Genomic DNA, 57,671 nt, shown 5'->3' on the forward strand with positions numbered 1-57,671 from the left:
CCGATCGCTACCGAGACCGAGGGCTGCGAGATGTTGAGCCGCCGCGCCGCGCCGCTGATCGATCCCTCGCGACTTACCGCCAGGAAGGTCCGCAGCAATCGTGGATCGATCATAGTCATGTCCTATAGATGCTTAGGTATCTATTATTTTACATGGTGGCGCCCGGCGCAATACAGTCTGCACGAAGACCGCGATGACGCGGCGTCGAGAGAGGAACCATGGCCCGTTTCCCGGTCACCGCCCTGCGCAGCGTCGATCTCGTCGTTCCCGACCTTGATGCGGCGATCGATTTCCATACGCGCATCTGGGGTCTGACGCTGGCCGAGCGCCGTGCCGGATCGGCATGGTTGCGCGGTACTGGCAGCGATGCGCAAATCCTGGCGCTGCATGCCGGCGATGCGGCGGCGATCCGGTCGATGACCTTGCGGCTCGACCCCATGACCGATCCCGACGCGTTGCTGGAACGCGCGACCGGCGGCGGTGCACGGCTGCTCCAGCCTTTCCAGCCCGCCGACGAACCGGGTGGCGGCGCGATCGCGATCATCGCCGATGGCTGCGAGCGGACCATCCGGCTGGTGCAGGACGACCGCCCGGTCGTTCCACTGGCCGCTGCGATCGACCGGCCCGAACGGCTGGCCCATGTCAACATCAACAGCGACGACGTGGCGCGCGACACCGCCTTCTTCGTCGATGCGCTGGGCTTTACGCTGACCGACCGGTCGAAGATGATGGCGTTCGTCCGCACCAATGCCGATCATCATTCGGTCGTGATCGCGGATGCGCCGGTCAACACGCTGAACCACGTCGCCTTCCAACTGCCGACCTGGGAAGGGGTGATGCGCGCCGCCGGGCGGATGGTCGATCATCGCTTCCCGATCGGTTGGGGACCAGGTCGCCATGGTCCCGGCGACAATGTCTTCACCTATTTCGTCGATCCGGCGGGCTTCGTGGTCGAATATACCGCCGAGGTGCTGCAGGTCGACGACGGATATCGGGTCGGCGCCCCCGAAGACTGGACCTGGCCGCCCGGCCGCACCGACCATTGGGGCATCGCCCCGCCCAAGACGACGGAATGCAAGGCGGCGCAGCTCGCCATTCCGTTCGTCCGTTGACCCGTCAGGAGAGAGATTGATGACCGACGCCCCCCATTTGCCCGGCAACACCTCCTATGTCCTGCGCGACGGCACCGGCCCGGCGCATCTGGTCGCCGGACAGGTCATCCGCACGCTGGCCGGCGTCGAGGAGACGGCCGGCGGCTTCGGTGCGGTGGTGTGCGACGCCCCGCTCGATCGGGGGCCGATCCCGATGCACTGGCATGAGCGCGAACACGACACCTGGTACTGCACGCGCGGCCGGTTACAGGTGTGGTGCGGCGATGAATCGCGGGTCCTGACGCCGGGCGATTTCGCCTATGTCCGCCCTGGCGACACCCACAGCTATCGCAGCGTCGCACCCCGCACCCGCTTCTTCGGCATCGTCGCCCCGGGCGGCTGGGAAGAATTCTTTGTCGATGCCGGCGAGGTGTGGGGCTTGACCGGTCTGCCCGAGGAAGGACGGCCCTTCGATTTTTCGCGAATGGGCCCGGCGCTGGGCAAGCACCGCATCATGCGCGTCGACGCACCGGTCTATACCGACGCCACGCCGCTGTCGGATGCCGATCGCCAGCTGCCGGACGCCCATGCCTCCTATTTCCTCGACGCGGGCTATGGTACGCGGCAGGCATGGCGTGGACATCTGTCGACGCAGTTGCTGGGCGCCGAACAAAGCAACGAGCTGCTGGATATGCGGGTGATAGAGGGTGGACGCGGCGCGACCCTGCCCGTCGTCCGGCACCGCGCGACGCATCTGTTCCTCTATTTGCTCGACGGATCGGTCGAGGTGACGATCGATGGCGAGCCGCACGTTGTCGTCGGTGGCGATGCGGTCAACATTCCTGCCGGCACCGCCTATGCAACGCGGATCGTCAGCGGCAGCGCGCGCTGGCTGGCTGCGACCAGCGGCGGCAACGGTGCTGCCCTGTGGGCGGCGGTTGGCGCGCGGACGCCGGGCTTCAACTTCCCCGTCATGGCGGAACCGGACGTCGTCGCGCCGGGCAGCCTCAACGGCATTGACGCGACGATCGGGTAACGACGGCAATGGCGACGCTGTCGATCGGCTGCACCTTTTCCGACCGGATCGAGGCCCTGCTCGACGGCAGGGTCGCGATCGCAGGACATGCGGCTGTCCTGCATATTGTCGAGGCGCAGCGGCTGTTCCGCGACGTCCTGCGCGACGCGGCATATGATGTCGCCGAATTGTCGATGGCGTCGCATATCGCGGCGGTCGGCGCAGGGCGGCGCGACTATGTCGGCGTACCCGTGTTCCTGTCGCGCAGCTTCCGCCATGCCAACCTGTATGTGCGCACCGATCGCGGCATCGTCGCCCCGAACGATCTGGCGGGACGAACGATCGGGCTGATCGATTATCAGCAGACCGCCGGCGTCTGGCTGCGCGGTCTGCTGGCCGACGACTATGGCGTATCCCGACAGTCCGTCCGCTGGGTCACCGCCGGCCTGCATGCGCCGGTGCTGGACGACCGCGTGTCGATGGCGCCCCTTGACGGCATCCGGATCGAACGGTCACCGGCGACGCTGGATCGCCTGCTGGCGGACGGGACGATCGATGCGGTTATCAGCCCCGGCGCGCCGCGTTGCTTTCTGAACGGAACCGCGCCCGTCGATCGGCTCTGGCGCGACCCCCGTCAGTCCGATCTGGCATGGTGGCGCCAGACGCGCATTTTCCCGATCATGCATTTGCTGGTCGTGCGCAGGACCCTCGTGGAAACCTGTCCCGATATCCTGCCGGCGCTGTACGGCGCCTTTGACGAAGCCCGGCGGTTGGCGGCGGCCGACCTCGTCTCGCGCGACTTCCCGAAGCTTGCCCTGCCGTGGCTGAACGATCACGCGATGGCGGCCCATCGCGCGTTGGGACAGGATCCATGGACCTACGGCCTCGACGACAATCGCCACGTCCTCGAAACGCTGCTGCGATATGCCGCGCTGGACGGGCTGTGTCCGTCCGACCTGACCGTGGACGATCTTTTCTCGTGAATATGCCTGGAACGGGGATCGGCAGGTTGCCCCTGCCGTCGGCCGGGCAAGGAGGCCCTCCTATGCGATGTCGTCGACGATTCTCGGCGAAGCATGCCATGACATTGTGGAGCGCGCTGTTGCTGGCGGGCTGTGCCGGCAGCGGTCCGCCTGTGTCGCACGTTACCACGCCGGGCATGCGGTACGTCGCGATAGGAAGCTCGTTCGCGGCCGGGCCGGGCGTCGCATCGTCCGCCGACACGCCAGCCAATCGCTGCGCCCGGTCGAACGACAACTACCCACATCTTCTTGCCCGCCGGCTTCGCCTGCAACTGACCGACGTCAGCTGCAGCGGGGCGACGACCGCCCATGTGGTCGGGCCATGGAACGAACTGCCGCCGCAGCTCGACGCGCTGACCAGCGACACCGGGCTCGTGACCATCACCATCGGCGGCAACGACGTGGGATATATCGGGACGCTTGGAGCGGCATCGTGCCGCAGCTTCGCTGTCCCGCCCCCCGGCGCACCGGGCGGCAAGTGTCCCGAGCCGCCGCGGGTAAGCGAGGCGGACTGGACCAAGCTCGACGGTTCGCTTCGGCAGATCATCGCCGAAGTCCGCAGACGCGCGCCAAAGGCACGCCTTGTCTTCGTTGACTATCTGTCGGTCCTGCCGGCAGTCGGAAGATGTGCTGCGACGCCGATGTCCGCCGAACAAGCCGGTGCCGGTCGCGCCATCGCGACAAGGCTGGCCGCGATCACTCGACGTGCAGCTGCAAAGGGCGGTGCCGAAGTCCTTCGCGCGTCCGACGTGTCGCAAAACCACGACGCCTGTAGCGCACAGCCATGGGTCAGCGGCTTTCCGCTGCCCGGGAGCGCCTTCTTCGTACCCTATCATCCGAATGCACAGGGAATGGCAGCGATTGCCGACCGCTTGACTGAGCGGATCGGTCGTAGGGGGTAGACGGCCGATCGGTTATCCCGATCGATCCGCAGATCCTCACTCCATGACCGCGTTGCAAGCAAATATTGGAAGATCACAATGGATGACCCGACCAACTTGCCGAACCGTCGAACCGCGCTGAAACGGGGGTTGGCGGTTGCCGCGACGATTGCGGCACCGCCCCTCGCCGCCGCGCCGCGACCCGGCCCGCAGCCGGGTCCCGAGGGGCAGCGCCGCGCCGATCTTGGCAACGGTTCCTACATCAACCCAGTACTGGCCGGCGATCGCGCCGATCCCAACGTCCTGAAGGACGGGGACGATTACTACGCGGCCTTTTCGAGCTTCGTCTATTATCCGGCAGTCTGCATCTGGCATTCGCGCGATCTGGTGAACTGGACTCCGGTCGGCCCGGTCGTAGAGAAGCCGATTGGTTCAGTCTTCGCGGTCGATCTGGCGCGGCACGACGGCCGCTATTTCGTGTACATTCCGGTCTTCGTCCCCCCCGCCGGTCCGCCAAAGGGTCCACCGTTCAAGATTTTCGTCTGCCATGCCGAGGCGATGACCGGACCATGGAGCGAACCCGTCGACATGGGCATCGACGGCTATATCGATCCGGGCCATGTCGTGGGCGAGGATGGCCGGCGCTACCTGTTCTTGAACGACGGCCACCGGGTCGCGATCAGTGCCGATGGTCTGCACCGCGACGGGCCGGTCGAGAAAGTCTATCAAGGCTGGCCGATCCCCGACAACTGGGTCATCGAGGGCTTTGCGCTTGAGGGGCCGAAGCTAATTCGGCGCGACGGATGGTTCTACATGTTTTCCGGTCAGGGCGGCACCGCTGGGCCGCCGACCAGTCATATGGTCGTGGTCGCCCGCGCGCGGTCCATCGATGGCCCTTGGGAAAATTGTCCGCACAACCCGATTGTACGTACTGCGACCCGGGACGAACCCTGGTGGTCCCGCGGCCATGCGACGCCCGTGGAAGGACCTGACGGTGGTTGGTGGCTGGCCTATCACGGCTATGAGAACAACCGCCGCACGCTTGGCCGTCAGATGCTGCTCGATCCGTTTGTCTGGGACCGGGCCGGTTGGCCAAGGGCGCTTGGCGGTGATCTCAGGCGTCCGTTGCCGAAACCCGGCAAATCCATTGACCGACCGAAGGGATTTTCGCTGTCCGACGACTTCGTCAAAGCGGCATTCGGAACCCGGCTTTCGTTCTACGATCCCAAACCGGGCTATCTTGATCGCGTTCGGCTAGCCAACAATGCCCTGCATCTAAAGGGGGCTGGGAACAGCATAGCAACCAGCAGTCCCTTGGCTATGATTTCCGGCGACCATCGCTATTCGGTCACCGTAGATATCGATTTGGCCACCGCCGACGAAGCCGGGCTTCTACTGTTCTACAACGATAAGCTGTTTTGCGGCGTGGGCATTTCCAACGGGCAACTTCATGCTTACAAGGTCGGAACGGAACAGATGTTTCCACCCGCCGGACCGGCAAATGGTAGCCGCATGTTTATGCGGGTCGAAAATGTAGACGATGTCGCAACCTTTCGTCGCAGCAGTGACGGGCATAAGTGGGAGACCGTCAGTTCGTTCGAGGTATCTGGCTATAACCATAACATCGGCGATGGCTTTTTAAGCCTACGCCCTGCAATTTTTGCGATAGGCGGCGAGGCAGTATTTCGTTCCCTACAGTATCGTGCCCTAGATTAGTGCCAGAATTCGGGTATCTCATTACTATCCATGGAGACTATGGCCTTCACGGTGATTTGCCGAACCGGCAACGGTGCGGAGCTGGTAATGACGTCTCAACGCAGTAATGGTAAGGCGCAGGCGGGACTTGCTTTTTGTTCTGATGCCACAAATAAAGTAGCTTATAATCTTCCACTGCCTTTGCATGGGTGGCAGTAGATCCGGTGCGTTCGATGCCGTGAAGGCTGCTGTGGGGATACGCGTTGTTTTTATTGATCCCCCATGCCTCAATGATCCGTTTCGACGTGTTGAGAGACGGGAACAGCGCTTCGTTGAGGCACACGTCACGCACGTGATCGTTGACCGACGGTAAACCGCCGTTCGACCAAGGCTTGCTTGGAGCCGTCGGCGATCTGACGAAACCGAGCGGAATTGCAAACGGGCCACGCCCCGGCTTGCGAGATCGGCGAAACTCACATCTTGCTGCCGTACGTTCGGTCCGAACGTTCGGTTCGGAAACCAGATCGTCGCAACCAACGCTACCGGTGTTAGGCTTTTTCGGTTACCAATGGGCCAAGCAGGGAAACTTTGATAGCAACGCCGCATGCCGCAGGTCATCATCGCCGATAATGTCAAATCCGCCGCAGCTATCCTGTTCGGCGATCGTTTAAAGCAAAGACGACGCGAACTTGGATTGACGCAGGGGCAGCTGGCTGAGCGAACAGGCAGCACCGCCGCCTATGTCTCACAGGTTGAACGGGGACAGGCCAATCCAACTCTCGACTTGCTGGCGAGATTTGCGGAGGTCGTAGGCCTCGAGGTCTGGGACATGCTTCGTCCGGCGACGAGCCGCGGTACAGAGAAACTCCAGATCGATCCCTAGATTCTACCAAATACACCGTTGTTACTGTGTTCCCGTCCACCTAGCATCTCAAGCCATGATAGCCATAAGCAGGCTGACGCAAGCTACTTGCCGTTGGTGGGAGTGATCGCGTGACCGACGGTCAAATGTTGCGAAGACGCTTCGGCCAAAACGTCGCGACGATAGCAGATCGATCAGGCATTTCGTTTGACGAGTTGGCCGATCGGGCAAATCTGTCGCCAGAACGACTGGAAGAAGTGCTACTCGGCGGGCCAGCGTGCGTCACGCTTAGCGAGATGAGCACGCTTGCAGAAATTCTTGCTATTCCACTCGCCGACCTTCTTGCTCCAAACGACGACCACGTTCGTGGCGTTCGAGGAAATTAAATAAGGTCGATCGCGAAACCCCAAGTGATTTAGCAACACTGGTCGCGGTCGCACCTGGCTGCGCTAACCTCGTCCTGATGGTTGCGAGTGCCTCTGGATCGAGCAGCGGCTTGCGTCCTCTTGCCACCGTCTCGGGGCGGGTTTTTAGCCCATGCAAATAGCGTTGATGGCTATCGAACGCGCGCACTAACGCGTGCAGCTTATCGTCTGCCGCCGGTCCAATCACGATGCCGGCTGTGACGATCTCGAAAGCCACTCCGTCGCGAAGCAGCCGGCCGATGATCCGCAGGAGCGTACCTGTGGAAATCATGATGCATGATAGGTCATATACCGAGACCCGATCCCCTGCCTCGAGCCTGAGACCACTTCGCGCGAGCAGGTCGCCGAGCTTGTTGAAGCTCTGCCTGCCAGCGACGATGATATGCGCATTGGAGCTCATTGCGGCCTGCTGCTCTTCGATTGTCGCCGAACCGCGGGTTTCCGCGAGAAACGCGATGGTCTTGCTCAACCCGTGCCCCTTCCTCGATCATTGGCGCGCTTGTGTCGCGCGACGTCGTCGTCCGGACGCCGGGTCTATTAAGTCAGCCGCCGAATCTGAGCAACATGAGCGGCGACCAAACGTCGCTGCCCTCGCCCGCTCATTCGCGATGGCCTTCGCCATCGCAGTTCCTCAAGCAGCGATGCAGCCAAAACAGTCAGTTGCGGATAGCGTCAATATAGTCTAGGAGTTTATTTGGACTATGGAGATCTAGCGGGCATCGTGCTTCCTACGGCTTTGACATCGAAAGCGATCCAGCTCTGCGCGGCGCTGCTCGGGGCCTCCGCATCGCCCGCAGCACCAACCTTTAGGGTCGTAGTGAACAGCGGTGCGCACCTCTCGAGTGAGCCCCGGAATGCGGCAGACGCCGAGGAGATTGTACGTGAGCTGCTCAGCCTCGGCGCGGACTTCGCCGCAGGACCTCTGGAGCTTAGTGGGCGCGACCTCACGACTTATGGCGTCGCCCCTCGCTTGGTGTTCGACCCTTGCGCGCTTGCAGGTGTCAACGCACCGACCGACCCACCTTATGGCATCGGTCCGGCGGCCCTGTCGGATGTTATGGCGCTACTCCGCCAATCCTTCGGAGCGCGCATCACCGACACCATCCGGCCAACGAACGCGACCTATGGCGCACAACGCAGTTGGCACAAGGTCGGCCAGGCGATCGACTTCGTTCCGGCAGGCGGCGTCGGCGCTGTCAGTCGCGCCGAGATACGCGCCTTACTGACAGCACACGGTGTTCAACTCATCGAATTGCTCGGGCCGGGCGACCGAGGACACGCGAACCATTGGCATATCGCCTTTGCGTTGCCCTGGCAGAACCTCGACCAAATGCAGACGGTCGAGAGCGGGGAAGATTGGATCGTCGGCGTCGGACTGAGGCGTCAGATAGCGGCAGCTGACCAACGCGGTGCCCGTCTGCCTGCCCATGGAACTGTTCAAGAAGCGCCTCCAGCCTGGGACGTTTTTGCGATGGCAGAATGGCGCGCTCTCCGAGGAGGTGGATGATGCTGTCACCGGTTATCGGACGGTTTTGCAGTCAGGCCATCAGCCTCGCACTTCCTGTCGCAGCCATTGTCGCGATCGCGACGCCGCAAACAGCGCGCGCTTCCGATTGGGGCTGCGAAGTCGTCCTCTGCCTGGCAACGCCGGGGTCCCCGACGACGTACGCTGCGTGCGTGCCACCGGTTACGCAGCTATGGCAGCATCTGGCGCTGGGCGGTGTGTTCCCGACCTGCATTGGGGTCGGCGTTCGAACCCGCCAGACGAAGCATGGCTACGCTCTCACCGTCACCCGGTCAGACGGCGCAACATCCCGCTATCAACTCGACACGCGCTACCAGACTGTGACGCCGCGGTGATCTACGACGTCCCGGCCATAATCGCCTTGGCAAGGACATGCGCGCCAGACATCGCGACGGAGGCGATCGTCCCGCTCGTCGTCACCGAGAGTGGCGGCGATGCACTGCGGATTAACATCAACAAGGGTCCACGCGTTCGCGTACGGTCGATTGCGGAAGGCGCTGCGGTCGTACGCCGCTACATCGCGTCCGGGTCCACGGTCGATGTCGGGCTGGCGCAGATCAATTCGATGAACTTCGCCCGCCTGGGTGTAACGATCGAGGAGGTGTTCGAGCCCTGCGCCAATCTCCGGCTCGCCTCTCTCATCCTGCAGCGCAGCTTTGCCGTCGCGAGCCGCTACTACGCCGGGATCGACGCGATCTCCGCAACCTATTCGCTCTATAACACCGGGAGGCTGACCCGCGGGTTTCGTAACGGTTACGTGGGCCGACTCTGGTCGTCGGCAAAGAGTCTCGGCACGATCGATAGGGCGCCAGTGCTGCCGGGCGGCGGGGCGGATGCGGCAGACGCCCCCTTCCCTGCGCCCGTCTCGCCGACGTCTCGAGCCAATGACTGGGTGGTCGGGCAACTCCGGCCGGGCACGGTCCAGGTGTTCAAGTGAGCATCGCGAACAGCATCGTGCAGGATGGCCGCGAGCCCGACGCTTCGAACGTACCGGTCGGGTTTGAACTGCCCCCATCGCTTGCCTCCCGATACGAAGTTCGGATCGTCGACGGTGCGGATGGAGAGCAACGGGTCGGCCTCTTCCGGCCTACCGACCGTGATGGTCCGTCGATCGAAATCACCGACGATCGCATCGTCGCTCGGAGCGAGGACGCCGAGACCGTCGCCGCGCTCGTCAAGATCGCCCAGCATAGTGGTTGGGAGCGGATCGCGGTCGACGGATCGCCTGTGTTTCGGAAGGCCATCTGGGAGGCCGCCACTCGCGAAGGACTGACAGTCCGCGGCTATGAACCGAGCTTTGGCGAGCAGGAGCGCGTCGAGCAGGCGCGGCGCCCGGCAACCGAACGCCAACAAGAGGCAGCAGATTTGGTACACGCTGAGCCTGCGCCAGGAATGGATGGCCCCGAGCTCCCTGCCAGTCCAGGCGCCATGGCTTCGTCCCAAAGAGATGAAGAAGTTCAGGCGCTCCGCGACGACGGTCGTGGCCTCTCGGATGGTGACAACCGACTGCTACTGCGGATCAGCGCGCTGTCGGACGACCGGTATCGCCTCGACGAAACGTCAGAGGCGAACATGCCGCCCATCGCTCGGGAGGTTCATGTCGAGCGTATCGAGGAGAACCAGAAGGCGCTAACCAGCACCCTCGATCAAGCCCTTGAAAGTCCAACCCTCGTGACGGCGTTCGAGCGCTCGGGCTATACGCCGGAGGCGCTGCGCACGCTCGGCGCAGGCGGCGCTTGGGACGGCGATGTCGCCGACGCAATCTACCTTGTGCGATCCGGGCTGCACCGCGACAGCCTTCGCGCGCAGGCAGACGATAAGGTGGCAATTGCGAGCGAGCCCGAAACCGACCGGGCGCAGCCGACATCAGCACATCAGATCGATGCCGCTCGCAGCAGGCCCGCCGAGCAGGAGCCGGTCCGACAAACCGCGGGCGACCAGGATCTCATGAAGCGGCGTCGCGAGAGCGAAGATCTGGCCGACGCCTTCCTGCGCGGCACCCGCGATCGCGTCGCTAGCGATCCGCGGCTGGCAGGCGCGCGGGAAGCTCAGGTGGCGATGGAGCTCCACATCGGAGAGGTTTTCGGGGGGGATGCGAACCGCATAGCGTCCGCGAACCTCGAAAGCCGCCAGATGATCTCGGACGTGCTGCGTCGCGGTCTCGATATCTCAGTCCGCGAGACCACCCCGGTTCGTCAAATCGAACCGGTCCAGCCCCGACCCGACCTAGAGAGGTAGTCAATTGATGGAGATCCGCATGAAATACGAGAAGCTGGGGCGGCTGATGCCCTATGCCCGAACACGGCAACTGGTCCGCATCGCTAGCGCGATGGCGATGATCGTCATCGCTCAGCCTGCGCTAGCGCAGTCGACATCAATAGAGAATGGCCTTGAGCAAATACCATCTTGGCTCATTGGCCTCACGACGGTCGTAGGTGCTATTGCGGTTATCGCCGTAGGCTACATGAAATTGACAGGACGCATGGACTGGAGCCGGGCCGTGTCAGTCCTCGTGGGTCTCGGAATTATCTTCTCTGCGGCGACGATCGTTGGCTGGTTTGCAAGCGCCAGTGGCTGACATCGAGCGCCCGGCCGAAGACAAGGTCTTCCTAGCGCTGACGCGTCCAGCAGTTTTCATGGGTCTGCCGCTTGAGGCCGTTATGCCAATCATGATGGTCAGCATGGTGGCTTGGGCCTTGCTGCATAATCCACTTTACCCTGCAGCAATCTTCGGCGCGCTATACTTTCCGGCCCGAATGATCGTTCATTACGACTACAATGCCTTCCGCCTTTGGGGCCTGTGGTTTCAGACGGTGTTTCTCTCGAAGAACCGAAAGTTTTGGGGTGGCGGGAGCTATTCTCCCGTTCGCCTAGGGAAGGCCGTCAAGCGCAAGCAGTTCGGCAATGACTGATACCAAGCTAAAGCACAAGCGCATCGCTGTCCGCGAGGCCGACGACATCAAGTTCATACCCTATACGCGACATGTCGATGATACGGTCGTGGCGCTCGAAGACGGCTCGCTCATGCGCATGTACCGCGTCGACGGGCGGCCGTTCGAAACCAGCGACGTTGCCGATCTCAATACGTGGCACAACAAACTCAACGTCACGTGGCGATCGATCGGCGACGATCGCGTTGCACTATGGACCCACCTTGTCCGGGCTGCGACCGATCCGGTGCTGAACGGCGAGTTTCATTCGGACTTCGCCCGGCAGCTGCAGGACCGCTATTCGAGATCGCTCAAGGAAAGGGTTCTCTACCACAACGAATTTTACGTGACCCTCGTCGTGCGGCCGTCCACCACGGCCGGCGACCAAGCCGCCCGGTTCTTCGGCCGCCGGAGAAGCCCGGTCGACGTCGATCGGCGTGCGCTGACGATCATGGCAGACAAGTGCCGCGACTTCGAAACCCTGCTCGCCGATGCCGCGCCGGAGCGGCTGTCGATGTACGAGCATGATGGTGTCCTGTTCTCCCGACCGATGGAGGTGCTTCACTTCGTCCTGACGGGCGATCGCATCCGCGTCCCGTTGCTCGATGGTCGGCTGGGACAGGCGCTCTACCAGTCGCGCGTGGTGTTCGGACGCGAGGCGGCAGAAATTCGACTGCCGCACAAATCGCACTATCTTGGAATGTTCGGCGTCCGCGAATATGTCGCCAGCACGCGAACCGGGCAGTTCAACAGCCTGCTCAAGCTCGATTTCCCCTTCGTGCTGACCCAAAGCTTCGCGCCGCTTGTCAAACAGGTCGCCAGCGAACGCTTCTCCAAAAAGTACAAGCAGATGACGTCCTCGGACGATGCCGGCGTGAGCCAGGCGCTGGAGCTGCTCGACGGCCAGGACGAATTGATGGCGAACCGGTTCGTCATGGGCGAGCATCACCTGTCCATCTCGGTCATCGACGACGATCCGCAGCGGCTGCTCGACCGGCTTTCGATCGCGCGCTCGGCCGCGGCGGATACGGGGATGGTGATGGCACGCGAGGATGTCGCGCTCGAGGCCGCGTTCTGGGCTCAGCTCCCCGGCAACTTCCGAATGCGGGCGCGGCCGGCCGTGATCAACAGCCGGAATTTCGCTGCGCTCAGCCCTTTCTACACATTCCCCGCGGGGCGGCGATCGGGCAATCACTGGGGCGACGCGGTGACGTTGCTCAAGACGCGCGCCGGCTCTTCCTTCTGGTTCAACTTTCATCGCGCCGACATCGGCCACACGCTTATCATCGGGCCGACCGGTGCCGGGAAGACCGTGCTCCAGAACTTTCTCCAGGCGCAGCTCGAGAAGACAGGTGCGCGTCAGATATTCTTCGACAAGGACCGTGGCGCAGAAATCTTCGTGCGCGCCTGTGGCGGCACCTATCTCACGCTGCGCAATGGCGAACCGACAGGCTTCGCGCCGCTAAAGGGGCTGACGCCGAGCGAGGACAGCATCGCCTTTCTGCGCCAGTTCGTTCGTGTGCTGGTTCGGCGCGAGGGTCGTCCCTTCACGGTCGCTGAGGAGCGATTGATCGACGAGGGTATCGGCGCCGTGATGCGCCTTCCCGCCCCGGCCCGCTCAATCGCAGCATTACGCGAGATGCTTGGCTATGCGGATGCGGAAGGGATCGGGGCGCGGCTCGAGCGATGGTGTTCCGGCGGTGCGCTCGGCTGGGCGTTCGATGGCCCGGTCGACGAGGTGTCGCTCTCGGCAAGGTTCGTCGGGTTCGACATGACCCAGTTCCTCGAGAACCCCGAGATCCGCACGCCGACGATGCTGTACCTGTTCCACCGTGTGAACGAGCTGCTGGATGGCCAGCGGGTCGTCGTCGACATCGACGAGTTCTGGAAAGCGCTGCAGGACGACGCCTTTCGGGCGTTCACGCAAGACGGGCTCAAGACCTTCCGTAAGCGCAATGCGTTCCTGGTCTTCGGCACCCAGTCACCGGCGGATGCCCTGCGCTCACCAATCGCCCATTCCATCATTGAGCAGACCGCAACGAAGATCCTTCTGCCCAACGCGGATGCAAAGCGTTCCGACTATTGCGATGGCCTGGGTTTGACCGACGCGGAATACCGGCTGATCCGCGAGGACCTGACGCCCGAGAGCCGATGCTTCCTCGTCAAGCAGGGGCATGCCTCCATCGTGGCCAGGCTGGACCTCGGGAACATGCCCGACGAGCTGAAGGTGCTGTCCGGGCGTACGGAGACGCTGATCGCGATGGACGAAGCCATCGCCCGCGCCGGTGCCAATCCGAACGACTGGCTGCCGCTATTCTACGCCAATGAGAGGAGAAGCTGAGATGAGGATGATGTGCACCTTGATCGCCTTTGCGACATCGACCGCGGTTGTCGCCTTCGCCGCGCCCGCGTCGGCGCAGGGCATTCCGGTGTTCGACACGACGACCTATCTCCAGGCCTTGCAGACGGCCCGCCAGACCCTGACGATTGTCGACCAGGGCCGGCAGCAGATCCAGACCGCTTCGAGCCAGCTCCAATCACTGCGGAAACTGACCGACACGAGCGAAATCGCGTCCGCGTTGAACCTGCCTCAGGTTCGCAACATCCTGCCAATCAGCAAGAGCGATCTGAGCGCTATCGCGAGCGGCGATATCGCCAAGCTCGGCACGATCGGCACGATCGCGTCGAATATCCAGTCCCGGTACGCCATGAGGCCGACCGGCTCCGACGCCGACACAGCATATGCGCAGGCGCTCAAGGATTCGACCGGATCCGCCGCGACGACCGCGGCCCTTGGTCAGAACACGCTTGCCGTTGCCCAAACCCGCACGGAGGGGCTGGACCTTCTGCGGCAGCGGCTGGCGCAAGCCAGAGACCCGAAGGACGTCATGGATCTCCAGGCGCGGATCGGGGTCGAGCAGGCGCAGCTGCAAAACGACATGCTGAAGATGCAGGCCATTCAGATGGCGCAGGCGGGTGAGGCCAATCTGGCCATCAGCGCCGCGCGGCTCTCGGCCTCCCGAAATGATGCTGCCTTCTTCCGCGCGAACTCCACGAGGAAATGATGATGCGTAACGTTCTCGGGCTGGCCACTCTCTCGCTTTTGTGTGGATGTCAGCAGCAAGTGACCGTTCCTACGGCACAACAGTTGGCCGATAATCCCAAACTGTTGGACGAGTGGCGCGCCAAGTGCGGCACCGGTGAATACAGTCATTTGGCCGCAACAGAAAAGGCGAACCTTTGCACGTCTACCGATCAAGCCGTCGCCACGGTCGCGCTGAGAAAGTCGTCGAATGCCGATGCGGACTTCTTCGATTCGATTTCTAAGCGAAAGTGAAGCGCCGCAAGAGAGTCTGGTAGGAAAATTCAGAAGATGGCCACACCGATCGATGTGATGTCGCTGTTCACCACGATGTACGGCTATGTCGAGTCCGCGATCGCAGGCGCAGTCGCTAGTTTCGGTTCGGGCCTGGTTGCCTTTGTCGCCGCTCCCCTCGCGCTGGCGGCCACCATCTACTTTCTGCTCTTGGGCTTCGCCGTGCTTCGCGGCGCAATCCAGGCCCCGCTTCGGGAACTGGTCTTCCAGGCTGCCAAGGTGGGGTTCGCGCTCGCGGCCGCCAGCACGGTCGGGTATACCGTGTTCGTCGTGAACATCGCGACCGAACTGCCGGGTGAAATCATTTCGGCTGGATCGGGTACAGCCGTCGCAAATCCGGGGACAACGTTCGACAATTATGTCGCCGACACCGGCAAGCTCGCGTCGCGTATGGCTGAGGCCAATGGACGTGTGCAATCCCAGACTCCTCGTGGTCTAACCGACTTTCAGACGCCGCTCATCCAGCTCGAATGCACGATCATCACCTATGGGTGCGTCATCATCCTATATGCCTTTGCCTATCTCTCGGCCGCGATCGGCTTTTGCATCGTCATCTTCGCGAAGCTGGCGGTGGCCATCTGCGTTGCGCTTGCACCGCTTGCGCTGGCGTGCCTCCTCTTCAACTCGTCTCGTTGGCTGTTCGATGGCTGGTTGAAACAGTCCGCTAATTACATTCTGCTTATGGTCGTCATGGCGATCATGACGAAGTTCATCACCGGTCTGCAGGAGGCAGCGATGAACAGCATCCTTGAAGCCATAGGCGATGGCTCGGCCTTCAATACGATGGAGAACACCTACATCACGTTGAGCATCGGTGTAATCGTAACCGCTACCCTTGCCTGTTGCGCCATTTACATCGTTGGGTCGATTTTCTTCTTCCAATCTCCCGCTATCGCCGCGGGCATCGCTGGTGGCGCCTCGTCGGGCGGCCACGGCTTCCTGATGACGGGCGCGAACATGATGGCAAACCGGTTGATGTTCCGGCGGGCCACCCAAGCCGCCGCTCCCGCCAGCCGCGCCGCGGGCGGCGGCTCGATCAACCGCGCCGGATGATCGCGTCGATGAGCCCCCCACCCAAGCCCGCTCGCAAATCGGACGTTATCGACATCGGAGGTTATATGAGAAGGTCAGCCCTGGTGGTGATCGGGATGTTCGCGCTGGCCGGGTGTGCCGGCACACCGGTCAGAAAGCTCGCCGTTTGCGACGGCAAGCACCGTCGACCGGCGAACGTCTATGGCACTGTGCTGCCGACGCTGCCGATCCCGGTGCCTGGATCCAAGGCAGGACCAATATCGATGGTCGCGCCGGGCCCTGCATCCAGGCCGCAGCCGCTACCACGATCGCCGGCGACCATGAAGCCGGCGCCCGACCCGGCCAGTCCTCAGCTTTCTCCGCGGAGCGGAGCAACGACACGCCGAGCGGCTGCGCCGCGTGTGCCCAAGCGCATCGCCGGCCCGTCCTACCGCTCATGCTGACCAAGGGAACGACCACATGCCGGCGGTGAAGGCCGAAAACAAAGATAGGTATTTCGAGGTCTCACGGACCTGGGAATATGATCGCTTCCGGGCGGCCGCAGGCCGCGAGAAGCTCGCTTGGGTGATCGCTGTGATTGCGGTCCTGCTGGCGATCGTTGCGGTGTTTGCTGTGGCGATGCTGGCACCGCTGAAAACGGTGCAGCCCTATGTCATTCGGGTGGATAGGTCGTCCGGCGAGACGCAGATCGTCACCGCGCTGAAGGGACCGCAGCCTCGCACCTATGAGGAGGCGGTGAACCGCTACTTCATCTCGCAATATGTGCGGCTGCGCGAGGGCTGGCTGAACGATGCCGCTCGCGAGAACGCCTATGCCGTCATGCTGATGAGCGATCAGGCGGAGGCGCAGCGCTATCTAAACAGCGTCCAGTCGAGCAACAGGAACGCGCCATCGAACATCTACGGTGACAGGGGCTTCGTTTCGATCTCGATCCGGTCGATCAGCTTCCTTAGCCAATCCGTGGCGCAGGTCCGTTATACCAAGATCATCACCTACGGGCAGAGCGCTCCTATCGCACAGAGCTGGAACGCCATTCTGACCTTCAGGTTCACGACGTCTCCAGAGCACGAGAAGGATCGGAACATCAATCCGCTTGGCTTTCAGGTCGTCAATTACCGTTCCGACCCGGAGGCGTGACAATGATCGGTCCATCAGATGAACACGAAGGCCGCGATCCTGTCGTCATCCCGCTTCTTCCGACAGTGCGCAGGAGGGTCGAACAGCGCCTGTCGCCGTCGTCGAGCAAGTTGACGGTGACACCGGCCGGCGCCGCGAGCCGGTTCTGGCGGGGGATCGGTGCGATTTGGCACCGCCTGGTCGCCTTGTCGGTCATCGGCATCGCCGCATCGGCGATGCTTCCTCGCCCTGTGTCAGCCTCCGAAACGCCGCGCCCGGGTGCAAAGGACACTCGCCTTCGCAACGTCAACTATGATCCCGACCAGGTCGTCACGATCGTCGGCAGCTTCCGCCACGCGATCGAGATCCAGTTCGGCCCCGGCGAGACGATCACACAGGCGGCGCTAGGCGACACCGTCTCCTGGCAGATCGCGCCAGTCGGGAACATCGTCTTCCTGAAGCCGCGAGAGCGCGCAGGGCCGACCAACCTGATCGTCGTCACGAATGCGGGCGGCACGGCGCGGACGTATCACTTCAATCTCTCACTCGGCGCCGTCGGCACCATGTACGGTGTCCGTTTTCGCTATCCGCGCGAGGAACGGGTGCTCGCGACGCTGCAGGCACAGCAGGCGCAGGCGCAAGCCGCCAGAGCGGTCGAAGCGACAATCACGACGACCGCGCTGGACCATGCGGTCGTCGAAGGCGTGCGCAACATCAACTATACGGTTCAGGGCGACGCGGCGCTCCAGCCGAGCGAAGTTTCCGACAACGGCGAGTTCACGGTGCTGCGCTACCCGGGCCATGCCGACATCCCCTCGATCTTCGCGATCGACGTGGACGGCACCGAGACCATCGTTCCGTACGACGTTCGTGAGGATTTCGTCGTGATACACGCAGTCTATTCTCAGCTAAGGCTTCGTCGGGGCACGTCAGTGCTCTGCATCTTCAACGAGGCCCCTCCCCGCAACGACCGCAGCGATCGCACCGGCACCGTCTCGAACGTCGTCGAGCGCAAGGTGAAGGACCAATAGCATGGCTGAGACGATTTTAGATCGCGGAGGGACGGTTGGTCCTGACCCCGTCGCTTCGCAGGATCCGGAGACCGCCGTGGCGCGCAGCGGAGGCTGGGGAAATATCGCGCTGATCGGTGCCGGGATCGGCCTCGTCGGCGCAATCAGCGGCATCGCCATAGGCTATGGCGCCTTCCACCGGCCGGCGAGTTCCTCCGCCGCGGCAGCGCCGGCCAAAGCCAGCGATCGCAGTGTTGACGAAGTGATGGGCAATCCGAACGCGCAACGCGCCGCGCTCGCCAACCAGCTCGGGCAGCCGGGCGCGCCTGCGACCGACATCTTTGGACGGCCAATCACGTCTGTCCCAGCAACGACAGAAGCGAACGGAACTGCCATGCCGTCGAGCGCTAGCGCGCCAAACGCCGCGACCGGCAACACCCAGGCGACACCCGCGCAGCGGCGTGCCGAACAGGCGCGTGTCATGGCGGACGCCGCGCGGCGATCGCCGATCATGGCTTTCGGCGCAACGGGATTGGGCTCGACAACGGCGGCACCCGATTACGCCGGGGGTGGGAGCGAGGGCGCTTCGCAAGGCCGCGACCCGCTCCCTGGCGGCAACGATCGGTCTGAAGGGCGGTCAGAGGTCGCAGGACGGAACCTCGGGGCGAGCGGGTTTGGAGACGATGGCGACGCTGCTGCGCCCAGAGCCAGCGGAACGACCGAATTCGGTGAACAGCTGACCCACTCCGCGATCCAGACCGTCAGGGCGACGATGGTAGCGGATCGCAGCCTTCTTTTGAGTGCGGGGACGGTCATACCCTGCACCCTTCAGACCGCCATCAACTCGACCCAGGCAGGCTTCGTGTCGTGCGTGATCAATCACGACGTCTTTTCGGAGAACGGGCGGATCGTGCTGCTCGACAAGGGTACGAAGGTGCTTGGCCAGTATTCGGGTGGCATCACGCAAGGGCAGGCCCGCCTTTTCGTCCTCTGGACCCGTGCATTGACCCCGCGCGGCGTTGCGATCGACCTCAGCTCGCCAGCCAGTGACAATCTCGGACGTTCGGGCCTTCCTGGCGGTGTCGACACGCAGTTCTGGTCCCGCTTCGGTCTCGGCTTGGTCATATCGGTACTGGAGGATGCATCCAACATCGCCAGCCGTGCGGTTCAGGGGGAGGGAACCTATTCGACGCAGGTGCCGGGTGACACGGCGAATACGGTTCTCCAGCAGACGATGCAGGTCAGGCCGATCCTGCAGAAGAATCAGGGGGACACGGCCGCCATCTTCGTCGCGAAGGATTTCGACTTTCGCTCGGTGTACGAAGTTCGTCTGAGACGCTGACATGGCGCCAGCTTCCACTTCGCTGCTTTACGCTCACAATGCCGAGCCGATCAGCCGACACCTCGCGCGGCCCGACGTTACCGAACTCGTCATCAACGAGCCGGGCATGATCGGGCTGGAAACCCGCGCTGGGTGGGAGTGGCACGAGGAGCCGGCGCTCGACGATGCCGCGCTCATGACCCTCGCACGACTGATTGCCGGCTGCACGAAGCAAGACGTCAGCGCAGAATATCCGGTCGTCTCTTCTGTGCTGCCGGGCGGCGAGCGGGCTCAGGTGGTCGTCCCACCGGCGGTCGAGCAGGGCTTCATCTCGATCACCGTCCGCAAGGCGTCGGGCGTAACCATGGACATCGACGATTTCGCGGCCGCCGGTCTCTTCAGCGAGGTGCGGGCCAAGGGGCTACATGAGGTGGTCGACGCCGAGCTGCTGACCCGGCGCGCCGTCGGCGACTGGAAGGGCTTCTTTCGCCTGGCAGTCGAGGCGAAGAAGAACATCCTCATCTCCGGGGCAACGGGCTCGGGTAAGACCAGCTTTTCGAAGGGCCTCATCAAGCTGATCCCGGAGCATGAGCGGATCCTCACGATCGAGGACACGCGAGAGCTCGTCGTGCCGCAGCGCAACCGCGTCCACATGATGTACGCGAAGGATGGCAAGGGCCTGCAAAAGACAAGTGCGAAAGAGCTCTTAGAATCTGCACTTCGGATGCGCCCCGACCGGATCCTTCTCCAGGAGCTGCGTGACGGGACCGCCTTTTTCTACCTGAGAAACGTCAATAGCGGGCATCCCGGCTCGATCACCACCGTTCATGCCAACACCGCCGAAGGCGCGCTCGAGCAGCTCACGCTCCTCGTGAAGGAGTCAGAGGGTGGCAACGATCTCGACCGTCACGACATCCGCGCATTGCTGCGCTCGCTGGTCGACATCGTGGTCCAGATGAATCGGTTGCCGCCCGAGGACGGCCAACCGGCGCGCTACCGCATGACCGAGGTCTGGTTTGATCCTGCGGGCAAGCCCCGCGACTGAGGAGGGGCGTGTGAGCGGCAGGTGGGTACGGAGCAGCGAAGGGGCCCAGCCTGGCGCCATCGTGTTTCTTCTGGCGATCGGTTTGGTGTTCAGTGCTGCGATCGGTGCTGTGGCGGTTCTTTGGAGCACCCATCTTCTGAGTGCCAGCACACCATGGCGTAAAGTGCCCGCGGCGCTGTGGGCCACGCGCGCCTATCCGATCGTCTACAAGCCGTTCGCCGTTGGCCTTGGGATCGGCCTGCTGATCACAGCGGCCATGATCGTCGCATCGCTCTTCCGGCGCCAGACGCTTCATGGCGAAGCGCGCTGGGCGCGGCCGGGCGAGGTTCGCAAGGGCAAGCTCCTCGGCAACGCTGGAATCGTTCTTGGCAAGTTCGGCGGCAAGGTGATGCGCTTCGACGGTTCCGAGCACGTGCTGCTTGAGGCGCCCACCCGCGCCGGCAAGGGCGTTGGCGTCATCATCCCTAATCTTCTCGACTGGCCGGATTCGCTTGTGGTGCTCGATATCAAGCAGGAAAATTGGGACAATACTGCGGGCTATCGCTTAAAAGAACTCGGACAGCGGGTCGTGCTGTTCAATCCGCTCGATGCCTCGGGACGAACCGCCCGCTACAACCCCCTCAGCTATATCGATCGGCGCGATCCGGTCGAAGTCATCAACGAGCTGCAGAAGATCGCGGTTATGCTATTCCCCGACCCACTGAGCGGAGATACGTTCTGGGCGGAAGGCGCGAGAACTGCGTTCCTTGGCGTCACCGCCTATATCGCGGCGACGGCCGACGATGGCGAAGACGCCCTCCCCTTCACCTTTGGCGAGGTCTATCGCCAGTTCGCGGTAGGCGACGCGCAGCGGCGCTTCCCCAAGATCATCGAGCAGCGCAAGGCGGCTGGCAAGCCGCTCTCGGTCGGCTGCGAGTCCGCGATCAGGGACTACACCTCCTCATCGGCCAACACCTTTACCGGGCTTCGACAGTCCGTGACCGCCAAGGTGAACGCCTGGCTCAATCCCTATGTCGATGCGGCGACATCAGAGAGTGACTTCGATCTTCGCGATTTTCGCGATCAGCGCATCTCCCTGTATCTCGGCGTCTCGCCCGACGACCTCGACCGCGCGGCACCGATCTACGGTCTGCTGTTCCAGCAGCTCGTCGACCTGAACGTCCGTTCGTTGCCAAAAGCGGACCGGCACCAGGTGAAGGTGCTCCTCGCACTGGACGAGTTTGCCAGCCTCGGAAAATGCTCGGTGCTGGCAAACGCCTTTAGCTATGTCGCCGGCTATGGTCTGCGGCTTCTGCCGGCTTTCCAATCGATCGAGCAGATCCAGGGCGTTTACGGCGACAGGGTGGCGGCCGACATCGAGCGCAATTGCGCGGTGAGGCTCGTGCTTCGCCCAGCGGGACTTTCGGACGCCAAGAAAATTTCGGAGCAGCTCGGCACCTACACCTTCAAGTCGCGGTCGCGCTCGATGGGCAGCTGGGGCGGCGGCGGTTCAACATCTTTGTCCGACCAACGGCGAGCGCTGATGCTCCCGCAGGAGGTGGAAATGTTGCCAGAGGACGACCTGATCGTTTTCCGGCGAGGTATGTACGCCGCCTACGGCAAGAAGATCCGCTACTACGCCGAAGAACGGCTTGTGGCGCGTACGCGCATCCCCCCGCCCGTGATGCCGACGATCAGGCCCGACCCAACTGTCGCACGCAACAGCCTTCGTATCATTCGGGCAAGTGAAGCAGATGCTCTCGCGACCCACCAACGGCTGCCATCTAGTTCAACGTCGTCAAATGCGCTTGCGCAAGGCGGCGTGGTGGTAAACCGATCAGCCGTAGAGTCGGCCCTTGCGGCACCGCCGAGCGCTCGCGTGCGGCGACTCTTCGACCATTTGGTGTGCGTTACGCCAACGGTAGCTTCGGGGATCAACGCCTCCTCATCCTCGGTCGTGTGATCGGCAAGCAGCAGCCAACCCAGCTCGGAGGATTATCACCGTAGCCCGCGCTTGCTCAGCCCGGTTTGCCTTATAGCGAAGCGGCCGATGTCAATCAGCCGACCCGTATCGCTCCAGCTGGTTTATGCATGGTCATGGTCATCCGCAGGATCGGAAGGTCCGCAGTAAAGCGGTTCCTGACGCACTCGCGCAGGCTGAACGCGCACGCTGTGGCGCTAGGCTTGTCGACGGAATCGACCTCACCGGTAAACGCAAACAGCAGCTAGAAGAGTGGGTTCGCAATGCCGGCGCAATTAATCTGGTGATCAGGGGATGCTCGCGGCGAAACAGGTTCGATTCCGCTGTCCTCATCGTTGATAAAGGCCGCTTGCTCGAGTGCTTTAGGTGGAATGCGTCCGTTATAGATGATTGATCGTCCTGCTGATGTGTTTCGCAAAAGGCACTCTTGATGATTGCGGCAACGTCCGGGCCTAACGGCCGAACGGGGCGCGGGTGTCGCGCCCCGCCGTTGGCCACATGTTTGCGGCAAAAGGGCGGACGACTACCTTGTCGATGTCGCTGCCCTCCGAGTGCTCCAGCACGTCCCGGATCGCGCGTGCGATCGCGTCCAGGAGCAGCGACATCTTCCGCCAGCCTTCTGCGCCGCGGCGACGTCCGCGGCAGTGGTCTCATGGCATAGTTCGGTAGCGACGCTTCCTGGGGAGATCGGCGGTGTCCGAATTCAGTCGTAATTCGGCCGCAGCCCCTCAGTGATCTCCCGCAGCGCGTACTCAACATCGTTCGAGTTAGGGCTGCATTATGCGCCCCAAAAGCTCCACGTTGGCCGCGATACCCAACGCGGTCGCACTAGATGCCGCCCTGACGTTATATTTCCCCTTCGCGACCACCCAGCGACGTCGGTCCGCGTCGAAGCGCGCGAGCAGCCTTGGATCGACCTTCATCTCCACGCGTCGACTTTCGCCCGGCGCCAGTTCCACTCGTTCGAATCCGGCCAGTCGCGGTGCAAAGCCAGATGGTCCCGGAAGGTCGACGTACAACTGCGGAACGTCCGCTCCGGCTCGCTCACCTATGTTGCGCACGGTCACCGAAGCAACGACATCGCCGTCTTGGACCTTAGTAACCAAGTCACTCAGCTCGAACGAGGTGTAGCTCAGTCCGTGTCCGAACGGGAACAACGGCGTCAGCTTCTGGCGCGAGAACCAGCGATAGCCAACGTCTGACCCCTCTACGTCATAGTTCACATGGAACACGCCACCCTTGATGGGCATGCCGGGGTTCGACGTAGTGGTTGCAGGATCGCGCTGCTCAGGGTGAGGTAATTGGTCTTCGCTAGCTGGAAACGTAACGGGCAGATGTCCCGACGGATTGACCCGTCCGAACAGGATGCCGGCGATAGCCTCGGCTCCTCCTGAACCGGGATAGAAGGCCGCCAATACTGCCGGCACCTTGTTCAGCCACGGCATCGCCACCGCCCCGCCGGATTCGATAATCACCACCGTCTTCGGATTGGCGGTTGCTACCGCGTCAATCAGACTGTCCTGATCGTCAGGCAGATTCAGGTGTTGCCGATCTTGGCCCTCTGTCCGCCACTCCTCGGCGAACACGAACACCAAATCTGCCCTGCGCGCCTTGGCCACCGCCTCGGCGCGGTCGATGCCATCGTCGAACAGGACTTCGGCCGCGTTACTCTCGGCCCTGATCGCGTTCAACGGCGAAGACGGGTGATAAACTTTGGCCATCGGCAGGCCCATCACTTCGGCTCCGTCGACAGACAGACTGCCGACCGGCGATACGCTGGACGATCCACCTCCAGACAGCACGCCGACATCCGCATGCCGGCCGATCACCAACAGCCGCTTAGCACCTTTCGCCGCCGGCAAAATCGGTCCCTCGTTCTTTAGAAGTACTATGCCTCGTTCGGCGGCGCGCTGCGCTAACAGTCTGTGAGCGCTATAGTCGATTGCGGCCCCCGGGGTCGCAGGATGATCGATTGCGCCCACTGCGAAGAGGCTGCGCAACTGACGCCGTACCATGTCGTCAATACGAGACTGTGGGACATGCCCTTGTTCCACTGCTTTGCGCAGCGGCATGCCGAAGAACGGTTCGGGATCGATATTGGCCCCGGACTGAACGTCGAGACCGGCAAGCGCAGCCTTTACGGTGGAATGGGTTGCACCCCAATCTGACATAACCCAACCGGGGTAGTTCCACTCGCCTTTGAGAACGGTATTGATGAGGTAGGCGTTCTCGGATGCCCAGTGCCCGTTGACCAGATTGTATCCGGGCATCACTGCTCCTGGTTTACCGATGTCAATCGCTATCCGAAAGGCGAGCAGGTCCGACTCATGAAGGGCGCCCGTCGCGATGTCCGAACTTACCAGCACACGCCCCGTCTCCTGCGGATTGACGGCAAAATGCTTTACCGTGGAAACGACACCCTGCGACTGAACGCCAGCGACCGATTGCCCTGCGATGACGCCGGTCAGCAACGGATCTTCCGAAATATATTCAAAATTGCGACCGCCGCGAGGTTCGCGTATAATATTGGCGCCGCCGGCAAGCTGGACGTTAAATCCCTTCGCACGTGCCTCGCGGCCCACCAACGCACCGGTTTCGCGCGCCATCTGCGGATCGAATGAAGCACCGAGTATAAGCGATGAGGGCAGCGCCGTGGCATTGTCCCCGGGACGAACGCCGCCGGCATTGCCGATGCCTAGGCTCGCATCCGATTGCTGCTGCGCCGGAATACCCAGTCGCGGAATGCCCGGGTAATAAGCCGCGGAGCCTAGCGCTCCATCCGGAAGCACCTGACCATCCTTTATTGGAATGGCCATGGGCCCGGAGAGCCAAGCGAACTTTTCGTCCTCCGTCATGGCGGCAACAACCAGCTTCGCACGCTCATCGGGCAACAGGTCACGGTTCTGCCATGGAGCGGCGGTGGGTGCGCGATGATCCTGCTTGGCTGGCGCGGCAAGCGCGATCGCTCCTCCAAGCAACAGGCCTGCCGTGACGCCGCAAAAGGCGTAGGAAACATGTCGGGGGTTCATAAGCCTCCTCAATCGTCGTATCAATGAAGCTCTGTTAAAGATACGCGGCGTATCTTTGTTCCAATGCCGAGAGGATGTTTCAGTCTTATGGCTTTCTTAGTGGAGAGGTGGCTTGGCCCCCGTGTCTGACGATATGCCTTCTCGCCGCTTGGGTCGTCCAAACGCCGCCGAAGTGGCGGTTATCGACCAGCAGATTCGCGACGCGGCCATGGCATCGTTCGTCAAAGTTGGTTTCGCAGCGGCTCAGATGGAAAGCATTGCGGCGGCAGCCGGGGTTTCCAAAGCGGCTCTATACCGCCGCTACCCTAATAAAAGAGCATTGCTCGTGGACATAATCGACATTGCCGCCCAAAGATCGTTCGTCAAACCGAGCACCGAGGTCAGCGGCGGAAATCCCTTAGCCCAGCTCAAGTCGATAATGCAGTTCTATCGGGAATCCCGACGCGACCAGCGGCAAGTTGAGATACTCCGCCTTTTGGCGTCATGCGGTGGAGATACCGAATTGTTTGGTGATATGCTGAACGCCAAGCGCGCCAGCTACGTCGAGCCAGTCGATAAACTCATAAAAGAAGCAATCAGCGCCGGGTATATTCGACCGTTCCCTATTGTTTTTCTCCGCGAGACGATGTTCGATCTACTAGTCAACGGCGTTACGTCCCAATTGCTTTTCGGAATCACGCCGGACGATGACACCAATTTTTTCGAGCTTCGATGGAAGCTAATGATAGGCATGATTGAGGTCGTAGATAGCCAATAGAGGACGGCGTATGTCATACAAAGCCACGATAAGGTTGAAATTTAGCTACTATACAAAATCCGGCGAAGTCAGATTATAGCCATTTCCGAACGCCTTTTCTCGGCACCGTCTGCAGCGATACCTACCATCATCCGGGTAAGGCTACTGATCCTGGCATAACGCTTCGAGCAACTAGGGAGCCTTACAACCGGCCTTAAGTATTCGAGCAATCCGCCAGCGCACCCTAGTCCAGCCGATAAACGTGACGCCTTATCAGCCCGGGCCAGGTATTCGCGCCTTGACGTAGATCCGCAGATAAAATGACCATTGCGCCCATCTGTCCTTATTTCGCTTAGTCGGTTGCCCGGTCAGTCTCCTTTCACGGGATCGCAAGCCTTAAAGGCGGCCGAACCTGATTGCGGTGTTGCTGCGCCGCCGGTAGCGGCGGCCGTCTTACCTGACTGAATCGTTACGAGGTGACCGGGCCGATTTGTAGAGCTAGACGCCCATCGCCTAGAGCGCGTTTCTGACTTAGCGCGCGTTACAATCACAATTTACCGCGACGTCCTCAATCTGCCCCCGGCAAGGCGTCTTGGCGAACGATACACATACCGCACGACGTCTTACTGTCTATAACCATCGCCCCGACGAACCTCGAGGTCTGAAGCCAGGCCCTCGAAATCCGCGGCTATCCCGCAACCTCTCTGCGGCGGTTCACCTTTCGGAACATTTAGCACTAGCGGAACAAAGATACGCGGCGTATCGTTATCGCATCGTAACCGGCAGGCTCATCGAGAAGGCATATGCACAGCTTCGTCAAATCCGCGGATGATATCGTCAGCGCGAGGGCCGCCGGAAGGCGCCAACTTACCCGCTGAAAAGACGAAATTGACCGATATTGTGATTGCAGACTTCGCATGCAGAAGTGTCAACGAGCTACCTATATGGCGCAAATCGGTACACCGACGGCGATCTTAGTAGGCGTGCAAGTTCCGCTCGAAACAGACACCGCTAGCGAGTTCTAGCAATGTTGTAAGAAACCCTTCGGGTTAGCATCGTACCGAAACTATCAAAAATGACGCCTTTAGGCGATCGCAACATCAGAAAGGGAAAACCGATGAAAGCAATCATTTCAATACTTGCTTTAACGCTGGTGGGCGGCTCGCTTTCGGGATGCTCCACTTTGCGGGGCGGGGCAATTGGCGCCGCGGGTGGTGCCGGCGTCGCGGCGGCCACCGGCGGTGACGTTAAGAAAGGCGCGGCGGTCGGCGGCGCGGGTGGTGCTGTCGCTGGAACTGTCATCGACTGACGGTGCATCACGGATCGATCCCTAGTGTAGACCAACGTTCGACAAGGGGAATTACATTATGAGGTCGATCGTCGCGGCGGCCATGGGCTTGTCGGTCTTCTTCGTCAGCTGCGCGACCAGCCAGGAAGAAGACCGCGAGCCCGACGTCGGACTCGCGTATCGTGATAAAATGCACCTGCGCGTCTGGATGACGCCCCGCAAGGCCGATCGGCGGAATGAAGCAAGGCAATGTCTCGGGAGGGCTAGGTGCCCATCGCGTTGTCGGGACGATGCCCGTTACGTTCCTTATTCGCTACGAAACACGTCAATCCAGCGCGCTGGCCGGCTCGCCCTTAAAAGGTGCGTTAAGCGCACGGCCAATTTAGGCGTGTGATCCACAAACAACCACGTCAATTTTATTCAAACTATCGCAGGGGGCTTGATATTATGATATCTTCTTTGCTGATTAGCGCGGCAGCGACCGCAGCCGTAGCCTCAAGCACGCCACCGCGATTACCTGACACCATTCTATACGGTGCCGCTTACTACGACGAATATACGCCCGTCGATCGCATAGCGGAAGACGCGCGGATGATGCGAATTGCAGGCATCACCGTGGTGCGAATCGCAGAGTCGACTTGGGGCACTCTAGAGCCCCGCCCCGGCGTTTTCGATTTCGGGCACGTCGATCGGATGTTGGCGGCGATGCATCGCGAAGGCATTAAGGTGATCGTCGGCACGCCGACGTACGCGGTGCCAACATGGCTAGCACGCGAACACCCCAACGTCCTGGTCGTCAAATCGGACGGCGTTCGTGCGCAATACGGACCCCGGCAAAATATGGACATTACCGATCCCGACTATCGCGCTGCCGCCGAGCGGGTGATCGTCGCGTTAGTCGATCACGTGAAAGATCACCCGGCCGTGATCGGCTACCAGCTCGACAATGAGACAAAAGCCTATGGCACAAGCGGTCCGAACGTCCAGGCCGCCTTCGTTGAGCGGATGAAGCGCAAATGGCCCAATCTCGATGCGCTAAACAGCGCCTGGGGGTTGGATTACTGGAGCAATAGGATCAACACTTGGAAGGATTTTCCTTCCACGAACGGGTCGATCAACGCCAGCATGTCCAATGCCTTTTCGGCTTTTCAACGAGAACTTGTCACCGAGTTCTTAGCTTGGCAGGCGCAAATAGTCCGTACGCATGCGCGTCCCGGGCAATTCGTAACACAGAATTTCGACTTCGCGTGGCGCGGCTACTCGTACGGCATCCAACCGGAAGTAGATCACTGGAAGGCGGCAAAGTCGCTCGATATCGCAAGCGTCGACATATATCATCCTACACAGGATAAACTGACCGGGGCCGAGATCGCCTTCGGTGGTGACGTAGCGCGATCCATGCGCAACGGTCAAAGCTACCTTGTCATGGAAACGCAAGCGCAAGGCTTTCCGCACTGGACGCCCTATCCCGGTCAGTTGCGGCTACAAGCGTTCAGTCACCTGGCTTCCGGCGCGCAGATGGTGATGTACTGGCATTGGGCCACGACGGCCAACGCGGCTGAGACATATTGGCGCGGTTTGCTGACGCAGGACTACAAGCCCAACCCGGTCTATCTGGAAGCGGCCACTGTTGGAAATGACTTGCGGCGGCTCGGTCGATTACTGGCGGGCATGACGAAACGCAATGAGGTCGCCATATATGTCAGCAACACGGCGCAGAGCGGCTTCGATTCTTTCAGCAACGTGTCGGGCGGCGATTACAATCAGGTACTGCGCCCGTTCTATGACGCTTTGTACCGGATGAACGTGGAGGTCGATATCGTCTCTCCGAACTCGACGGTTCCTCTCGACAACTACAAGCTTATCGTAGTGCCCGCACTTTACGCTGCGAGCGACGCAGAGATTGCGAAGCTCAACGATTACGCTCGACGCGGAGGGCATCTTCTCTACACGTTCAAGAGCGGCTTCTCAGACGAAAATACCAAAGTCCGGTACACAAGGCAGCCGGGGGCAATAGCTGAAGCGGCCGGCGTGTCCTATCAGCTCTTCGCAACGCCTGAAGGGGTCACGCTCGACGGTGATCCCTTTGGCGTCGGTGAAGAGAACAATCGCGTCCGCTGGTGGATGGAACGCCTCAGGCCGACAACGGCGGCAGTCGTCGCTCGCTACCAACACCCATCGTGGCCTGCCGACGCGGCCATGACGCGCAACGTCTGGGGTAAGGGAGAAGTAAGTTACCTCGGCTTCATGCCAAGCGACGTCTTGATCGAAAAGATCCTTGACGGCGCAGTGACACGGGCAGGCGTGACTAAACTACCAAATGGTGCACGCTTTCCGCTGATTGTACGCAGCGGCACACTGCGTAACGGCCATCGAGTACGCTACGTCATGAACTACTCAGCAAAGCCGCAACGTTTGACGCTCGAGAAATCTGGCGTTGATTTGCTAAAAGGCCGCGCAGTCGCTGGCGGGCAAAACGTAGATCTAGGCCCATGGGATGTCGCCATCATCGAGGAAGCGAATAACGGCTCCTCCGAAACCGGCGCTGCACACGATACCAGCGCAGAGGCAGGTAGTTAGACGTTCTATTGTCAAACTCCCTCTTTGCAAAGTCGGTATCGGCCCTGGCGCTCCTGCTCAAATAGTCGAGGAGCGTCAACAGTGGCGGCAGTCCCAAGCTTAAATCATTGCCCACTATAGTTCATATGTGCCGCGCCAAGATTAGGAATGCGTCCGTTGCATCTACTATATTGTCACTATTGCGCTTTCTTGGTGCCATTGCCTGCTGTAGTGGAATTTACCTGCTTTTTTCGGCCCCTTCACATAAAGGCTGGTCACAGCCTTATAGTAGGGCTTGCTATGCCATGCTAAGACGATCAGGCATTCCGAACCTTGAGGATTTGCGGGCGTTCCATGCGGTAGCCGAGTGTGGCAACTTTAGCGTTGCTGCAAGACGCCTTAACCTAGCGAAGTCGACGCTAAGCAAGCGGGTATCCGATCTTGAAGCGGTAATCGGCGAAGGCCTGTTGCGACGCTCTTCGCGCGAAATGTCCCTGACCGATCGTGGCGCCGCATTGTTCCCGCTCGCGGCCGCTGCGGCACGCCTTTACGGCGAAGTTGCGGACGCCGTCATTCGTCCAGAAGGGCAGCTGTCTGGACGCGTGAATGTTTCGTGCTCGATTATGATCACGCAACGGGCACTGGCGCCGGTACTTCGCGACTTTCTGCACGAAAACCCAAACGTGGAGGTGCGCGTTCATGCGAGCAATCGACAGGTTGATCTGTATGCCGAAGGGTTCGACATCGGACTGCGTGCCCACCGTCAAGCATTATCGCATCAGTCGCTGCTCAAGCGCACTATCGCGGAAATGCCATGGAATCTGGCTGCAGCCCCTTCTTACTTGGAAACGTTGCCGACCGTTCGCACACCCGAGGACCTCGAACGGCATATTATCGGCTTCTTCGGTATGCGCGACGACGACGCGACGTTAACCTTTCATGGCGAAGGCGGCGTGCGGTCACTGTGGCTATCACCCCGTGTGCGGCTAGACGATATGACGGGGCTCCTCGAAGCAGCGCTAACTGGTGTCGGCGTCGTTGCGCTGCCCCTGTACCTGATGGCCGGCCATATTGCGGCTGGGGACCTGCAGGTCGTCCTACCGCAGTGGCAGTTGCCCGTGAGCCAACTGAGCATCCTGACCGCACCTCGCGGGCAGGGTTCGCCTGCCGTAAGTCGCTTCGCCGACCACCTCGCCAAGACGATCCCTACAGTTTTACGAGCCTCATGTCACTTACGCCGCCCCCCGCTTTGAGCACGGGTGATATCAGCCCGCGTGAGTAAGCTTGCGCAAGCGATCGGCAGATTGACCGAGCCCCTTGCTCGCAGGTGCCGTCGGATCGACGTTCGACTATGTCGATGCACCGAACACCCAATCCATCCGATCTACCCTACGCGTAAGAGATTAACCTGACCCGTGGTCGAGCTGGCGCACATAGCCTACGCTCGAATACACTAGAAGTACTGGAAATCGTTTCCTTATTTTATAGCATGTCGCTCGCCGTATGAGATCGAGGATGACCGGCCCGAAGCATTTTCACGAACGAAGCGTTCGAAAAATCGAACCTAGTAGAGCGTGATGATCCCGCTACTAGTACAGAGTGCGCTGCTTAAATGAGTTGTTCCAAACAATTCATGGATGCGCAAAAGCTGTAACCATAGTCTCGAAAGCCTTTTCTGCAGTACATTGTTTCATACGAAACCGGTTCAAACGCGTTCGATCGTTTCGCTTCTCGCACGAGAAGCAGAGTGGGCCGGCGCGATAGCAACAATTAGCGCCACGTCGCCATCCCATGCGCACAACTTGCCGCGATCTTCTTGACGCGTCGTGACCACGGCATGTCGACGAAGCGGGGGGGCACAGTGATCTCCGGGTCGAGATGCGCGGCGTGAAGAGAGGCTCGCGGTAGCGAGTAGCACCGTCCTCTAAACGTGGCGGTCCTGCAGCAAGGCAACGCATACCAAAAGGGGGGTTCAGTAGTGCCGATTTATCGTTCCGTTCTTGGTACGGGTATCGTTCGAGCATCGGTCAGTGCGGTGGCGTTGACGGTCGCTTTTTGCTCTCCGTCACAGGCGCAGGTTCGGTCTACCTTCGACTTCGACGTCGCGTCCGCGCCGTTACCAGTCGTGCTCGCTCGCATCGCGGAGATCAGTGGCGTCAAAATTACCGTTGCGCCGGAAACCGCCCCTGCTCAGGGCCTTGCAATCCGCGGCCGGATGTCAACTCTGGATGCGGTTCGGCAGGCGCTGGCGGGAACGCGGTTATCAGCCACCTTGAATGCTGACGGCAGTTTGACGATCGCGCCGGCAGTTGCCGCTTCCGAGCCCGGCTATGACATCGCCGACATCGACGTAGCGGGCGGTGACGGCGGAAGCATTTATGGCTCGATTGCCTCATCGTCACAAAGTGCAGCGATCGGCGGCTCCGCCTATTCCGACCAGGGGTTCAAGGCAGAAAATTCTGGCATGACCACTCGGCTGCCTGAGACACCATTGAAGGAATTGCCGATTGCAGTCAGTGCAATCACGCACGACGTCATTACCTCCACCAACACAACCAGTGCGCTAGAATCTGCGACCTATGCGGCGGGCGTCGTGGTAACATCGACTAGCACCGGCCAACCCAGCTTCACGATCCGCGGCTTTCATTCGGATGGCGAAGGCATCACCGTCAACGGACAGCAAGGGCAACCTTATGGTGGCGTCCCGATCGACGCAGTTGACCGGGTCGAAGTCCTGAAGGGCCCCTCATCGATCTTGACAGGGGTGACGGCGTTTGGCGGTGGCCTCGTAAACCTGTCACTCAAGAGGCCAACCGCAGAGACAGTGCGCGATGTGACGCTGCGCTATGGCACCTACAATTACGCCACGATCGCTATCGATTTAGGTGGCAAGCTGAGCGCGAACGACGGCCTGACCTATCGCTTGGTCTCGTCCTACAACCGGGCCGACAAGTACCAACTTGGCTACCGTGATCCGCATGAATATCTCATCATGCCGGCAATCCAGTGGCAGAACGATCGCATTACGCTAGCCGCGACGGTTCGCTATTCTGAAGTGCGCTCGGTAAATCGCGCCATCTTCGGGTTTCGCCTCCCCGACAGCACAATCGAGAATCCACGCTTTCTGATCCTTCCCGGAAACGGGCCAGGCAATCCAGAGGCACATGTAGACACATCGAACCTGAACGTAAATCTAGAACAGACGTACAGGGCCGGACCGATCGGTGCGTTTGATGTCACCGTAAACAACGTGTTCCAATACGATTGGTCAAAATATGTCGGGACAACGCTGCCGATCTTCCCGACGGAGGGGGGCAATAGTGCCAGCACCCTGCCGACTTTCACGGAAGCACGCGGCAAAAACTACACGAACCGCTTCAGCGTAGCGTTCAAAGGCCTTGGCCATCACGATTTTATCACCGCCAAGCTTGGAATAGACTACCAACAAAACAATTCGCCCAATGTCACGATGTTGGATTTTAGAACATTTGTGATTACCGATACTAACAACCCGACTGTTCCACTCACCGGTTTTAGCAATAGCTTTGAGAACGAAACAAAATTTAATACTTATAGTATATATGGGTTGCTCAAGCTAGATCTGCTGAGTGATCGATTGCATGTGTTGGGGCAGACGCGATTCGATTGGTACAGCTACCGGAACATTTACCCGGACTTTATATCGTCCACATCTGATGAAGTTTTCTCCTACACGACCGGTGCGGTCTTTGATTTAACACGCCATCTCGGCGTTTATATCAATCGCTCCGATGGGCGTATTCCAAAGGCACCGATCTTGGGTAACGTCGTCCCACCGGAGGGCCGCACCCTGACCGAGGCAGGGTTACGGCAGTCGATGTTCGACGACCGTTTCAATATCACCATGTCAGCCTATGACCTGCGTGAAACTGATACGACAATTCCACTGTTCAATCAGCCCGGTTTTCCGAATGGGGTTCGCAACATCACCTTCGCCGGGCTACAGTCACGTGGTATAGAGATTGAGGCCCAAGGGGAGTTGCTGTCTGGCTGGAGCCTAACCGGCAATGTCACCCGACTGTGGACCAGATCACTCGACGACACCTATCCAGGTCTCGACCCTATAGCAGGACGCTCCGACTACCAGGGCGCGTTATGGACTACATACACTTTCGAGCGAGGATACCTCAAAGGTTTAATTCTTGGGGGCGGCGGCCGCGCCTTAACCAGCTTCCGGGTCAATCGTAGCGACGGCGTGTTCGGAACGTTCGAACTGCCGGGGTACGTCATCGTTGATGCCTCGATCGGCTACACTGGTAAGCGGCTTACGGCGAACCTGAAGATCAACAACATCTTCGACCGCACGACCTTCGCAACCTCGCGTTCCGACAGCTACCTGCCGTTGGAGCGGCAGCGCAACGTCATGCTCACCACCGGCTTCCGGTTTTGAGGGCGCATGAACGTCGCTACGGCATTTCAAGACTCAGCACCGGTCGGCCGTTCGAAGGTTAAGCGGCACGGCGGGCCGGCAATGTCGATCTTAGCTCTTCTCATGCTGGTCATGGCGGGTGTGTCCGAAGCTGTCGCGTTGCGCGGTAGCACGGGCAGCTTCCACGCGCTCGCTTTCTTCTTTGTCGCTGCAGCGCCTGTCGTAGCCGCGATGCGCCGGAGTTCGACCTACCTGCGCACGCATATTCTCCTATTTGGCAGTGAGGGGATCCTCGCGGCCGCGGGCTCGATTACCGTTGAAATGGGATGGTGGCCAACGTCGCTCGCGCCCTTTGCGATGTCCAATACAGTGGCTATGACACAGTGCCTGCTGGTTCTGCTGGCGGCGGCGTCGTGGCAGTCGCGCCATGTGCGGCGGGCGCTCCAGATCGGCGACCGCTATTTTGATGACCCTGCGCTGATCGCGGTTCGCATAGCCGGTCGGCGATTTGCAGTCCGCGAGGGAACATTTGGGCGGGGCCTTCTGTGCCTTACGATAATCGTTACCCAGATAGAAGTTGGGTTGGCGATCAAGCTTGTTCTTGTCGCAGGCTCGCTCAGCGACGCGCTGCAGGGCCGTGAGATGAGCGCGTTCTGGACGGCGTTGCTCATCCAAATGCCGCTTTGGGGCGGGGCGGCGGCCGCGTTTCGAATCCTGCATGACATCCTGCGGCAAACCTTCGCGCTGCGCTGGCGACGTAACTTGTCGGAATACTTCAGCCGGCGTTGGCTCGGCGTTGGAAACCATTATCGCATGGCATTGGCGGGCCTGCCTGTCGACAACCCTGATCAGCGCATTCATGAGGACATTCCCAATTTCATTGGTATTTCGGGGCATACCTGGGGCATTTACACCGTCTCGATCACCGTAACGTCCACGTTTACGCGCTTCATCCTCTACGCCGTCATCTTGTGGAATATATCGAGCGAGGTCGACCTGTTTGGCACCGGCCTGAGACTGCCCGGATCACTGCTCTGGATTTCTCTTGTCTGGGCAACATTCGCGACATGGATCATGATCAAGATCGGTCGACCGCTGATCCGACTGAGCTACGAGCAGCAGCATGTCGAAGCAGATTTCCGCTACAGCCTGGCACGCACCCGCGAGCATAACGAACAGATTGCACTGTCGCATGGGGGCCCGGCGGAAACCTCGATCGTGTCCGGGCGGATCGGGGCAGTGCTAGGCAACGGCTTCCGCTTGATCCGTCGCAACGCCGTCATCGCTAGCGCACAAACTGGGCTTAAGGCAGTCGAGAACAATCTTCACACGTTCTTCCTTGGGCCGCTCGTAATCCTAGGCCGACTGACTCTGGGTCAGATGGTGGTCGCCGGAACAGCGTTCGGGTGGATCAACAATACCTTTAACTTGGTCGTTGACAGCTTCCAGAACCTCGCCCAGCTGAAGGCGGTCGTCGACCGCCTGATCGGGTTCGATGAGGCGCTTATTCTTGCAATCCAAGCGCAACCGCCCGCCCCCCGCCTCGCAACAGGAGACGATATCCGCGCTCAGGATTTGTCCATATCGCTGCCGGACGGCCGCACCTTATGCCACGGGCTGTCCTTCGACTTGCGTGGGGGCGAGAATGTTCTGGTAACCGGACCCTCCGGGACGGGCAAGTCAACGTTGTTTCGTGTTCTGGCAGGTGTCTGGCCGTTGTGGGACGGCCGGATTGATTTGCCCGCCAAGCGCAGCATCATGGTCCTGCCGCAACGTGCCTATCTGCCCCCTGGTACTCTGATGTCGGCGATCTGTTATCCGCTTCCTTACGATCCCGCGCGAGAAGCAGAGATGCGCGACTGCCTTGAAGACGTCGGGCTCGGCAGGTTGGTCGGCCTGATGCATCAAGAAGACAACTGGGCGGCGATACTCTCCGGTGGCGAACAGCAGCGCGCGGCGATCGTGCGGGCTGTGCTCGCCCGGCCAGACTGGCTCCTGCTTGACGAGGCCACAGCAGCGCTCGATTCCGAGTCTGAGCGGATCACCTACGAGGTGCTGCGTTGCCGGCTGCCCGAAACGACGCTGGTGTCGATCGCCCATCGCGAATGCCTGCGCCGCTATCACGACCGGGTCGTGGCTTTGGTCCCGACCGGGAACGGAATTGAACTCAAGGATGCTGCCGATGAAGCATGATTGCCTTTGGTCTGGGCCGCCGAGCGTAGCCGAAGCTACACTCGACAACGGTCTGCGCATCGTGGCGATCCCGCGTTCGCGGGGACGCGCGGTGACGCACATGATCTGGTATGGCGTGGGAGCGATGGACGATCCGGTCGACAAGTCGGGTTTGTCGCACTTCCTCGAACATCTGATGTTCAAGGGTACGGAGCGCTTCCCAGAAGACTCGTTTTCGAACTTCATACACGAGGTCGGGGGGCGCGAGAACGCGATGACCCACCGTTTGTGGACCAACTACTATCAGGTCGTGCCGAGCGAGCATTTGCGCGCGTGCATGGAATATGAGGCGGACCGCATGGCCGGACCGTTGCTACATGAACCGGTGGTCGCCGCCGAACGCGACGTTGTACTCGCTGAACGCGGACAGACGAGCGACAACAATCCCACAGAACTGCTGATCGAGGCGATGCAGACCGCAATGTTTCCGGCCCATCAGTGTGGCCGTCCGATTATTGGCTGGCGTCACGAGATCGAGGGGCTGTCAGGAGTAGATGCGCTCCGCCATGCCGCTCGCTTCTATCGACCAGATAACGCAATTGTCGTCGTCGCCGGCGCGGTAGAGGCCGAAACGGTATTCGGCCTGGCCCGCGAGGTCTATAGTACGTTGCCGCGTGGTGTCGGACCGGTGGAACGCATCCGGCTGGTCACCCCGCCCCGGCGGGTCCACCATCGCCTGACCCTTCCCTCCGCGCAGGTCCGCCAGCCAATGTTGCGTCGGATCTATGCGGGTTTCCCTCCCGGTTTCCCCGATTTGGAGTCGGCTGCCGCGGCACTGACGGTCGCAGCGGATATGCTGGGACGCGGACAGTTGGGGCTGCTCCACGGCCGGCTCGTGGACGACGACGGATGTGCGCAGTCGGTAAACCTGACCTATCTTCGTGATACCTTTCCTGAGCGCAGCGTCAGCATTCTGACTGCCGTTCCCTCGATTGAGACCTCGCTCGATGTTTTAGACGCTGCTTTGGACACAGCACTGGTTGAAATCAGGAAAAACGGCATCCCTGCAGAGACGCTTGCCAGCAGCAAGCATCAAATCGTGGCAGAAATGACCTATGAGGAAGACAGTGCAATGACGCTGGCCCAGCGCTTCGGAGAGGCCCTGATCAACGGGCGGTCGCTGGCGGATGTCGCCGCTTGGGGCGGCCGAATCTTTGCAGTTACTGCCGACGACGTGGTGCGCGCCTTAACGCACTTTGAACCCGGCGCTGCCGTAACCGGCTTCCTCGTCGGGAAAGAGGCATGATGCGGGACGATCTGCCGCAGGGGTTTAGCTTGGCGGAACAGGTGCGCATGATCCGCTCTCCCGGGGGTGTAGAGGCGTGGCTATTCGAGGATCATGCCATCCCTGTCGTCTCGCTCGCATTCGCGTTTGTCGGTGGCGCCGGGCTTGATCCTGTTGGCAAGGCGGGCACGGCGCGCTTGTTGGGTGGGTTGCTGACGCAAGGCGCTGGCGACCTGTCGGGAAAGGCGTTTCGAGCGCGCATGGCGGATCATGCGATACGCCTTGGTTTCGGCATCGTCCGTGACCGGTTGGTCGGCCAGATGTTTACGCTGGCGAAACACCGCGACGAGGCGTTCAAGCTGCTCGCCGCGGCGTTGCAGGCCCCGTTGTTTGAACCGTCAGAGCTCGAACAGCGGCGCGCGTTGTTCCGTGGTCAGTTGCGGGCAGCACAGGGGTCGCCAGACACCCTCGCCGGTGATGTTTTTTGGGCTACGGCCTACCGCGACCATCCCTATGGCCGATCTACAGCTGGCACGCTGGACGATGTAGAGGCGATTGCCCGTGAGGACCTCATCGCCCTGCAACGGGTGCTCGTCACACGTTGCAGGGCGCGGATCGTTGTGGTCGGCGCGATCAGTGAGGCGGATGCCGCCGCAGCCATCGACGCGATCTTCGCACCGTTGCCCAACGGGGGTGCGCAACCGATCGCACAGCCCGACTTTGACGGCGTGGGCAGGACAGTGATGGCTCACCTGGACACGCCGCATGCCAGCATTGTTTTCGGTCGTCCCGCTCTCTCCAAAGACGATCCGGATTATCCTGCGGCTGCAATTGTCAATCATTGCCTTGGTGGGGGTACGACCTCGAGGCTATATCGCGAACTCAGGCATATGCGTGGGCTTTGCTATTCCGTTCAAACCTGGACGGAGCATCTTCGCGATGCCCATCTGCTGGTCGGCATGACCTCAACTGCAAACGCCCATGTTGAGGAACTCATGGGCATCATCCAAGGCGAGATGCAGCGGATGGCAGCGTCAGGCCCGGGCGAAGATGAGACACGCCGCGCTGCTCGCTACCTGATCGGTGCTGATGCGCTGGGTATGGAGACGCTGTCGGCGATCGGTCAGTTCCTACTATCGTTGCGGGTGGAAGGGCAACCGATCCAATCGGCCGACCGGTATCGCGAACGCCTTGCCGCCGTGACGACCGCTGACACGCGCCGTGCAGCCGGGCGGCTACTGGATGACGGTGGTCTACTGTTCTCAGTCGTGAACGGGACCACCGCCGAGCATCCATCCGCCATTTCCTGACCACCCAGCGACGAAAGATATTTCATGTCATCCGTCTTCACCCTACCGCCGCGTACAGAACTCATGGTCGGGGACCGCGCGCCAATGCTCGCCGGGATCGATTACGTGAAGGGCGCTCCGGTCGACCAATTCGAACCTGGTCGATGCTACCTGATAGAATTATGGGCGTCTTGGTGCGGTCCCTGCCGCGCGACGATCCCACACCTGACGGCGCTTCAGGCAAAACACTCCGAACTCACCATCGTTGGAGTTGCGATCTGGGAACGCGATCCTGCCTTTGCTCGCGCGTTGATCGAGGAGATGGGCGACGCCATAGGTTACACGGTCGCCGTCGAGAAGGCCGACTTGGGCGGTGGCTACCCAATACGCGTGGATTGGGCAGACGCGAGCTACACTGATGCGGTTCCTACCGCCTTCCTAATCGACGGCGAAGGGCGGATTGCCTGGCTCGGGAATCCGAACGACGTCGGCTTTGTCCTGATGTCGGTGCTCGATGGAAGTCACGACCGAACTGCTGCTGCGGAGACATACCGGGGGTGGCTGGAAGAGAATTTGATCCGCGAAGAGCGTGCACTGATCGATGCGGCACGGTCGGCGATAGATGCTGGCGATCCGGGCGCTGCGATCGCGGTATATGGCCAGTACCTAGCCGCTTTCCCCGGACTGGAACATGAGTTCGGCATGCGTCGGCTGGGATTGATGTTGACCCATCGCCATCCCGAGGGCCTAGCGTATGCCGCGCATCTCGCGGCGATCACCGATCGTGATCCCAAAAGACCTCGCGAGGTACTGCGGGAGATCACGGACCTGCTAATGGACCGGGACGACCTGTACGACGTGCACGGCTTGGCTGGCTTCTGCCTGGATACTTCCGCACTTCTGCCGCGGCCGAGTGCGGAAGACAGTTTTTATCTTAGTTGGTACGAGGCCATCGCCCTGTTTCGTCTAGGCCGTGCTGCAGAGGCCGTCGAAGTGGCGCGAACGGCATTGGCGGCCGGAACTGCACAAAACGCACCTGACGACGACTGGCCCATGGCTAATTTGCGCGAGTTGATTGCACGTATCGACGGGACGACTCTATCGGCGGCTGAGCCGGCAGGACCCGAAGTCGTGTGCGAGGGGGACGTGTGCCGGATCGTATCGTGATGGCGCGCGCCTTGAGCCAATCGGCGGCGGCAGGCGAACCGCGATGATTTCGGGGCGGCAAGGACGCTGGAGGCCGCTTGAGGAACGCAAATGGGGCGCGCATCGGCGCGTTTGGCTGTTGGCGGGTGGTTGTGTTGCGGCAACTTATCTGGCCGCCGCAATCGTCCTTCTCAACGGCTCGCACGTCGCTCCGGCCCCTTTGCCGAACCAGGCAGATCTCGGAGCGGTGATGATAGACCTTTCGCCGATCGTTCAGAGATCCGCCTCGTCGAACCAAGCCGCCTTGAGCGAACCGAAGCAGCAGGCGCAAGCGGTCAGCCAACCAGCGGAGATGTCAGACAGCCCCGAGGTGGCTGAAGCACCGGTACCACCGATCGCAGCGCTGCCCCCGGTCGTGGACCGACTGAAAACTGCCCCAGCGGACGTCGCGTCCCAACCCGAAGATCGAAGTACTCCCCTGCAATCGCCGGCTGAGGAGAGCGCTGGGGCGCCACGATCGGACGATCGAGCGGCTGCAACGTCGGCTCCAAGCGCCGGTGTAGCGAACGAAGCTCATAGCGCGGACTGGCGGAGCCAATTCGCCGCAGCCCTCAACCGGGTCAAACGCTATCCCGCCGGTATCCGGAACGTCGGCCTGCCGGTGGTTCGAGTACGCATCGACGCTACCGGACGATTGATATCCGCAGAGATCGTCGGGTCCTCTGGATCGACGCCGCTGGACCAGGCAGCGCTCGATACCGTTCGCCGTGCCGCGCCATTCCCTGCTCCACCCGACGGCGACCAGACCCTTACCTTCCGAATGAACTTCCATCGTCCAAATGGTCGATGACACGTCGCAACCATCGATCGCAGCCGGGTCCGGCGGCCTGCAATTGCAATAAGGATGATATCGCATGACGTTCCGCCGTTTCCCGATCCGCCAACGATTTTCGCTCGGACTGCTACTTCCGCTATTCCTCTTGATGGCTGGCGGGAGTGTCGCCGCAGCTCAGGCAGCAACGCCTAACACACCGGGGGGGCCCGGGCTTCAAATTAACACGGATTTCTCGCTCAGCGGAATGTTCAGTGCAGCCGATGGCGTGGTGAAGGCAGTCATCTTAATCTTACTCTTCGCCTCGGCGCTTACCTGGGTAATTCTAATTGCCAAGGTACTGATCCTCATTGCCGCCAAGCGCCGGCTTGCCGCTGACGTGTTGTGCCTCAGGGCTGCAGACAGCTTGAAGGCGGCTTCAGGGGCACTTGCACCGGGATATGCAAAGCGCCTGGTCGCTGAGTCGGAGAATGAATGGGGAACATCACGCAACCTAGACGGCGACGGGATCAAGGAACGAACGCTGATGGCATTGCAACGCACCGAGATGGCGGATGCCATGACGATGGCAGCCGGAGTCAACGTACTGGCCACGATCGGGTCGATCTCCCCGTTCGTCGGACTATTCGGCACTGTCTGGGGAATCATGCGTAGCTTTATTGCAATTGCGGAGTCCCAGAACGCTAGCCTATCCACGGTCGCGCCAGGCATCGCGGAAGCTCTGCTGACCACAGGCATCGGCCTTCTCGTCGCGATACCAGCGGTCATCATCTACAATGGCATCAGCCGTGCCATAGGCGACTACCGCGCTATGAGCGGCGACGTGGTGTCGCTCGTCATGCGCCATCTGTCGCGCGATCTCGATCGACAGCGATGCAGCACGATCGCCCGCACCCCGGCACACGTTCACGACGTGAAGGAGTAACGATCATGGCGATCAATCTACAGACAAACGATGGGAACGATCTGCCCCTAGCAGCAGACATTAACGTCACGCCGTTCATTGACGTTATACTCGTGCTGCTGATCGTATTCATGGTTGCAGCTCCGCTTGCTACGGTCAGCGTTCCGATCGACCTGCCGACATCCAACGCGAGCAACCGCGATATGCCGGACAAGCCTGTCTTCGTCAGCGTAACATCGAAGCTCGCGGTTACGATCGCAGAAACACCAGTTTCGCTTGAGGCGCTGCCTGATGCGTTAGGTGCAGCCACCAATGGCGACAAGGCAACGCGAATCTTTATTCGCGCCGATACTGCAGTAGCTTACGGCCAGCTAATGGAGATCATGGATGTCATGCGTAAAGCGGGATATCTCAAGATTGGCCTTGTCGCCTTCCCTACAAGGGGCGGTTAACATTTGCAGCCTTACTCCAGCACTCCTCCTTGATGCTGCAAATAATATCCCAGGGTTACTTTTGTCTGCAAAGGTAGTTACGACCGGCGTGCATGTAATGGCTGTAACAGCGGTTATTGACTTGCGAGCGGGCCAATCTGACTCTAAGCAATCTGGTCGGTCGGCTTTGCTTAATTAATTTCATCCATCGGTGCGATGAAAGCCCTGATACCTTATATTCCGTTGTTTGCTTATCATACAGGACTTGTCATCTACGCATTTCTCGCTCGTATCGCAGCTGCCGCGTGATGCTGAGCCAATCTTCCAAATGGATCAAGAGGATCATGGCTCCGACACCAGCGGTCGATGATTTCATAGACGTCGTCGTCCGCCTCCCTCGTAAGGCGGTAGAGGACACGTTGTTGTCGGCGGCTTTGGCGTCGGGAACGCTAGCGGAGGAGAGGCTCGGGGAAGCGAAAGGCGTCCTTTCTGGACGTCGCCGGCGTGAGAGATGCTTCGATGGGGTCCGCTTCGCAGACCCTAGCTGGGATATGATCCTCGAACTGTACGTTGCGCACGTTGAAGGAAGAGCGCTCGCCGTCTCACAGTTATGCGCCCTCAGCGGAGGATCGATGACCACTGCGTTGCGTCACATTGAGGACTTGGAAGCGCTGGGCTATATCGTCCGCAATCCGGATCCTGTCGATCGACGCCGAGCGAATGTAGCGATGCTGCCACGTCTACATTCAGCCGTCGAGCAGTGGCTCGACTTGCAGATCACGGCCTATCGCCTTCAGATATCAAAGACGACACCAAACTGACGCGCCTTGCATAAAAACGCCGTCTATTTGGCGGAGTATCAATCTTCCCCTCTATAATCACATTCATCAAATTATATCACATTTCAAAACAATCTTGCAGTTAGCAACTATGCATATACAAGCACGGGACGTCGCACGCCGTTGAAGATCTAGGAATATTACCAATTCGCCTGCCATGGGCTCAAGCCGACCGACTCTGTGTCGATGCAGCATTCTCCCGAGAATAGTATTTGGAGTAAGCAACTAAAACCGATACTTTCGCGACAAAATTTGACGAATTACCAAATTTCCTAATCGCCGTTCTTATTAGGGAGTGAGAACGATGTAGTCATGCTGACGTAAGTTAATAGTTTCTTGTGGCGCGATCACCTTCCAACCTGATCGTCACTTCCTCATCCTGCGATGATCATGCAAGTAATCATCCATGCCGGGGTTTGTACCTTCAGCATCTCGCTTTCACTCACCGCCGGACGGCGAAACCAGCACAGACCCGGATCGGCCGCAAAACGATCTTCGTGAAACATCTGACGAATACCAGCTAAGGTACGACAACGACCCCACCACGCCGGGTCGCTACCCGCCTTTAGCGGTCGCCAAGCGTTTCCGCTCCGTCGTTATCGTCATCTCTGGCTATCGGAGGTGGGCCTTGACCCTCAAAAGCGCACGAAGGGCGACGCCGGTGAGGAGGGCAACCAGTGCAAAAATTAGCCACGGGACCATTGGAGTCGCCATTCGGCCGGCAGTATCAAACATCCAGCCGCCGAAGAGATTTCCGATACCGCCGCCGACTGCCAAGGCCAACGAGTTGAAGCCTAGAAACGTGCCCAACGCGTTCCTGTCAGCGAGGCCGGCGGTGATCGCCTGCTGCGTCGGGCGTGTGAGTAGGCTGCCGAGGGAGAATATACCCACCGAGGCGAGAAAGGTTGGAAAACTGTTGACGAATGCGAGCGCTGACATGCCGATCGCCATAAGGACCAAGCCAACAAACAGGATCTGTTCGGTTGCCAAGCGCCGTGCGAGCCAGCGCGTCGCCGGATATTGGAGCAGGATCGTCATTGCGGCGGATAGCGCGAACATCACGCCGATACCCTCTTCCGAGCCGGTCAGCCGAACGACTAGCAGCGGAAACGTGATGTTAATCTGGACCGAAACAAACCAGTAGCCCATCATGATCAACGTCAGCAGCACGAACGGGCGGTTGCGCAACACCAGTCGGAAGCCCTGAGCCAGACGTGGCGCCTCCGCTGGCACCGGCATGCGCGGGAGCAACAAGGCAACGACGGCGTTGAGGGCGAAACACGCTGCTGCCGCAAGGCATACGATCCGGAACTCGAACCGTAACAGCGCTACCCCCAGCAAGGGCCCGCCGGTCGTGGCAATCCCGCTGATCGTGTTGCTGAACGAGTAATAGCGTGCTCGGTTCGCGTCCGTGGTCAGGCTGGCGATGGCGGCCTGGTACGGTGCCTCGAACAAAGCGCCACCAAGCGCGGAGACGAGCATTGCAACGAATAATGTCGGCATATCTGTGGCGAAGCCGAGCGCCGCAAAGCCAAGGGCGCGCAGCAACACGCCCGCTACGATCATCGGGCGGTTGCCGATCCGGTCCGCCAGCGCGCCACCGAAGACGGCAAGCCCCTGCTGCGTGATCTGCCGAACCGCAAGGGCCGCACCAACCGCTGCCGCGGTCATGCCGATCCGATCGACAAAGTGAACCGCGACGAGCGGCATTACCATGGTGAACCCTGCCACCATGAAGAACGTGTAGACGAGCAAAGCATTGAGCGCTTGCCGCCTCGCCCGCTCGTCCAGCGACACAGCATCAGCCGCCATGATCGTGCCGGTAGAGGTAGATGGGCGTCGGATCACCACTGAACTGCGAGAAGGGGAACGGCTCGCTGGACAGGGCGGTCAGCCCATGACCCAGAAACCGTGGAAGGATCGCACTGCCCGTCTGGGCATAGGCGACCAAAGGAACGTCGCGCCGGCGTGCCGCCGCGATGATCCTGTCGAACGACCCGTTGCCCAGGGTCATGCCGGTTACGAGCAGCATATCCGCCTCTTCCAGCACCCCGATCATGTCGGCAACGACCGGCTGTCCGTCCTGCGTCCGCTCCATGTTGAAGTCGCACGGCATGCACACACCCCCTTGTGCCTTGATTGCTGCGACCAGCGGATTGACGACACCGATCAGCCCGACCTTCGTGCCGGGCGCAATCCGCAGAAGCTGTACGATCGCCTCGTCGCGGGCGACCGCACGCGTGGGTGGATCGCCGAAGGGCAACATGACACGTTGCGCACGTCCGTCGGCGTCGTGCGGCCGCTGACCGGCGAGATATGCATCCAACGCTGCGATACGAACCGGAAGGCGCGCATCGTGAAGCAGATCGGCGATCGTCGATCCCGCCAACTCGTCGGCGATGCTCGCGTCGAACTGGGTCCGCTCGACGCAACACGCTCCGAAATGGGCCCCGGCACGGAATAGCAGGTAATAGTTGCGGTAGGTCTGACTGGTGCCGGGAAAACGCGTGCTCTGCGCTACCCAGAAGACGCCGATGACCGGCACGGCAGCCGGATCGATGCCAAAAGCACCGCCGAGCACCGCCTGGATCAGCTCACCGACAGTCGCCGGCTCGAACGAGGCGGTCATGCGCCAACTCCCGGCTGCGATGCAGCCGCATCGGCGTACCGCAAGTCAAGGCGAGCAACCGCCGCCTCGGCCAGCCTGCGCGCATCGCCTCCGGCAGGATCGACCGCCACGACGTGACCTAGGTAGCAGCCGTTGTCGATCGCAGCCGGAACTTCGATCCCGGCGATCGGTGGCACCGCATGGCGCGCGATCGCGGGATCCGAGTCCAGCGTCTCGAGCCGATCGATTACCTCGATCGTACCCGCACGTGGCGGTACGAGGAATTTGATCGCGGCGCTCCCGACATCGTTACGCCGGTGGGTCAAGTCGGGCTGCCGACCGAGTGCGAGATCGATCTGTACCGCCATCAGATCGATGCCGGTAACCCGCTCGACAAGCTCGACGATATAATTGCCGCCGGGACGCGGATTGATTTCGACGATGCGCGGGCCGTCCGGCGTGAGCTTGACCTCGGTATGGCTGATTCCGTGATCATGCCCCACCGCCTTCAATACATCGCGGACCAGCATAGTGATCGCCGCGCTCGTCGCGTCGTCGAGGCCGGCAGGGAACATGTGTCCGTCCTCGATGAAGTGCGGAAAGCCCGTGATGCTCTTGTCGGTGATGCCGAGAATCGTCGTCTCGCCTGCGAACGTCACGGCCTCGACGCTGACTTCCTCGCCTTGCATGAACGCCTCGAGCAGCCACAACGGCTCGCGCGCCTGATCGCGGAAGTTGCGCGGAAAGGCGGCCAGCGCGTCGAACGCCGCGCGCAATTCGGCTTCGTCGCACACCAGCCGAACGAAGGCGCTGGATGCGAGGTCGGACGGCTTGAGGATGAGCGGATAGCCGATCCCCTCGGCGATCGAGACGGCTTCCTCCCACGAATGCACCGCGCCGAAGCGCGGATTGGGCAGTCCGGCGCGATCGATCGCGCCGCGCACCCAGTGCTTGCGCCGTTCGGCAGCCACGTTCGAGGAAAACCCCTGCGGTAGGCCAAGCGCCTGCGCGACCTGCGCGACCGTGTCGATGTAATAGTCGCAGATGGTGACGACGCCATTGAACCGCAGGATGGCGTGCTGCGCACGCAGGAAATCGATGAGCGCCGGCACGTCGTTCGTCTCGGTCGTCAGCACATGATCGGCATGATCGATGACCGGGTGGATTTCGCGCGTATGCGGGTCGCGGTAATGATGGCGGTTGCGGGTCACGAACGTGTAGCGATGCCCGCGCGCGGTGATGGCCGGCGGAAAGATCCGACCTGTTCCACCCACCCAGCTCTCCAGCATCAACAGATGCGCCATGGTTCCTGTCCTTCGTTCATGGGAATCTTGAAAGGAGCGCCCCGCACGTCGTCTAACTGCCGGCGGTTCCAGGCGAGCGCCGACCAGGGCAACGCCAGTTCGTCCAGCGTCTCGATCATGATGGGTGCCAGCGCGTCGGGCCGTGTCGCCTCCGCATGACGCGCGAATACGGCATCGATGTAGCGGTGGCCGGTATCGGGCGCGATCAGCAGGATGTCACGGTCGGGGTGCCGCCGCGCCTCTTCCAGCCCGACCAGATAGGTGCAACCGCTCGACAGTCCGGCGAAGATGCCATGGTCACGCAGCAGGGCCACGGCCCCAGCCATGCCGGCGTCGAACGATACCCAGTGGATCGCATCGTAAAGCTCGTGCCGTACGTTGCGAAACGGGATCGAACTGCCGATGCCGGCGATGATGATGCCGGGGTCAGCGACATGCTCGCTGCCGAAGGTGACGCTGCCGAACGGCTGGATGCCGATCATCGCGACCGCCGGGTCGTGGCACCGCAATGCTGTGATCAACCCGCCGGTAGAGCAGCCCGACCCGACCGACCCCACCAGCGTCAGCCGGCGTACGTCGAGCATGGCGGCGATATGCGCGGCCACCGGTTCGTAGCCGAGATAATGGATGTCGTCGTGATACTGCTGCATCCAGTGCGTGCCGGGATGCGCGGCCAGTAGTTCCGCGACCCGCTCGACCCGCCGGCTCTGGTCGAGCTTCAGCGTCGCCAGCGCCGGCACCTGCTCGACCGTCGCGCCGAGAATCTGAAGCTGGACGAGCAGGGTGCGATCGACGGTCTGCGACCCGACGATGTGACACTTCATGCCGAACTTGTGGCAGGCCAGCGCTAACGCATAGGCGTAGATGCCGCTGGAACTGTCGAGCAGCGTGTCGCCGGGGCGTACAAGACCGCGATCGAGCAGCGTCTTCACGGCGACCAGCGTCGAATATACCTTCATCGTCTCGAACCGGGCGAGGTACAGGTTCGGGGCAAGCCGGATGAGCGCGGGCGCCTTTATGGCGTCGGCGATATGGTCGAACATCATCGTCAGAATCCCGTCGTCACGCAGGAACATTGATGTCCGAGGCTGCGGTAGAAGGCCGCGAGTTCACCCAGCCGCCGGGGATCGGGGCGATCGGCGAAGAGATAGCCGATCAGACTGCCGGTATGGGCGACCACGATGCCGTCGGCCCCGATCCGCTCGCGCTCCGCCGCTAAAGCGCAAAATGCGCGCTTGGGCGTCACCTTCTGCGCCAACGCCGAGCTTTGCGTCGCGGCTGCGGCGATTGCAATCAGGTCACGCCGCCCGAACGCCTCCAGCATCGTATAGAGGATGCGCGCATAATCGCCGCGATGCGCTTCATAGTGACCGAGCAGCCGGTCGGTGACGGCTTCCGTGTCGATGGTACCCCCGTCGTCCAGATAGCAGACGTGGAAACCCGGATTGTCGGGCAGAGATCGCACCAGTCGCTGCGCGCCGCTGAGGTAAAGCGCATGCTCCGTCAGGAACACACTGTCGGATCGCTCGATCGCACGCAGGATGACGGGCACCAACTCGCGGCTGTCGGTGCCGTGCAGTGCATCTAGGCAACGGATCGTCGCGACGATATCGGCGGTCGAGCTGGCCATGCCCTTGCCGCGCGGCAGTTCGCTGGCGAAGCTCCAGCTGCCGGCGGGCATGACGCATCCGTGATGGGCCTGAAAAAGCTCGATTGCGCGCCGACAACGTGGACGGTCGGCGGTTTCCGCATCTAGGTCGCCGGGCGCCCCCACCTCAAAATGCGCCCAGCTATAACGGCGGATAGGCAGTGAGATAATCGCGATCTGCATTGCCCCGCCGTCATCGTACGGTCCCTGGAACAACTCGCCCAACGTGCCGTGGCACACGCCGCTATAGTGATTGCAGATGCGGCCAGGACGGCAGGCTTCGTGAAGAAGCGCCGCCAACATCTCAGAAATCCGCCAACAGGAAGATGCTGACCCGACGCTTGTCCATCAGGCCATAGCTGTTGCTGCCGACAACGTTCCAGGCGAACACGTCGCCGACATTCTGCATCTGCACGCGCAACGTCGCCGGTGCCTCGCCGATGCGGAACCGATAGCGGGCGCCGACGTCGACGAGCGTATAGGACGGCACACTGACCATATTGTCGCGTGAGGCATAGCGGCTGCCGATGTTGGCGACAGCGAGGTCGACCGAGAAGCCGGGTGCAAAGCTCGGGCGATATTCGGCATTGCCTCGCAGCGTGCGGGCAGGCTGATTGAGCGGACGTGCGCCTACCCGTCCGTCGTCGACAGCGGCACCGGTGACCCGCGGCTGCATCAGCACGGCACCCGCGACCAGCGACAGCCGGTCGGTCGGGTTGCCGGCCAGGCTGAACTCGGCACCACGGTGTCGCACGTCGCCAAGCACGGCGAAGACGTTGCGTTCGTCGGTGTTGAAATAGGGCTTCGCGACATCGAAAACCCCCGCCACCAGCTTCATGCCACCCGGCAACGCCCAGCGGATCCCGCCGTCCACCTGCCGCGTACGGATCGCGGGCAAGGCTTCGTTGCGGTTGGCGGCATTGACCGGCGCGATCCCGCTTTCCTCCAGCCCACGGGTATAGCTCGCGTACAAAGCGAAACGGTCGGTGATCGTGGTGGCGGCGCTGGCATTGAGCAGCCAGGGCCGATCAATCGTGCCGGTGCGTGGCAGGCCGGGCTGATCGATCGTCTTGCTGTAATCGGCGCGCTGGATGCCGATGCCGACTTCCCCCACGCCCTTCCATCGCCCCTCATAGGCGACGCCGACCGTCGTCTGGCGGACGCGATCATGGGTACGGGAACCGAAGCGCAGATCGACAGGCGGCGCGACCGGAACCAGTACGCCGAGTTCGCGCGGTTCGAGGTCGAGCGCCGGTGCCGCCCCGCCATAGAAGCTGTCCAGCGAGCGCGCCCTGATAGTGGTATGCAGCGTATGCAGCCGCGGTCCGTCGATCATGCTGCGGCTGACGCGGACTTCGCCGCTGGTGGAGGCATAGCGCTGGCCCGGATCGGCGATCACCCGTTCGGTCGTCGTGCCGTCCGCCGTTGTATCCGTGAACAGTTCGGCGAAGTTACGTTCGTTGACGAAGATCGAGCGGAAACCACCCGCCGTGATCGACCAGTCGCTGCCGAGCCGCGCCTTGGCGATGACGCCGGTGTTGATGCTGCGCGTGTCCTTGTTCGCCCATTGCTGTCCGAAATAGCGCCGCCGCGGTGCCTCTGGCGGAACCACGTTGCCGGCGGCGATGACGGTCGGGGCGACCTGCTCGTCGCGACCGAGCGAGATCGAATAGAATGGAACGACCTCGATCCCGTCACGCGGTCGCCAGCGCGGGATCAGCGCGGCACGAATGTAGTGCGCGTCGGAGCCGTCGTAATATTGCTCGTGCGCCCAAGAAGCGCCCGCCGCCACCCCCAGCGTGCGTCCCGCGATCGGCAGTTGCGCATCCACTTCGAAGGTCGGTGCGCCATAAGCGAAGCTGCCGGCAACGACGCTGACCAGCGGCCGGTCACCCACGCCGCGCAGCTTGTAATCGACGATACCAGTCGGTGCCGGAAAGAGGTAACCTTGCGCCGACAGGCCGACCCGTATCGTCGAGCCCGAGACGAGCCGCTGCGGGATCGCGCCCTGCCGGTCGATATAGACTCCCTCGATGCGCACGTTGCCCGCTGCGACCGGCGAGAAGCCGCGCACCTGACTGGGGCCGTACAACCCGATCGTCTCGTTGCCGATCGACGTGCCGAACGCATCTTCCGCAGCGGTCACTGCATTGTCGGCGGCCCGCTGCGCTGCTGCCGGGGCGGCAACGACCAGCGCAACAGGAAGGATCAGGCGCCTCACAGCGCCCACCGATCGGCGCGGCGAAGTCCGACACCGCCAAGGAACAGTCCCGCCAACAATAGCCACGCGACGAACGGCAGCACCGTAGCCGGGCGATGGCGCGACGGCACATCCGTCATGGCGAACGCCGGGATGATGTCCGTGTTCGACAGGCTGTACTTTCCGCGCGACGCTCCGCGTGGCGTGGGATCGACCGCCTCGCGCTGTACGAGCGGATAGAGCGACCGGCGCAGGTCAAGCTGGTACGCGCGCACCTGCGCCTCGAACGCACGGTGCCTGGCACCATCGGTCCCGGCCAGCGTCGCCAGCGCCTGCGTCAGCCCGAGCGGCGGTGCGATATAGCCGATTGCCGTCGCCCACGCTGCTTGATCCCCCGCATAGGCCGCACGCTCATCGTGCCGGGCGGCAAGCCGGCGCTCGGTTTCGGGCACCAGAAAGGTCAGGCGGGTGGCGTGATCCAGTGTGGCGATCCGACTGGCGATCCCCGACAGGTCGGGCCGGGCCGCCACCGCCTGCGCGATGATCCGGTCGCGGTCACGCTGGATCGCGTCGGCCACGCGGCGCTGCGCATCGATCCACGCACCGGTGGACGGAGCTGGCACAACGTTCGATACGACCGCGCTCGCGATCAACGGCACGCCGAGCGTCACAACCGCCCAGATCGCGGCCAGCGTACCCAAAGCGGCCGCCGCGCCTGGCAGCCGTGACAGGACAAGCAGCGCGATGCCGGTCCAGAACGCCATATAGGCGACGACGAGCAGCAATGCCGCCGCGAGTTCCCCGACCGCCGACCCCAGCTTCGCACCTGCGATGGCCAGTGCCACGACGAGACCGATCAGCGTCATCGGCACCGCCCAAGCGGTGATCGCCGCCACGCGCGCCGCCAGCCAGACGCGCGGCGCCGTCGCCTGCGCCGCCACCAGTCTTAACATGCCACGGTCGCGCTCGAACGTGACGAGCAGGCCATGCTGCAGGATCAACGCCAACGGCAGCAGGAGCGCCAGCACGAATGCGAGATCGAAGCGTCCGAGTGCCAGCCCGCGTGGATTCTCGAAATCGTAGCGTTCATCAATGCCGAACGGCGTAGCCAGCTTCACCTCCATGCGCGTCGGCGCAAGGTCGCTGGTTCCGACCGCAAGCGGCGACAATGGCAGATGCGGCTTCGTGGCGGGCGGCGCGACGAAATACTGGCTGAACCCGGCCACATCGCTCGGATCCTGCCAATAGGGCACCGCCGGAGCGGCAGGCGTGACGGGCGCGCGATAGGCGTCGAACCGTTGCCGTACGCTGGCCCGATGCGCGGCGTCGGCGACCAGCGCGCGGGCGATCGCCGCGTCCTGCCTGCGGTGGAGCGCGCCGGTGTCGAGGGCCGCCCAGATCATGCTGGCAACCAGCGCACCCTGGATCAACCAGAACAGCGGCGTGACGACGACACGACGCCACTCCCAGGTGAACAGGGTTCCGAACGAGGCACCGGTCACGGCTTCAGCCTCCGTGTGGCGATCCACAGCAACGTCCCCGCGAGCAGCGCCCAGCCAAGCAGCGCGGCGAGCGGCACCGCCAGCGTGGCGGCCATGCTGGGCAAAGCAGGCGGCACGAACGCGAACGCCGGGATGCTGGACCACAGCGAAATGTCCGCGGTATGCGCCGCCTCCCCCGGCTTCACGGCATGCGCCATGCCGTCCGCGTTCATCCGGTCGACCAGCGCGCGCCGGTAACGCTCCGCCTGATCGATGAAGGCGCGATGCTGGTCGAAGTCGGTGCCCGCCAGCGCCGGCGACAGACGCTGCATCGCGATCGTCGGCGATGCGATGCCCAAGAGACCGAACAGACGGTCCTGCGCGGCCACTCGCGCATAGAAGCCGCCTAAGACACGGTCGAAAACCGCGTGACTGTGCCGTTCCACCAGATCGAGTTCGGCCATGCGGTAGTTCGGAATGTCCTCGACGCGCGCCACGCGGTAGCGGCCGAGCAGTTCCACTTTGTGTCGCGCGCCCTGCTCGGCCGACCAATAGGCCGGAGCCGCCGCGTCGATCGCCTGGCGAACGCTCTGCGTCGATGGCAGCGAGCGCAGATCATCGGCGACGCCGCTGGCAAGACGCGGCACGGCCAGCGCGAACAGGATCCACAGGCCGAACAGCGCGGCCAGCCCGATCCGGGCCGACCCGCAGGTCATCGCCACCGCCAGCCCGATCGCGCCGACGATCGCGACATAGACCGACATGACGGTCGCCCATGACAGCAACCGCAGTATCGCATCGCCGTCCAGCGCGCTGTGAAATGCCGCCACGCCCGCCATTGCGATCGTCACCGGCACGACCAACGCCACCACGCCACTACCCACCACCGCCAGCAGCTTGGCGACGACGATCCGGCCGGGACGCGTCGCCGCGCCCAGCGCCAGCCGCAACGTTCCACGCTCACGTTCCTCCGCCACCGCCGCAAAGGCCAGCAGGAAGATCACCAACGGCGCGAAAGTGATGATCAATGCGGCGGGGTCCGCCATCCCGGCACGCTGGAGCGGCGAGGCATCCTGCTGTGATCGGTGCAGCAAGTCGTTCTGGTGGTGCGCCTCCAGCCATACCGCCTGCCCGACAAAGCCGCCGACGCCGGGATCGAGCGGTGCCAAGGCGGGAGACGGCTTGAACGCATAGACCGCATAATGCGCGGCGCTATGCGGATCCTTGCTCCCCTGCCCTAGCCACCGGTCACGTTCCGCCGCACCGGCTGCGTGCTGCTGTGCGTCGGTCCGTGCCGCATCGGTCGCGACACCCGCAAAGGCCAGCAGCACGAGCGAAGCGAGGGTAACGAGCGCCAGCATCGCGCGGCGTTCCCGCCACAGCATCGCCAGTTCGTAGCGGGCCAGCGAGAGGATCATCCCGCCAGCGCGTCCAGATACAGGCGTTCCAGCAGCGGCGGGGTCAGGCTGGACGTCTCACGTTCGTCGACGAGCCGCCCTGCGCGGAGGATGCCGAGCCGTGCGGCGACGTCATGGACGCGGAACAGGTCGTGCGTCGCCATCAGCACCGCGATCCCGCGCGCCGAGGCGGCGCGGATCGTTGCGGACAGGTCGTTGGCGGCCGATGCGTCGAGCCCGGAAGTCGGCTCGTCGAGCAGCAACAGCCGCGCCTCCTTCGCTAGCGCGATGGCCACGCCGACCTTCTGGCGCATTCCCTTGGAGAAGCCACCGGCCCGCCGCCCGTGCGCCTCGCGCTGCAATCCGGCGGCGTCCAGCAGCGACCCCGCCTGCGCCACATCGACCTTGCGCCCGGCGAGCAGCGCGAAGTAGCGCAGGTTCTCGGTCGCGGTCAGCGCCGGATGGAGCATTACCGTTTCGGGCAGGTAGGCGGTCCGTGCACGGGCCGCGAGCGGATCGGCCAGCGCATCCACGCCGTCGACCGCAATGCTGCCCGCGTCGGGTGCAATGAAGCCGAGGATCAGGTTGATCGTCGTCGTCTTGCCGGCACCGTTTGGGCCGAGCAAAGCGTAGACCTCACCCGCTGCGAGCGTCAGCGACAGACCATTCAGCGCGGGATTCCCGCTGAACGCGAGCGATACGCCGTCGAGGCGCAGGGCGGCCGGGTCCGTCATGTCAAAGACGCGCCGTGAAGCTGATGTCGACGCTGCGTGGCGCACCCAGCGTCAGTTGCCGGGCCGATCCGCCGAACCAATTGGCATAGAGCCGGTCGGTCAGATTGCGCCCGCGCAATGTCACGTCGCCATACCGCAGCCGCCACGCGATCGCCGCATCGAACACGGTGCTACCGCGGACGCGTACGCTGTTGGCATTATCGGTGAAAAAATGGCTCATGTACCGTGCGCCGCCGCTCACGGAGATCGGCAGCGCGTCGAGGCGGTAGATGCCGAACACGCTCGCCACCCGTTCCGGCACGACCGGCGGCGTGTTACCGGCACGGTCACCGCCCGCCTCGCGCAGCACGTCGAAGCGCGCGTCGAGGATCGCCAGATTGGCGTCGAGACGGAACTGCCGCGTCACGGCACCCGACGCAGACAGCTCGACACCGCGCGACGACTGGCGGCCGCCCTGCACGGCGATGCTCGTGTTGGCGGGATCGCGCGTGACGATGCCGTCCTGCTCGATCCAGTATCCGGCTGCGGTCAAGTCCAGCCGATCCCCGAACAGCGTTGTCTTCACCCCGCCCTCTACCGATCGCCCGGTCGTCAGGTCGAACGACGCATTGGCCAGCGACAGCAAGGCCAGGCTACCCACAGGCGCCACGGCATAGCTGTATTGCGCGAAGACCTGCGTTTTGGGGGCAAGATCGAAGACGGCACCTGCCCGCCACGACACCGGATTCCACGACTTCGAAAACGCCGAGGATCGTCCGGCATTGAGATCGTCGACGCTGCGATCCAGCGCGATGTCGTCGTAGCGGATGCCGCCGACCAGCAGCAGGCGCGGGGTCAGATTGAACGCTTCCTCGGCAAAGATCGACTTGATGACGGTACTGGAGCCGAAATTGGCGCGGCCATCCGGAAAGTTTGCTGCCGTCTCGGCCAGCGACAGCACGCCGCGCGCCGGATCGAAAATGTCGACCGCGGTGGTCGAGCCGAAGCGGCGCGGCACCGCCAGATCGCTGTCGCTATATTCGCCACCGATCGAAAAGCGATTACGGTGGCCGCCGATCTCGATATCGCTTGCCAGCACCGCGCGTTCAACGACGAAACGATGATGGTGGTCGATCCTGGTCGTGCCGCGCCGGAACGATCCGTTCGGGAAAGCAGCGCTGGGCGTGGCGAAGGTGTAGACTTCCGAGTTCCGGAAACGCCGGTCGGCATGATAGTAGCTGAGCTCGTTGGTGAAGCGCAGCGCGTCCGAAAACTCGTAAGCGACCCGTGAGCGCGCCCACCACGTTTCCGACCCCTGATCCGCGTTGGTAACGTTGTAATTGCGGTTGCGGATCGCGCGATCGAGGACAAAGCCGTCCGTCGTTCTCACCAGATCGCTGGGATCACGCGCGATGCTGCGCGGCACCAGCGGCGTACCCCAATAGGCCGTGCCGTAGCGGTCCTCCAGATAGTCGCCCGCCAGTTCGATCGACAGTCGCTCGACCGGCTTCAGCGTCACCGCCAGCGTCGCCGCCAGGAAGCGCGCATCGGTATCATCGATGAAACCGCCCGTCCGGTTGGCGCTGGCGACGCCACGCACCGCGACCTTGTCGCTCAGGACGACGTTCGCATCGACGCCGGCGCGCAACGTATCGAAGCTGCCATAGCCGACCGTCGCGGCGTAGGCATCGCCGCCGAACCGCGGCTTCTTCGGCACCAGATTGACCGCACCGGCCAAGGATCCCTCGCCGTACAGGACGCCCGCCGGTCCCTTCAGCACCTCGATCCGGTCGAAGCTCCAACTGTCCAGATTGCGGATGATGAGCGCCGAATTAGTCTGGCGGACGCCGTCCCAAAGCAGCGACACCGCGCCGGCCGTGAAGCCGCGCATCGACATCTGCCCGGGGCTGCTCGCCAGTTCGCCCGATGTGGCACCCGGCGTGGCGTTCAACGCCTCGACGGTCGTGCGCAGCCCACGTTCCTGCATCAACTCCTGCGACAGAATGTCCACGATCGCGGGCGTTTCACGTACCGTCAGCCCCAACCGGCTACCCGTCTCGCTTCGGGCGTCCAGCAGCAACTGACGGTCCGCCGTTCCGGTCACGATGATGTCCGTCGCCTGCTCGTCCTGCGACGCCGCCGATGCCACGTCCTGTGCGTAGGCGACGGGATTCCACCCGACGATCCCCAGCAGCACGGCACGGCGCCACCAAGGACCAAGCCTGCTTATCGCGCAAAAGCGACGATTCACCCGTCGATCATTAGAAACGTTCATTCGCCCCCCAGGCATTGCATAACGCGCAATCCCGGCTCGCCCCGAATCACGTTATGTTGTAACATAACCGCAAAGCCGCTCGCGGTCAACATTATTGAACGAGAGTGCTCGATTAACCGGCTTAGAGGAGAGCAGGTTGATAGCGCGCTTTCACCGACGGGCGTGTGAATAGGGTCAGCATCTATCGATACTATTGCTACTATCTGACGAATGCTTTACTAGAATGGTCCAATGAACGCCCTGTTTAGGTAACAGCTAGTTAGGTATAGTTGCTAGGCCCTCTTTTCTGTAGCCTTGAGAAGTTGCGGGTGATCACGGCGGACGCAAAGCGGCATTGTCTTCACCAACCGGCACGGGCTTGATCAGCGGAATGCACCCGAATCCGACGACCACCATGATTGACGCGACGGCGCAAGGACGCATCGCACGGCTATGAGCATGAGAGTTCAAGAAAGGATGTAGGCCACCTGATCGGACGCGCGAGAGACGACATCAACCTCCTGAGCTAAGTTATGAACACGGAGCGAGTTAAAGAACGACTCCGGCGCAGCAGCCCTTTCGAACGACACACCTGAAGAGCTGTAGCCACCTCGGCGACCGCAGCCCAGATACGACAAGCGCCGTGGCCTCATTGGAATCATTTCGGTACTAAGAGCTGAACGGCGCTTATCTTTCCATCAACGAGCCCTGCCCTTAGCGCCGCTCGTTGACATGCATACACTAGGGAGAATACATCCTTGAGCGCTGCCTTCTCTGCATCGCGTCTGCGTGCGCCAAATGCCTATTGCGGTCGCGGAGGCTTCATATTTATCGCGTGCCGA

48 protein-coding genes (1 of these 48 running past the window's edge) are annotated in these 57,671 nt (G+C 61.8%); 33 read left to right on the top strand and 15 right to left on the bottom strand.

Features of this window, described 5'->3' with window-relative positions:
• The coding region (locus OXR08_RS00005) for a LysR family transcriptional regulator (RefSeq protein WP_267347169.1) at window positions 1–113 on the bottom strand (113 nt) is incomplete at its 3' end.
• A gap of 105 nt (window positions 114–218) precedes the next feature.
• On the opposite strand from OXR08_RS00005, the gene OXR08_RS00010 reads away from it, so the two are divergent.
• From OXR08_RS00010 to OXR08_RS00035, 6 genes are all read left to right on the top strand, one after another.
• Complete coding sequence (locus OXR08_RS00010) at window positions 219–1,112, top strand: VOC family protein (protein WP_267347010.1); 894 nt, start codon at window positions 219–221, stop codon at window positions 1,110–1,112.
• A 19-nt stretch (window positions 1,113–1,131) separates the two neighbouring features.
• On the top strand, window positions 1,132–2,127 hold the full coding sequence (locus OXR08_RS00015; protein ID WP_267347011.1) for a quercetin 2,3-dioxygenase family protein: 996 nt from the start codon (window positions 1,132–1,134) through the stop codon (window positions 2,125–2,127).
• Window positions 2,128–2,135: 8 nt separating this feature from the next.
• Entirely contained in the window at window positions 2,136–3,089 is a 954-nt protein-coding gene (locus OXR08_RS00020; protein WP_267347012.1) for an ABC transporter substrate-binding protein, read from the top strand.
• A 176-nt stretch (window positions 3,090–3,265) separates the two neighbouring features.
• Window positions 3,266–4,030, top strand: a complete 765-nt coding sequence (locus tag OXR08_RS00025) for an SGNH/GDSL hydrolase family protein (RefSeq protein WP_267347013.1) — start codon at window positions 3,266–3,268, stop codon at window positions 4,028–4,030.
• A 78-nt stretch (window positions 4,031–4,108) separates the two neighbouring features.
• Window positions 4,109–5,725: a family 43 glycosylhydrolase gene (locus tag OXR08_RS00030; protein WP_267347014.1), complete on the top strand. Its 1,617-nt coding sequence runs from the start codon at window positions 4,109–4,111 to the stop codon at window positions 5,723–5,725.
• 583 nt (window positions 5,726–6,308) lie between these two features.
• Window positions 6,309–6,587 (top strand): helix-turn-helix transcriptional regulator, encoded by a 279-nt coding sequence (locus tag OXR08_RS00035; protein ID WP_267347015.1) that lies wholly within the window; start codon window positions 6,309–6,311, stop codon window positions 6,585–6,587.
• A gap of 300 nt (window positions 6,588–6,887) precedes the next feature.
• Here the strand turns inward: OXR08_RS00035 and OXR08_RS00040 are convergent, their stop codons facing one another.
• A complete protein-coding gene (locus OXR08_RS00040; protein WP_267347016.1) occupies window positions 6,888–7,460 on the bottom strand; it encodes a helix-turn-helix domain-containing protein in 573 nt (190 codons plus the stop codon).
• 225 nt (window positions 7,461–7,685) lie between these two features.
• On the opposite strand from OXR08_RS00040, the gene OXR08_RS00045 reads away from it, so the two are divergent.
• The 15 genes from OXR08_RS00045 to OXR08_RS00115 all read left to right on the top strand — a co-directional run bounded on the left by OXR08_RS00045 (window position 7,686) and on the right by OXR08_RS00115 (window position 22,288).
• Window positions 7,686–8,498, top strand: coding sequence for a muramidase (locus tag OXR08_RS00045; RefSeq protein WP_267347017.1), 813 nt, complete (start codon window positions 7,686–7,688; stop codon window positions 8,496–8,498).
• Window positions 8,498–8,851 carry a hypothetical protein gene (locus OXR08_RS00050; RefSeq protein ID WP_267347171.1) on the top strand — a complete coding sequence of 118 codons (354 nt, stop codon included), beginning with the start codon at window positions 8,498–8,500 and terminating at the stop codon, window positions 8,849–8,851. Before OXR08_RS00045 ends, OXR08_RS00050 begins: the two co-directional genes overlap by 1 nt.
• Window positions 8,848–9,453 carry a lytic transglycosylase domain-containing protein gene (locus OXR08_RS00055; RefSeq protein WP_267347018.1) on the top strand — a complete coding sequence of 202 codons (606 nt, stop codon included), beginning with the start codon at window positions 8,848–8,850 and terminating at the stop codon, window positions 9,451–9,453. Before OXR08_RS00050 ends, OXR08_RS00055 begins: the two co-directional genes overlap by 4 nt.
• On the top strand, window positions 9,450–10,754 hold the full coding sequence (locus OXR08_RS00060) for an LPD7 domain-containing protein (RefSeq protein WP_267347019.1): 1,305 nt from the start codon (window positions 9,450–9,452) through the stop codon (window positions 10,752–10,754). The genes OXR08_RS00055 and OXR08_RS00060 overlap by 4 nt, the downstream gene beginning before the upstream one ends.
• Before the next feature lie 19 nt (window positions 10,755–10,773).
• Window positions 10,774–11,094, top strand: a complete 321-nt coding sequence (locus OXR08_RS00065; RefSeq protein ID WP_267347020.1) for a TrbC/VirB2 family protein — start codon at window positions 10,774–10,776, stop codon at window positions 11,092–11,094.
• Window positions 11,087–11,428, top strand: coding sequence for a VirB3 family type IV secretion system protein (locus OXR08_RS00070; RefSeq protein ID WP_267347021.1), 342 nt, complete (start codon window positions 11,087–11,089; stop codon window positions 11,426–11,428). Before OXR08_RS00065 ends, OXR08_RS00070 begins: the two co-directional genes overlap by 8 nt.
• Window positions 11,421–13,787 (top strand): VirB4 family type IV secretion/conjugal transfer ATPase, encoded by a 2,367-nt coding sequence (locus tag OXR08_RS00075; protein WP_267347022.1) that lies wholly within the window; start codon window positions 11,421–11,423, stop codon window positions 13,785–13,787. Before OXR08_RS00070 ends, OXR08_RS00075 begins: the two co-directional genes overlap by 8 nt.
• 1 nt (window position 13,788) lies before the next feature.
• Window positions 13,789–14,511 carry a type IV secretion system protein gene (locus tag OXR08_RS00080; RefSeq protein WP_267347023.1) on the top strand — a complete coding sequence of 241 codons (723 nt, stop codon included), beginning with the start codon at window positions 13,789–13,791 and terminating at the stop codon, window positions 14,509–14,511.
• Window positions 14,508–14,783 carry a hypothetical protein gene (locus tag OXR08_RS00085; protein ID WP_267347024.1) on the top strand — a complete coding sequence of 92 codons (276 nt, stop codon included), beginning with the start codon at window positions 14,508–14,510 and terminating at the stop codon, window positions 14,781–14,783. Before OXR08_RS00080 ends, OXR08_RS00085 begins: the two co-directional genes overlap by 4 nt.
• A 36-nt stretch (window positions 14,784–14,819) precedes the next feature.
• The gene (locus OXR08_RS00090) at window positions 14,820–15,875 is read left to right on the top strand and encodes a type IV secretion system protein (protein WP_267347025.1); all 1,056 of its coding nucleotides are present in this window, start codon (window positions 14,820–14,822) and stop codon (window positions 15,873–15,875) included.
• A gap of 438 nt (window positions 15,876–16,313) precedes the next feature.
• A complete protein-coding gene (locus OXR08_RS00095) occupies window positions 16,314–16,991 on the top strand; it encodes a type IV secretion system protein (RefSeq protein WP_267347026.1) in 678 nt (225 codons plus the stop codon).
• A gap of 2 nt (window positions 16,992–16,993) precedes the next feature.
• Window positions 16,994–18,001: a TrbG/VirB9 family P-type conjugative transfer protein gene (locus tag OXR08_RS00100; RefSeq protein ID WP_267347027.1), complete on the top strand. Its 1,008-nt coding sequence runs from the start codon at window positions 16,994–16,996 to the stop codon at window positions 17,999–18,001.
• A gap of 1 nt (window position 18,002) precedes the next feature.
• The gene (gene virB10, locus OXR08_RS00105; protein WP_267347028.1) at window positions 18,003–19,322 is read left to right on the top strand and encodes a type IV secretion system protein VirB10; all 1,320 of its coding nucleotides are present in this window, start codon (window positions 18,003–18,005) and stop codon (window positions 19,320–19,322) included.
• Between the two features lies 1 nt (window position 19,323).
• Entirely contained in the window at window positions 19,324–20,346 is a 1,023-nt protein-coding gene (virB11, locus tag OXR08_RS00110; RefSeq protein ID WP_267347029.1) for a P-type DNA transfer ATPase VirB11, read from the top strand.
• 61 nt (window positions 20,347–20,407) lie between these two features.
• Window positions 20,408–22,288, top strand: a complete 1,881-nt coding sequence (locus OXR08_RS00115) for a type IV secretory system conjugative DNA transfer family protein (protein ID WP_267347030.1) — start codon at window positions 20,408–20,410, stop codon at window positions 22,286–22,288.
• Window positions 22,289–22,758: 470 nt separating this feature from the next.
• Here the strand turns inward: OXR08_RS00115 and OXR08_RS00120 are convergent, their stop codons facing one another.
• Together OXR08_RS00120 and OXR08_RS00125 are read right to left on the bottom strand one after the other, a co-directional pair.
• Window positions 22,759–22,911, bottom strand: a complete 153-nt coding sequence (locus OXR08_RS00120; protein WP_267347031.1) for a hypothetical protein — start codon at window positions 22,909–22,911, stop codon at window positions 22,759–22,761.
• A 162-nt stretch (window positions 22,912–23,073) separates the two neighbouring features.
• Complete coding sequence (locus OXR08_RS00125; protein WP_267347032.1) at window positions 23,074–25,335, bottom strand: glycoside hydrolase family 3 C-terminal domain-containing protein; 2,262 nt, start codon at window positions 25,333–25,335, stop codon at window positions 23,074–23,076.
• Window positions 25,336–25,456: 121 nt separating this feature from the next.
• Here OXR08_RS00125 and OXR08_RS00130 point away from each other — a divergent pair, with 121 nt between their 5' ends.
• From OXR08_RS00130 to OXR08_RS00185, 12 genes are all read left to right on the top strand, one after another.
• Window positions 25,457–26,092, top strand: a complete 636-nt coding sequence (locus OXR08_RS00130; RefSeq protein WP_267347033.1) for a TetR/AcrR family transcriptional regulator — start codon at window positions 25,457–25,459, stop codon at window positions 26,090–26,092.
• A 1,054-nt stretch (window positions 26,093–27,146) separates the two neighbouring features.
• Window positions 27,147–27,380, top strand: a complete 234-nt coding sequence (locus OXR08_RS00135; RefSeq protein WP_267347034.1) for a hypothetical protein — start codon at window positions 27,147–27,149, stop codon at window positions 27,378–27,380.
• A gap of 369 nt (window positions 27,381–27,749) precedes the next feature.
• Entirely contained in the window at window positions 27,750–29,939 is a 2,190-nt protein-coding gene (locus OXR08_RS00140) for a beta-galactosidase (protein WP_267347035.1), read from the top strand.
• Between the two features lie 284 nt (window positions 29,940–30,223).
• Window positions 30,224–31,171 (top strand): LysR family transcriptional regulator, encoded by a 948-nt coding sequence (locus tag OXR08_RS00145; RefSeq protein ID WP_267347036.1) that lies wholly within the window; start codon window positions 30,224–30,226, stop codon window positions 31,169–31,171.
• Between the two features lie 725 nt (window positions 31,172–31,896).
• Entirely contained in the window at window positions 31,897–34,347 is a 2,451-nt protein-coding gene (locus tag OXR08_RS00150) for a TonB-dependent receptor plug domain-containing protein (protein ID WP_267347037.1), read from the top strand.
• Between the two features lie 6 nt (window positions 34,348–34,353).
• Complete coding sequence (locus OXR08_RS00155; RefSeq protein WP_267347038.1) at window positions 34,354–36,519, top strand: SbmA/BacA-like family transporter; 2,166 nt, start codon at window positions 34,354–34,356, stop codon at window positions 36,517–36,519.
• Window positions 36,500–37,804 carry a pitrilysin family protein gene (locus tag OXR08_RS00160; protein WP_267347039.1) on the top strand — a complete coding sequence of 435 codons (1,305 nt, stop codon included), beginning with the start codon at window positions 36,500–36,502 and terminating at the stop codon, window positions 37,802–37,804. Before OXR08_RS00155 ends, OXR08_RS00160 begins: the two co-directional genes overlap by 20 nt.
• Window positions 37,801–39,093: a pitrilysin family protein gene (locus OXR08_RS00165; RefSeq protein WP_267347040.1), complete on the top strand. Its 1,293-nt coding sequence runs from the start codon at window positions 37,801–37,803 to the stop codon at window positions 39,091–39,093. The genes OXR08_RS00160 and OXR08_RS00165 overlap by 4 nt, the downstream gene beginning before the upstream one ends.
• 24 nt (window positions 39,094–39,117) lie before the next feature.
• Window positions 39,118–40,239, top strand: a complete 1,122-nt coding sequence (locus tag OXR08_RS00170) for a TlpA disulfide reductase family protein (protein WP_267347041.1) — start codon at window positions 39,118–39,120, stop codon at window positions 40,237–40,239.
• Between the two features lie 893 nt (window positions 40,240–41,132).
• The gene (gene exbB, locus OXR08_RS00175; RefSeq protein WP_267347042.1) at window positions 41,133–41,975 is read left to right on the top strand and encodes a tonB-system energizer ExbB; all 843 of its coding nucleotides are present in this window, start codon (window positions 41,133–41,135) and stop codon (window positions 41,973–41,975) included.
• Window positions 41,976–41,980: 5 nt separating this feature from the next.
• Window positions 41,981–42,406 carry a TonB system transport protein ExbD gene (gene exbD, locus OXR08_RS00180; RefSeq protein WP_267347043.1) on the top strand — a complete coding sequence of 142 codons (426 nt, stop codon included), beginning with the start codon at window positions 41,981–41,983 and terminating at the stop codon, window positions 42,404–42,406.
• Between the two features lie 530 nt (window positions 42,407–42,936).
• Window positions 42,937–43,206 (top strand): MarR family winged helix-turn-helix transcriptional regulator, encoded by a 270-nt coding sequence (locus OXR08_RS00185; protein ID WP_267347044.1) that lies wholly within the window; start codon window positions 42,937–42,939, stop codon window positions 43,204–43,206.
• 630 nt (window positions 43,207–43,836) lie between these two features.
• On the opposite strand, the gene OXR08_RS00190 is transcribed toward OXR08_RS00185, so the two are convergent.
• The 11 genes from OXR08_RS00190 to OXR08_RS00240 form a co-directional block, all read right to left on the bottom strand.
• Window positions 43,837–45,036 carry an MFS transporter gene (locus tag OXR08_RS00190; protein WP_267347045.1) on the bottom strand — a complete coding sequence of 400 codons (1,200 nt, stop codon included), beginning with the start codon at window positions 45,034–45,036 and terminating at the stop codon, window positions 43,837–43,839.
• Window positions 45,026–45,853, bottom strand: a complete 828-nt coding sequence (locus tag OXR08_RS00195) for a DUF364 domain-containing protein (protein ID WP_267347046.1) — start codon at window positions 45,851–45,853, stop codon at window positions 45,026–45,028. Before OXR08_RS00195 ends, OXR08_RS00190 begins: the two co-directional genes overlap by 11 nt.
• Entirely contained in the window at window positions 45,850–47,136 is a 1,287-nt protein-coding gene (locus OXR08_RS00200) for an ATP-grasp domain-containing protein (RefSeq protein WP_267347047.1), read from the bottom strand. Before OXR08_RS00200 ends, OXR08_RS00195 begins: the two co-directional genes overlap by 4 nt.
• The gene (locus OXR08_RS00205) at window positions 47,121–48,212 is read right to left on the bottom strand and encodes a pyridoxal-phosphate dependent enzyme (RefSeq protein ID WP_267347048.1); all 1,092 of its coding nucleotides are present in this window, start codon (window positions 48,210–48,212) and stop codon (window positions 47,121–47,123) included. Before OXR08_RS00205 ends, OXR08_RS00200 begins: the two co-directional genes overlap by 16 nt.
• Window positions 48,185–48,817: a hypothetical protein gene (locus OXR08_RS00210; RefSeq protein WP_267347049.1), complete on the bottom strand. Its 633-nt coding sequence runs from the start codon at window positions 48,815–48,817 to the stop codon at window positions 48,185–48,187. The genes OXR08_RS00205 and OXR08_RS00210 overlap by 28 nt, the downstream gene beginning before the upstream one ends.
• Before the next feature lie 271 nt (window positions 48,818–49,088).
• On the bottom strand, window positions 49,089–51,005 hold the full coding sequence (locus OXR08_RS00215; RefSeq protein WP_267347050.1) for a TonB-dependent receptor: 1,917 nt from the start codon (window positions 51,003–51,005) through the stop codon (window positions 49,089–49,091).
• Entirely contained in the window at window positions 51,002–52,486 is a 1,485-nt protein-coding gene (locus OXR08_RS18655) for a DUF3526 domain-containing protein (protein ID WP_267347051.1), read from the bottom strand. Before OXR08_RS18655 ends, OXR08_RS00215 begins: the two co-directional genes overlap by 4 nt.
• The gene (locus OXR08_RS00225) at window positions 52,483–53,883 is read right to left on the bottom strand and encodes an ABC transporter permease subunit (RefSeq protein WP_267347052.1); all 1,401 of its coding nucleotides are present in this window, start codon (window positions 53,881–53,883) and stop codon (window positions 52,483–52,485) included. The genes OXR08_RS18655 and OXR08_RS00225 overlap by 4 nt, the downstream gene beginning before the upstream one ends.
• Window positions 53,880–54,596 carry an ABC transporter ATP-binding protein gene (locus OXR08_RS00230; RefSeq protein WP_267347053.1) on the bottom strand — a complete coding sequence of 239 codons (717 nt, stop codon included), beginning with the start codon at window positions 54,594–54,596 and terminating at the stop codon, window positions 53,880–53,882. Before OXR08_RS00230 ends, OXR08_RS00225 begins: the two co-directional genes overlap by 4 nt.
• A gap of 1 nt (window position 54,597) precedes the next feature.
• Window positions 54,598–56,772, bottom strand: a complete 2,175-nt coding sequence (locus OXR08_RS00235; RefSeq protein WP_267347054.1) for a TonB-dependent siderophore receptor — start codon at window positions 56,770–56,772, stop codon at window positions 54,598–54,600.
• Window positions 56,773–57,631: 859 nt separating this feature from the next.
• Window positions 57,632–57,671, bottom strand: partial view of an SDR family NAD(P)-dependent oxidoreductase gene (locus OXR08_RS00240; RefSeq protein ID WP_267347055.1) — the final stretch only. The gene runs 752 nt beyond the window's last position; the window shows 40 of its 792 coding nt (coding positions 753–792); the start codon falls outside the window, past its right edge — the gene reads right to left on this strand; the stop codon is at window positions 57,632–57,634.

Origin of the sequence: Sphingomonas sp. GM_Shp_2 (assembly GCF_026540875.1) — a bacterium.
In the GTDB taxonomy this organism is placed as follows: Bacteria; Pseudomonadota; Alphaproteobacteria; order Sphingomonadales; family Sphingomonadaceae; genus Sphingomonas; species Sphingomonas carotinifaciens.

What these genes read in the sequence shown, in the direction of transcription:
- OXR08_RS00010 (WP_267347010.1), top strand. Translation starts at nt 219, where the DNA reads ATGGCCCGTTTCCCGGTCACCGCCCTGCGCAGCGTCGATCTCGTCGTT.
- OXR08_RS00015 (WP_267347011.1), top strand. Translation starts at nt 1,132, where the DNA reads ATGACCGACGCCCCCCATTTGCCCGGCAACACCTCCTATGTCCTGCGC.
- OXR08_RS00020 (WP_267347012.1), top strand. Translation starts at nt 2,136, where the DNA reads ATGGCGACGCTGTCGATCGGCTGCACCTTTTCCGACCGGATCGAGGCC.
- OXR08_RS00025 (WP_267347013.1), top strand. Translation starts at nt 3,266, where the DNA reads ATGCGGTACGTCGCGATAGGAAGCTCGTTCGCGGCCGGGCCGGGCGTC.
- OXR08_RS00030 (WP_267347014.1), top strand. Translation starts at nt 4,109, where the DNA reads ATGGATGACCCGACCAACTTGCCGAACCGTCGAACCGCGCTGAAACGG.
- OXR08_RS00035 (WP_267347015.1), top strand. Translation starts at nt 6,309, where the DNA reads ATGCCGCAGGTCATCATCGCCGATAATGTCAAATCCGCCGCAGCTATC.
- OXR08_RS00050 (WP_267347171.1), top strand. Translation starts at nt 8,498, where the DNA reads ATGCTGTCACCGGTTATCGGACGGTTTTGCAGTCAGGCCATCAGCCTC.
- OXR08_RS00065 (WP_267347020.1), top strand. Translation starts at nt 10,774, where the DNA reads ATGAAATACGAGAAGCTGGGGCGGCTGATGCCCTATGCCCGAACACGG.
- OXR08_RS00075 (WP_267347022.1), top strand. Translation starts at nt 11,421, where the DNA reads ATGACTGATACCAAGCTAAAGCACAAGCGCATCGCTGTCCGCGAGGCC.
- OXR08_RS00080 (WP_267347023.1), top strand. Translation starts at nt 13,789, where the DNA reads ATGAGGATGATGTGCACCTTGATCGCCTTTGCGACATCGACCGCGGTT.
- OXR08_RS00085 (WP_267347024.1), top strand. Translation starts at nt 14,508, where the DNA reads ATGATGATGCGTAACGTTCTCGGGCTGGCCACTCTCTCGCTTTTGTGT.
- OXR08_RS00090 (WP_267347025.1), top strand. Translation starts at nt 14,820, where the DNA reads ATGGCCACACCGATCGATGTGATGTCGCTGTTCACCACGATGTACGGC.
- OXR08_RS00095 (WP_267347026.1), top strand. Translation starts at nt 16,314, where the DNA reads ATGCCGGCGGTGAAGGCCGAAAACAAAGATAGGTATTTCGAGGTCTCA.
- OXR08_RS00100 (WP_267347027.1), top strand. Translation starts at nt 16,994, where the DNA reads ATGATCGGTCCATCAGATGAACACGAAGGCCGCGATCCTGTCGTCATC.
- virB10 (WP_267347028.1), top strand. Translation starts at nt 18,003, where the DNA reads ATGGCTGAGACGATTTTAGATCGCGGAGGGACGGTTGGTCCTGACCCC.
- virB11 (WP_267347029.1), top strand. Translation starts at nt 19,324, where the DNA reads ATGGCGCCAGCTTCCACTTCGCTGCTTTACGCTCACAATGCCGAGCCG.
- OXR08_RS00120 (WP_267347031.1), bottom strand. Translation starts at nt 22,911, where the DNA reads ATGTCGCTGCTCCTGGACGCGATCGCACGCGCGATCCGGGACGTGCTG.
- OXR08_RS00125 (WP_267347032.1), bottom strand. Translation starts at nt 25,335, where the DNA reads ATGAACCCCCGACATGTTTCCTACGCCTTTTGCGGCGTCACGGCAGGC.
- OXR08_RS00135 (WP_267347034.1), top strand. Translation starts at nt 27,147, where the DNA reads ATGACGCCTTTAGGCGATCGCAACATCAGAAAGGGAAAACCGATGAAA.
- OXR08_RS00145 (WP_267347036.1), top strand. Translation starts at nt 30,224, where the DNA reads ATGCTAAGACGATCAGGCATTCCGAACCTTGAGGATTTGCGGGCGTTC.
- OXR08_RS00155 (WP_267347038.1), top strand. Translation starts at nt 34,354, where the DNA reads ATGAACGTCGCTACGGCATTTCAAGACTCAGCACCGGTCGGCCGTTCG.
- OXR08_RS00160 (WP_267347039.1), top strand. Translation starts at nt 36,500, where the DNA reads ATGCTGCCGATGAAGCATGATTGCCTTTGGTCTGGGCCGCCGAGCGTA.
- OXR08_RS00165 (WP_267347040.1), top strand. Translation starts at nt 37,801, where the DNA reads ATGATGCGGGACGATCTGCCGCAGGGGTTTAGCTTGGCGGAACAGGTG.
- OXR08_RS00170 (WP_267347041.1), top strand. Translation starts at nt 39,118, where the DNA reads ATGTCATCCGTCTTCACCCTACCGCCGCGTACAGAACTCATGGTCGGG.
- exbB (WP_267347042.1), top strand. Translation starts at nt 41,133, where the DNA reads ATGACGTTCCGCCGTTTCCCGATCCGCCAACGATTTTCGCTCGGACTG.
- exbD (WP_267347043.1), top strand. Translation starts at nt 41,981, where the DNA reads ATGGCGATCAATCTACAGACAAACGATGGGAACGATCTGCCCCTAGCA.
- OXR08_RS00185 (WP_267347044.1), top strand. Translation starts at nt 42,937, where the DNA reads ATGATCCTCGAACTGTACGTTGCGCACGTTGAAGGAAGAGCGCTCGCC.
- OXR08_RS00190 (WP_267347045.1), bottom strand. Translation starts at nt 45,036, where the DNA reads ATGGCGGCTGATGCTGTGTCGCTGGACGAGCGGGCGAGGCGGCAAGCG.
- OXR08_RS00195 (WP_267347046.1), bottom strand. Translation starts at nt 45,853, where the DNA reads ATGACCGCCTCGTTCGAGCCGGCGACTGTCGGTGAGCTGATCCAGGCG.
- OXR08_RS00200 (WP_267347047.1), bottom strand. Translation starts at nt 47,136, where the DNA reads ATGGCGCATCTGTTGATGCTGGAGAGCTGGGTGGGTGGAACAGGTCGG.
- OXR08_RS00205 (WP_267347048.1), bottom strand. Translation starts at nt 48,212, where the DNA reads ATGTTCCTGCGTGACGACGGGATTCTGACGATGATGTTCGACCATATC.
- OXR08_RS00210 (WP_267347049.1), bottom strand. Translation starts at nt 48,817, where the DNA reads ATGCCCGCCGGCAGCTGGAGCTTCGCCAGCGAACTGCCGCGCGGCAAG.
- OXR08_RS00225 (WP_267347052.1), bottom strand. Translation starts at nt 53,883, where the DNA reads ATGATCCTCTCGCTGGCCCGCTACGAACTGGCGATGCTGTGGCGGGAA.
- OXR08_RS00230 (WP_267347053.1), bottom strand. Translation starts at nt 54,596, where the DNA reads ATGACGGACCCGGCCGCCCTGCGCCTCGACGGCGTATCGCTCGCGTTC.